This window comes from Azonexus caeni, from assembly GCF_048146105.1.
Classification (GTDB): Bacteria; Pseudomonadota; Gammaproteobacteria; order Burkholderiales; family Rhodocyclaceae; genus Azonexus; species Azonexus aromaticus_B.
This window is the reverse complement of the sequence record NZ_JBKJAD010000025.1, coordinates 1-56,044: the sequence shown is the minus strand read 5'-3', so window position 1 is coordinate 56,044 and position 56,044 is coordinate 1. Positions and strand designations below refer to the sequence as shown.

General features: G+C 65.2%; 52 protein-coding genes, 2 tRNA genes and 1 other RNA gene (1 of these 55 cut by a window edge). 15 read left to right on the top strand and 40 right to left on the bottom strand.

Features of this window, described 5'->3' with window-relative positions:
- The 6 genes from ACLIIZ_RS18350 to ACLIIZ_RS18325 form a co-directional block, all read right to left on the bottom strand.
- A protein-coding gene (locus ACLIIZ_RS18350; RefSeq protein ID WP_416694512.1) for a hypothetical protein crosses the window boundary here: on the bottom strand, positions 1-493 show its 5' portion. It extends 44 nt beyond the left edge of the window; 493 of the gene's 537 nt are visible here — the first part of the coding sequence; it begins with the start codon at positions 491-493; its stop codon lies beyond the left edge, outside the window.
- Positions 494-610: 117 nt separating this feature from the next.
- Entirely contained in the window at positions 611-1,744 is a 1,134-nt protein-coding gene (locus ACLIIZ_RS18345; protein ID WP_416694509.1) for an ABC transporter permease, read from the bottom strand.
- 1 nt (position 1,745) lies between these two features.
- Positions 1,746-4,487: a ribosome-associated ATPase/putative transporter RbbA gene (rbbA, locus tag ACLIIZ_RS18340; protein WP_416694506.1), complete on the bottom strand. Its 2,742-nt coding sequence runs from the start codon at positions 4,485-4,487 to the stop codon at positions 1,746-1,748.
- Positions 4,488-4,493: 6 nt separating this feature from the next.
- Positions 4,494-5,480 (bottom strand): HlyD family secretion protein, encoded by a 987-nt coding sequence (locus ACLIIZ_RS18335; protein WP_416694504.1) that lies wholly within the window; start codon positions 5,478-5,480, stop codon positions 4,494-4,496.
- An 85-nt stretch (positions 5,481-5,565) separates the two neighbouring features.
- Positions 5,566-5,700, bottom strand: coding sequence for a hypothetical protein (locus ACLIIZ_RS18330; protein WP_416694502.1), 135 nt, complete (start codon positions 5,698-5,700; stop codon positions 5,566-5,568).
- A 19-nt stretch (positions 5,701-5,719) separates the two neighbouring features.
- Positions 5,720-5,807: transfer RNA gene (locus ACLIIZ_RS18325), tRNA-Ser, on the bottom strand.
- 125 nt (positions 5,808-5,932) lie between these two features.
- Here ACLIIZ_RS18325 and ACLIIZ_RS18320 point away from each other — a divergent pair.
- Entirely contained in the window at positions 5,933-6,625 is a 693-nt protein-coding gene (locus tag ACLIIZ_RS18320; protein WP_416694499.1) for a Bax inhibitor-1/YccA family protein, read from the top strand.
- 43 nt (positions 6,626-6,668) lie between these two features.
- Here the strand turns inward: ACLIIZ_RS18320 and rlmD are convergent, their stop codons facing one another.
- Positions 6,669-7,967 (bottom strand): 23S rRNA (uracil(1939)-C(5))-methyltransferase RlmD, encoded by a 1,299-nt coding sequence (rlmD, locus tag ACLIIZ_RS18315; protein WP_416694496.1) that lies wholly within the window; start codon positions 7,965-7,967, stop codon positions 6,669-6,671.
- Between the two features lie 51 nt (positions 7,968-8,018).
- Between rlmD and ACLIIZ_RS18310 the strand changes: the two genes are divergently transcribed.
- Positions 8,019-8,495, top strand: coding sequence for a DUF7931 domain-containing protein (locus ACLIIZ_RS18310; protein ID WP_416694494.1), 477 nt, complete (start codon positions 8,019-8,021; stop codon positions 8,493-8,495).
- Positions 8,496-8,625: 130 nt separating this feature from the next.
- Complete coding sequence (locus ACLIIZ_RS18305) at positions 8,626-8,895, top strand: hypothetical protein (protein WP_416694491.1); 270 nt, start codon at positions 8,626-8,628, stop codon at positions 8,893-8,895.
- 95 nt (positions 8,896-8,990) lie between these two features.
- Here ACLIIZ_RS18305 and bamC read toward each other — a convergent pair whose 3' ends face one another.
- From bamC to ACLIIZ_RS18280, 5 genes are all read right to left on the bottom strand, one after another.
- The gene (gene bamC / locus ACLIIZ_RS18300) at positions 8,991-10,130 is read right to left on the bottom strand and encodes an outer membrane protein assembly factor BamC (RefSeq protein ID WP_416694531.1); all 1,140 of its coding nucleotides are present in this window, start codon (positions 10,128-10,130) and stop codon (positions 8,991-8,993) included.
- A gap of 17 nt (positions 10,131-10,147) precedes the next feature.
- Positions 10,148-11,026, bottom strand: a complete 879-nt coding sequence (dapA, locus tag ACLIIZ_RS18295) for a 4-hydroxy-tetrahydrodipicolinate synthase (protein ID WP_416694489.1) — start codon at positions 11,024-11,026, stop codon at positions 10,148-10,150.
- A 77-nt stretch (positions 11,027-11,103) separates the two neighbouring features.
- Positions 11,104-12,081, bottom strand: coding sequence for a tRNA lysidine(34) synthetase TilS (gene tilS, locus ACLIIZ_RS18290; protein WP_416694487.1), 978 nt, complete (start codon positions 12,079-12,081; stop codon positions 11,104-11,106).
- Positions 12,050-13,018 (bottom strand): acetyl-CoA carboxylase carboxyltransferase subunit alpha, encoded by a 969-nt coding sequence (locus ACLIIZ_RS18285; protein ID WP_416694485.1) that lies wholly within the window; start codon positions 13,016-13,018, stop codon positions 12,050-12,052. Before ACLIIZ_RS18285 ends, tilS begins: the two co-directional genes overlap by 32 nt.
- 59 nt (positions 13,019-13,077) lie before the next feature.
- Positions 13,078-13,695, bottom strand: coding sequence for a DNA-3-methyladenine glycosylase family protein (locus ACLIIZ_RS18280; protein WP_416694482.1), 618 nt, complete (start codon positions 13,693-13,695; stop codon positions 13,078-13,080).
- 117 nt (positions 13,696-13,812) lie between these two features.
- On the opposite strand from ACLIIZ_RS18280, the gene ACLIIZ_RS18275 reads away from it, so the two are divergent.
- Positions 13,813-14,964 (top strand): EAL and HDOD domain-containing protein, encoded by a 1,152-nt coding sequence (locus ACLIIZ_RS18275; protein ID WP_416694480.1) that lies wholly within the window; start codon positions 13,813-13,815, stop codon positions 14,962-14,964.
- Here ACLIIZ_RS18275 and ACLIIZ_RS18270 read toward each other — a convergent pair whose 3' ends face one another.
- Positions 14,965-15,606, bottom strand: coding sequence for an MBL fold metallo-hydrolase (locus ACLIIZ_RS18270; RefSeq protein WP_416694477.1), 642 nt, complete (start codon positions 15,604-15,606; stop codon positions 14,965-14,967).
- A gap of 123 nt (positions 15,607-15,729) precedes the next feature.
- Between ACLIIZ_RS18270 and ACLIIZ_RS18265 the strand changes: the two genes are divergently transcribed.
- Positions 15,730-16,575: an HDOD domain-containing protein gene (locus tag ACLIIZ_RS18265; RefSeq protein ID WP_416694475.1), complete on the top strand. Its 846-nt coding sequence runs from the start codon at positions 15,730-15,732 to the stop codon at positions 16,573-16,575.
- Here ACLIIZ_RS18265 and ACLIIZ_RS18260 read toward each other — a convergent pair.
- The 4 genes from ACLIIZ_RS18260 to ACLIIZ_RS18245 all read right to left on the bottom strand — a co-directional run bounded on the left by ACLIIZ_RS18260 (position 16,563) and on the right by ACLIIZ_RS18245 (position 21,946).
- Positions 16,563-16,697, bottom strand: a complete 135-nt coding sequence (locus ACLIIZ_RS18260; RefSeq protein ID WP_416694471.1) for a hypothetical protein — start codon at positions 16,695-16,697, stop codon at positions 16,563-16,565. The two genes, ACLIIZ_RS18265 and ACLIIZ_RS18260, sit on opposite strands and share 13 nt — an antisense overlap.
- A complete protein-coding gene (locus ACLIIZ_RS18255; RefSeq protein WP_416694468.1) occupies positions 16,694-17,899 on the bottom strand; it encodes an MFS transporter in 1,206 nt (401 codons plus the stop codon). The genes ACLIIZ_RS18260 and ACLIIZ_RS18255 overlap by 4 nt, the downstream gene beginning before the upstream one ends.
- A 19-nt stretch (positions 17,900-17,918) precedes the next feature.
- On the bottom strand, positions 17,919-19,838 hold the full coding sequence (locus ACLIIZ_RS18250) for an ATP-binding cassette domain-containing protein (RefSeq protein ID WP_416694466.1): 1,920 nt from the start codon (positions 19,836-19,838) through the stop codon (positions 17,919-17,921).
- A 65-nt stretch (positions 19,839-19,903) separates the two neighbouring features.
- Positions 19,904-21,946, bottom strand: coding sequence for a methyl-accepting chemotaxis protein (locus tag ACLIIZ_RS18245; RefSeq protein WP_416694464.1), 2,043 nt, complete (start codon positions 21,944-21,946; stop codon positions 19,904-19,906).
- Between the two features lie 92 nt (positions 21,947-22,038).
- On the opposite strand from ACLIIZ_RS18245, the gene ACLIIZ_RS18240 reads away from it, so the two are divergent.
- Positions 22,039-22,113 (top strand) — tRNA-Arg (locus ACLIIZ_RS18240).
- Positions 22,114-22,310: 197 nt separating this feature from the next.
- Entirely contained in the window at positions 22,311-23,558 is a 1,248-nt protein-coding gene (locus ACLIIZ_RS18235) for a tyrosine-type recombinase/integrase (RefSeq protein ID WP_416694461.1), read from the top strand.
- Between the two features lie 61 nt (positions 23,559-23,619).
- On the opposite strand, the gene ACLIIZ_RS18230 is transcribed toward ACLIIZ_RS18235, so the two are convergent.
- From ACLIIZ_RS18230 to ACLIIZ_RS18190, 9 genes are all read right to left on the bottom strand, one after another.
- Entirely contained in the window at positions 23,620-23,802 is a 183-nt protein-coding gene (locus ACLIIZ_RS18230) for a hypothetical protein (RefSeq protein ID WP_416694458.1), read from the bottom strand.
- A 10-nt stretch (positions 23,803-23,812) separates the two neighbouring features.
- Entirely contained in the window at positions 23,813-24,325 is a 513-nt protein-coding gene (locus ACLIIZ_RS18225) for a hypothetical protein (protein WP_416694456.1), read from the bottom strand.
- 239 nt (positions 24,326-24,564) lie between these two features.
- On the bottom strand, positions 24,565-24,921 hold the full coding sequence (locus ACLIIZ_RS18220) for a hypothetical protein (RefSeq protein ID WP_416694454.1): 357 nt from the start codon (positions 24,919-24,921) through the stop codon (positions 24,565-24,567).
- A 5-nt stretch (positions 24,922-24,926) separates the two neighbouring features.
- Positions 24,927-31,247, bottom strand: coding sequence for a PLxRFG domain-containing protein (locus tag ACLIIZ_RS18215; protein ID WP_416694451.1), 6,321 nt, complete (start codon positions 31,245-31,247; stop codon positions 24,927-24,929).
- An 84-nt stretch (positions 31,248-31,331) separates the two neighbouring features.
- Entirely contained in the window at positions 31,332-31,898 is a 567-nt protein-coding gene (locus tag ACLIIZ_RS18210) for a hypothetical protein (RefSeq protein ID WP_416694449.1), read from the bottom strand.
- 5 nt (positions 31,899-31,903) lie between these two features.
- Positions 31,904-32,107: a hypothetical protein gene (locus ACLIIZ_RS18205; RefSeq protein ID WP_416694446.1), complete on the bottom strand. Its 204-nt coding sequence runs from the start codon at positions 32,105-32,107 to the stop codon at positions 31,904-31,906.
- The gene (locus ACLIIZ_RS18200) at positions 32,107-32,322 is read right to left on the bottom strand and encodes a helix-turn-helix transcriptional regulator (RefSeq protein WP_416694443.1); all 216 of its coding nucleotides are present in this window, start codon (positions 32,320-32,322) and stop codon (positions 32,107-32,109) included. Before ACLIIZ_RS18200 ends, ACLIIZ_RS18205 begins: the two co-directional genes overlap by 1 nt.
- 551 nt (positions 32,323-32,873) lie before the next feature.
- The gene (locus ACLIIZ_RS18195) at positions 32,874-35,735 is read right to left on the bottom strand and encodes a DUF5906 domain-containing protein (protein ID WP_416694441.1); all 2,862 of its coding nucleotides are present in this window, start codon (positions 35,733-35,735) and stop codon (positions 32,874-32,876) included.
- A 12-nt stretch (positions 35,736-35,747) separates the two neighbouring features.
- Positions 35,748-35,939 carry a helix-turn-helix domain-containing protein gene (locus tag ACLIIZ_RS18190; protein ID WP_416694439.1) on the bottom strand — a complete coding sequence of 64 codons (192 nt, stop codon included), beginning with the start codon at positions 35,937-35,939 and terminating at the stop codon, positions 35,748-35,750.
- A gap of 476 nt (positions 35,940-36,415) precedes the next feature.
- Here ACLIIZ_RS18190 and ACLIIZ_RS18185 point away from each other — a divergent pair, with 476 nt between their 5' ends.
- Together ACLIIZ_RS18185 and ACLIIZ_RS18180 are read left to right on the top strand one after the other, a co-directional pair.
- Positions 36,416-37,189, top strand: coding sequence for a fused MFS/spermidine synthase (locus ACLIIZ_RS18185; RefSeq protein ID WP_416694437.1), 774 nt, complete (start codon positions 36,416-36,418; stop codon positions 37,187-37,189).
- Positions 37,190-37,311: 122 nt separating this feature from the next.
- Positions 37,312-37,581: a hypothetical protein gene (locus ACLIIZ_RS18180; RefSeq protein ID WP_416694434.1), complete on the top strand. Its 270-nt coding sequence runs from the start codon at positions 37,312-37,314 to the stop codon at positions 37,579-37,581.
- On the opposite strand, the gene ACLIIZ_RS18175 is transcribed toward ACLIIZ_RS18180, so the two are convergent.
- The 4 genes from ACLIIZ_RS18175 to ACLIIZ_RS18160 all read right to left on the bottom strand — a co-directional run bounded on the left by ACLIIZ_RS18175 (position 37,547) and on the right by ACLIIZ_RS18160 (position 40,917).
- A complete protein-coding gene (locus ACLIIZ_RS18175) occupies positions 37,547-37,933 on the bottom strand; it encodes a sirohydrochlorin chelatase (protein ID WP_416694432.1) in 387 nt (128 codons plus the stop codon). The genes ACLIIZ_RS18180 and ACLIIZ_RS18175 overlap by 35 nt on opposite strands.
- A 63-nt stretch (positions 37,934-37,996) precedes the next feature.
- On the bottom strand, positions 37,997-38,842 hold the full coding sequence (locus tag ACLIIZ_RS18170; protein WP_416694430.1) for an EamA family transporter: 846 nt from the start codon (positions 38,840-38,842) through the stop codon (positions 37,997-37,999).
- Between the two features lie 7 nt (positions 38,843-38,849).
- The gene (gene pbfA, locus ACLIIZ_RS18165) at positions 38,850-40,181 is read right to left on the bottom strand and encodes a (R)-1-hydroxy-2-aminoethylphosphonate ammonia-lyase (RefSeq protein WP_416694428.1); all 1,332 of its coding nucleotides are present in this window, start codon (positions 40,179-40,181) and stop codon (positions 38,850-38,852) included.
- Positions 40,171-40,917 (bottom strand): phosphonate utilization associated transcriptional regulator, encoded by a 747-nt coding sequence (locus tag ACLIIZ_RS18160; RefSeq protein WP_416694426.1) that lies wholly within the window; start codon positions 40,915-40,917, stop codon positions 40,171-40,173. Before ACLIIZ_RS18160 ends, pbfA begins: the two co-directional genes overlap by 11 nt.
- Positions 40,918-41,054: 137 nt before the next feature.
- Here ACLIIZ_RS18160 and ACLIIZ_RS18155 point away from each other — a divergent pair, with 137 nt between their 5' ends.
- Genes ACLIIZ_RS18155 through phnX form a run of 6 tightly spaced genes read left to right on the top strand, consistent with a single transcriptional unit; the run spans position 41,055 to position 48,133 of the window.
- The gene (locus tag ACLIIZ_RS18155) at positions 41,055-42,086 is read left to right on the top strand and encodes a putative 2-aminoethylphosphonate ABC transporter substrate-binding protein (protein WP_416694424.1); all 1,032 of its coding nucleotides are present in this window, start codon (positions 41,055-41,057) and stop codon (positions 42,084-42,086) included.
- A gap of 60 nt (positions 42,087-42,146) precedes the next feature.
- The gene (locus tag ACLIIZ_RS18150) at positions 42,147-43,214 is read left to right on the top strand and encodes a putative 2-aminoethylphosphonate ABC transporter ATP-binding protein (RefSeq protein ID WP_416694422.1); all 1,068 of its coding nucleotides are present in this window, start codon (positions 42,147-42,149) and stop codon (positions 43,212-43,214) included.
- Positions 43,211-44,914, top strand: a complete 1,704-nt coding sequence (locus tag ACLIIZ_RS18145; RefSeq protein WP_416694420.1) for a putative 2-aminoethylphosphonate ABC transporter permease subunit — start codon at positions 43,211-43,213, stop codon at positions 44,912-44,914. Before ACLIIZ_RS18150 ends, ACLIIZ_RS18145 begins: the two co-directional genes overlap by 4 nt.
- Before the next feature lie 20 nt (positions 44,915-44,934).
- Positions 44,935-46,053: a 2-aminoethylphosphonate--pyruvate transaminase gene (locus tag ACLIIZ_RS18140; RefSeq protein WP_416694418.1), complete on the top strand. Its 1,119-nt coding sequence runs from the start codon at positions 44,935-44,937 to the stop codon at positions 46,051-46,053.
- 4 nt (positions 46,054-46,057) lie between these two features.
- Positions 46,058-47,293 (top strand): NAD(P)/FAD-dependent oxidoreductase, encoded by a 1,236-nt coding sequence (locus ACLIIZ_RS18135; protein ID WP_416694416.1) that lies wholly within the window; start codon positions 46,058-46,060, stop codon positions 47,291-47,293.
- A 27-nt stretch (positions 47,294-47,320) separates the two neighbouring features.
- Positions 47,321-48,133 (top strand): phosphonoacetaldehyde hydrolase, encoded by an 813-nt coding sequence (gene phnX / locus ACLIIZ_RS18130; RefSeq protein WP_416694414.1) that lies wholly within the window; start codon positions 47,321-47,323, stop codon positions 48,131-48,133.
- Positions 48,134-48,137: 4 nt separating this feature from the next.
- Here the strand turns inward: phnX and ybiB are convergent, their stop codons facing one another.
- The 10 genes from ybiB to ffs form a co-directional block, all read right to left on the bottom strand.
- Positions 48,138-49,127: a DNA-binding protein YbiB gene (ybiB, locus tag ACLIIZ_RS18125; RefSeq protein WP_416694412.1), complete on the bottom strand. Its 990-nt coding sequence runs from the start codon at positions 49,125-49,127 to the stop codon at positions 48,138-48,140.
- Between the two features lie 218 nt (positions 49,128-49,345).
- Positions 49,346-49,762 (bottom strand): ClpXP protease specificity-enhancing factor, encoded by a 417-nt coding sequence (locus ACLIIZ_RS18120; RefSeq protein WP_416694410.1) that lies wholly within the window; start codon positions 49,760-49,762, stop codon positions 49,346-49,348.
- 3 nt (positions 49,763-49,765) lie between these two features.
- Complete coding sequence (locus ACLIIZ_RS18115) at positions 49,766-50,362, bottom strand: glutathione S-transferase N-terminal domain-containing protein (protein ID WP_416694408.1); 597 nt, start codon at positions 50,360-50,362, stop codon at positions 49,766-49,768.
- A gap of 82 nt (positions 50,363-50,444) precedes the next feature.
- Positions 50,445-51,164 carry a cytochrome c1 gene (locus tag ACLIIZ_RS18110; protein WP_416694406.1) on the bottom strand — a complete coding sequence of 240 codons (720 nt, stop codon included), beginning with the start codon at positions 51,162-51,164 and terminating at the stop codon, positions 50,445-50,447.
- Positions 51,165-51,177: 13 nt separating this feature from the next.
- Positions 51,178-52,479, bottom strand: a complete 1,302-nt coding sequence (locus ACLIIZ_RS18105; RefSeq protein WP_416694404.1) for a cytochrome b — start codon at positions 52,477-52,479, stop codon at positions 51,178-51,180.
- Position 52,480: 1 nt separating this feature from the next.
- The gene (petA, locus tag ACLIIZ_RS18100; RefSeq protein ID WP_416694402.1) at positions 52,481-53,080 is read right to left on the bottom strand and encodes a ubiquinol-cytochrome c reductase iron-sulfur subunit; all 600 of its coding nucleotides are present in this window, start codon (positions 53,078-53,080) and stop codon (positions 52,481-52,483) included.
- Between the two features lie 94 nt (positions 53,081-53,174).
- A complete protein-coding gene (gene recR, locus ACLIIZ_RS18095) occupies positions 53,175-53,774 on the bottom strand; it encodes a recombination mediator RecR (RefSeq protein WP_416694400.1) in 600 nt (199 codons plus the stop codon).
- A gap of 1 nt (position 53,775) precedes the next feature.
- Positions 53,776-54,099 (bottom strand): YbaB/EbfC family nucleoid-associated protein, encoded by a 324-nt coding sequence (locus tag ACLIIZ_RS18090; protein WP_465221450.1) that lies wholly within the window; start codon positions 54,097-54,099, stop codon positions 53,776-53,778.
- A 12-nt stretch (positions 54,100-54,111) separates the two neighbouring features.
- Complete coding sequence (dnaX, locus tag ACLIIZ_RS18085; protein ID WP_416694398.1) at positions 54,112-55,713, bottom strand: DNA polymerase III subunit gamma/tau; 1,602 nt, start codon at positions 55,711-55,713, stop codon at positions 54,112-54,114.
- A 26-nt stretch (positions 55,714-55,739) separates the two neighbouring features.
- An RNA gene (gene ffs, locus ACLIIZ_RS18080) (signal recognition particle sRNA small type) lies at positions 55,740-55,838 on the bottom strand.
- Between the last annotated feature and the right edge of the window lie 206 nt (positions 55,839-56,044).

Sequence of the window (56,044 nt, the reverse complement as noted above, 5' to 3'; positions counted from 1 at the left end):
CGCCAATAGTACTCACCTTCCCAAAATAGGGATTCGACTCTGTGTCGTCGGTACTGCGCCCGGTCCGTTGAGCGATCACCGGGAGAAGCTCCTCCATCTCCTCCGGATCAACATGAAAGTCCTTTTCAAACCTGTCCGCAGCCCTGATCGGGCACGATCCGCCGGGATACTTCACGTACGCCTGTAGTTCTTCGTAGACGGCACGGATAATCCACGTATCCACCGCTTTGCGATCAAAACCGCGAGCAAACGTGCAAATACTTTCTGTGGTTCGCAAGGCTGCAAGCTTCTGTAGATCTCGGTTGTGTTGCCAGTGCAGGAATCCCCCAAAACAGACCATCCCTGCCAGTAGCGCCAGAATACCCGGCTGACTCCAAATCCAGTAACCAAGACCGCCGACGATCAGCAGGACAAAACCATGACCCAGCACTTTCTCCCGGTTGGTAACAGGTTCTGGCACATACGCCGGTAGAAAACGCGAGGGAGTCTTCATCGCTTTGCCCTTTCAAAGATGCCGGATAAAAAGCCGCTTAATGCGCGGATCGTGCCGCGAACCCAATGGAATATCAAGAGGCCGATGATCACCAGGCGGGGCGCTAGGCGCCCCCCCTCACCCCTGATTCCGCGTCACCGCATCGCGGAACCTGACCAGCGCGATGGCGAAGAAGACGGCGCCGATGGCGGTCATCGCGGCGAGGTCGCGCCAGACGATTTCGAGGCCGGCGCCGCGGTAGAGGATGCCTTGGGCGAGGCGGACGAAGTAGGTGGTGGGGGCGGCGAGCATCAGGTCCTGCACGGCCTGCGGCATGCTTTCGCGCGGCGAGATGCCGCCGGAGAGCATGAGCAGCGGGATGATGCTGAGGATGACGAGGAGGCCGAACTGCGGCATCGAACGGGCGAGCGTGCCGAGGAAGATGCCGATCGACGCGGCGGCGAACAGGTAGCAGGCGGCGGCGGCGAGGAAGAGCGGCAGCGAGCCGGCGATCGGCACCTGCAGCACACGCTCGACCATCACCGCCAGCGCGAAGGCGACGCCGAGCAGCACGGCCAGCCCGTTTGCCCAGATCTTGGCGAGCATGATCTCGAACGGGGTGAGCGGCATCACCAGCAGGTGCTCGATGGTGCCGTGCTCGCGTTCGCGGATGAAGGCGGCGCCGACTAGGATGATGGTGAGCATGGTGACGTTGTTGATCGCTTCCATGACGCCGCCGAACCAGAAACCCTTGAGGTTGGGGTTGAAGCGGACGCGGGTGACGAGGCGCACCGGGCCGGCGCTTTCGTCGCGCGTGCCGGTGAGGTATTCGTTGATTTCGCCGAGCGTGATGCGCTTGATGTAGGTGGCGCCGATGAAGGCCTGGCTCATGATCGTCGCGTCGATGTTGAGCTGCAGGTCGGACACCTTGCCGGCGCGCAGGTCGCGCTGGAAGTTGGCGGGGATGACCAGCGCGAAGTTGTAGCGACCGGCGTCCAGCCCGGGGTCCATGGCGGCCAGTTCGATGCGCTCGGGCGGGCGGAAGAAAGGCGGGTAGAAGGCATCTACGAGGCGTTGCGAAAGCGGCGAACGGTCTTCGTCGACAACGGCCAGCGGCGCGTTGTGCAGTTCCTGCGAGACGCCGGTGGCGGCGGTGTAGATGGCGCCAGAGAAGGCCCAGCAGATGAGCACGAGCAGGGTCTTGTCGGCCCACAGGCTCTTCAGTTCCTTGAGGCCGAGGCGGTAGATGTTGGCGAGGCTGGGCAGGCGCATGTCAATTTTCCTGCTTCTTCAGCAGCGCCACCGAGAGCGCGGTGAGCACCGGGATGAAGGCGGCCAGCGCCAGGAACTGCGGCAGCAGGTCGGTGAAGCCGAGCGCCTTGGTGTAGACGCCACGGCTGATGACCAGGAAGTAGCTGGCCGGGAAGCACTGGCCGATCCAGTAACTGGCCCCTTCGAGCGCGCCGACCGGGGTGGTCAGCCCGGAGAAGCTGACGGTGGGCAGGATGGTCAGGATCGCGGTGCCGAACAGCGCGGCAATCTGGGTCTTGGTGAAGGTCGAGATGAGCAGGCCGACGCCGGTGGTGGCGACGACGTAGAGCGTGGCGCCGACGGCGAGCGCGGCGAAGCTGCCCTTGAGCGGCACCTGGAAGACGAGTTGCGACTGGACGACGAGCAGCAGGAAGCTGATCAACGACACGGCGATGTAGGGCAGCTGCTTGCCGAGCAGGAATTCGAGGCGCGTTACCGGCGTCACGTAGAGGTTGGTGATCGAACCGAGTTCCTTTTCGCGGACGACGCCGAGCGCCATCAGGATCGCCGGAATGAAGACGAGGAGGATGGGAATCACCGCCGGCACCATGGCGTAGATGCTCTTGACGTCCTGGTTGTAGCGGAAGCGCGAGACGACGTTGGCCGGGTAGGCGCTTTCGACGCCTGTGTTCTCGCGGATCAGGCGCTGCACGTAGAGGAGGTGCATGCCTTCGGCGTAGCCGCGCACGGTTTCGCCGCGGTAGGGCATGGCGCCGTCGACCATGAGGCCGACTTCCGGCCAGTGGCCGCGCCGCAGGTCGCGCCCGAAGCCGGGCGGGATATCCACCGCCAGCGCCAGTTCGCCGTTGCGCAGGCGGCGTTCGAGGTCGGCGTCGTCGTGGATCGGCGGGCGTTCGATGAAGTAGCGCGAGCCGGCAATGTTCTCGATGTAGGCGCGGCTTTCCGGCGACTGGTCGCGGTCGAGGGCGGCAAAGCGCAAGCCTTCGACGTCGAGCGAGATGCCGAAACCAAGGACTAGCATCAGCAGCGCCGAACCGAGCAGGGCAAAGGCGAGACGGATCGGGTCGCGGCGCAGTTCCAGCGTTTCGCGGTAGGCGTAGCCGAACAGCCGGCGCCCGCTGAAGAAACTGCGTGGCTTGCGGTCGACTACGGTTTTTGGCCCGTTTTCCGCGTCGACCGTGGACGGCGCAGCTTCGGCGGCCGGCGCACGGGCGCCGGTCGCTTCTTCCAGGTAGTCGATGAAGGCGGCTTCCAGCGTCGCCGCGCCGTGCTGCGCGACCAGGCCGGCCGGCGTGTCGCTGGCCAGGACGCGGCCGGCGTGCATCAGCGAGATGCGGTCGCAACGTTCGGCCTCGTTCATGAAGTGGGTCGAGATGAAAATGGTGACGCCCTGCCCGCGGGACAGTTCGACCAGCAGCGCCCAGAACTGGTCGCGGGCGACCGGGTCGACGCCGGAGGTCGGCTCGTCGAGGATCAGCAGTTTCGGTTCATGCACCACGGCCACCGCCAGCGACAGCCGCTGGCGGATGCCGAGCGGCAGGTCGGCGGCTGCCTGGTCGGCGTAGTCGGCGAGGCCGAAGCGTTCGCTCAGTTCGGCGATGCGGGCGATACGGCGGGCATCCGGCAGGTGGAACAAGCGGGCGTGCAGGTCGAGGTTCTCGGCCACCGTCAGTTCGCCGTAGAGCGAGAACGACTGCGACATGTAGCCGACCTGCTTGCGCGTTTCCAGGTCGCGCGCGTCGACCGGCCGGCCGAACAGTTTCGCCTGTCCTTCGCTGGGCGGCAGCAGGCCAGTCAGCATCTTCATCGTCGTCGTCTTGCCGCAGCCGTTCGAGCCGAGGAAGCCGAAAATCTCGCCGCGGCCGATGCGGAAACTGACGCGGTCGACGGCGGTGAACTCGCCAAAACGCTGGACCAGGCCGTCGGCCTCGATCGCCCAGTCGTCGCCATCGGCGACGCGCGGCGGGATGACCAGTTCCCGGTGCGCCTGGCGGCGCGCCTCGGGCAGCAGCGCGATGAAGGCGGCGTCGAGCGTCGCCTGGCCGGTGCGCGCGCGCAGTTCGGCCGGCGCGCCGGTGCCGATGACGCGCCCGGCGTCCATCGCCACCAGCCAGTCGAAGCGCTCGGCCTCTTCCATGTAGGCGGTGGCGACGAGCACGCTCATGCCCGGCCGACGGGCGCGGATGCGGTCGATCAGTTCCCAGAACTGGCGGCGCGACAGCGGATCGACGCCGGTCGTCGGCTCGTCGAGGATGAGCAGGTCGGGGTCGTGGATCAGCGCGCAGCAGAGGCCAAGCTTCTGCTTCATGCCGCCCGAGAGCTTGGCCGCCGGACGCTCGGCAAACGGCGTCAGGCCGGTGGCGGCAAGCAACTCGGCGATGCGTCGAACACGCTCGTTTTTGCCCTGGCCGAACAGGCGACCGAAGAAGTCTACGTTCTCGAACACCGACAGCGTCGGGTAAAGGTTCTTGCCCAGCCCCTGCGGCATGTAGGCGATGCGCGGCTGGACGCTGTTGCGGAAGCGCCGCTCGCCGATGTTGCCGCCGAGCACCTCGACCTGCCCCACCTGGATCTTGCGCGCCCCGGCGAGCAGGGCCAGCAGCGACGACTTGCCGACGCCGTCGGGGCCGATCAGGCCGACCATGCAGCCGGCCGGCAGGCTGACGTCGACGGCGTCGAGCGCGGCGACGGCGGCGTAGCGCAGGCTGACGCCCTGCAGGCGGGCGACCGGCGCGGCGTCCATGGCGCCTTACTCCGCGGTGGGTTGCAGGGCGGCCGGCCAGACGACGCCAGGGTCGAGCCGGACGTAGCCGACGCCGGGCATGCCGCCCTTGGCCAGGTCGCGGTGCGCCGCCAGCCAGGCCGGATCGGCGCGCAGCTTGACGCGGAACATCAGCTTTTCCCGCTCGCTGCGCGTTTCCACCTCGCGCGGCGTGAATTGCGCCTGCGGCGCGACGAAGGTGACACTGGCCGGAATCGGCTGCCCGGGCAGCGCGTCGAGGACGATGCGCGCCTCGGCGCCAAGCGCGACGCGGCCGGCGATTTCGGTGGACAGGTAGATGCTCATGAACATGTCGTCGAGATCGACCAGGGTCAGCGCCTTGCCGCCCGCCGCCAGCACCTCGCCGGGTTCGGCCAGGCGGTAGAGGACGCGGCCGCCGACCGGCGCCTTCAGTTCGCTGTCGGCCAATGTCGCCTGCAATGCCTCGACCCGCGCCTGCGCCGCCAGCACCGCCGCCTCGGCCTCGCCGACCTTGCCCTGGGCCTGCGCCATGCCGGCGCGCGCGCCTTCCATGCCGGTGACGTCGCTGTCGAGCTTGTTGCGGCTGATGAAGCCGCGGCCGACCAGTTCTTCGGAACGCTGCAGGGTCTTGCCGGCCAGGCTGACGTCGGAGCGCGATTTGCGCACGCCGGCCTGCGACTGCGCCAGCGCCTGCCGCGCCTGCTCGACCTGGGCCAGGGCGGCGCGCAACTGCGCCTGCAGCTCGTCGGCATCGAGCCGGCCGACCACGGCACCGGCCTCGACGCGATCGCCCTCGCGCGGCAGCAGCTCGCGCAGACGCCCGGCGAGCTTGCTGGCGACGTCGACCTCGGTCGCCTCCAGCCGGCCGTTGCCGTCGACGATGCCGGCGGGCAGCCCAGCCCGGGGTTGCAGGTAGAAATGGATGGAGACGGCAACGGCTGCCGCAGCCAGAAGCCCGAAAATCAGCGGCTTGATGAAGCGGTTCGGTTTCATGAGACACCCCGAAGATTTAATGACCGCCCGGTCACTATTTGCCTCGATTATAGGCCTAGCGGCAATCTCCGGCCAGCCACCCGGTTCAATCCCGGGGCGGCGAAAAGATCAGCCAGGCGCCGGCGAGCGCGGCAAGCAGGGGGATTTCAAAGAGGAAGGGATAATGCCAGGCGAGCGCGACGCTGGCCCCGACGAGGAGGAAATAAAGCAGGATGCGCAAGGCGGCTCCGGTCGGTGGGTGGCGGGTCCGGTGAGATTCGAACTCACGATGGGTTTCCCCACGCCGGTTTTCAAGACCGGTGCATTCAACCGCTCTGCCACAGACCCGTTAGCGGCCGGCATGATAGCACAGCCCCTCCGGTGTCGGAGGGCAATGATCATCGCATTTGAAACTTCCGGCGGTCTCGGCTAGTCTTAGCCTTCGTCACAACCTGAAACGGAGTCTTCCGACCATGACCACCAACTTCGAAATCGCCCGCCAGGGTGCCGGTACTTACGCGACGCAGCAGAACCGCGTACTGCGCAATACCTACATGCTGCTCGGCCTGTCGATGGTGCCGACCGTGCTCGGCGCGCTGGCCGGGATCCAGATGGGCTTCTCCTTCTTCGCCGGCAGCCCGCTGATCTCCTTCGTGCTGTTCATGGCCATCGCCTTCGGCTTCATGTGGGGGATCGAGAAGAACAAGGACCGCGGCCTCGGTGTCGCCCTGCTGCTCGGCTTCACCTTCTTCATGGGCCTGATGCTGTCGCGCATCCTGCAGTTCGCGCTTGGCTTCTCCAACGGCGGTTCGATGATCGCCTTGGCGGCCGGCGGCACCGGTGCCATCTTCTTCGTGCTGTCGTCGATCGCCGCCACCAGCAAGCGCGATTTCACGGGCATGGGCAAGTTCCTGTTCGCCGGTCTCATCCTTGTGCTGCTGGCCATCGTCGCCAACATCTTCTTCCAGATTCCGGCGCTGTCGCTGGCGATCTCGGCAGCGGTCATCGGCATCTTCTCGGCTTACATCCTGTATGACATCAGCCGTATCGTCCATGGCGGCGAAACCAACTACGTCTCCGCCACGCTGGCCGTCTATCTGGATGTGTACAACATCTTCGTCAGCCTGCTGCAACTGATCATGGCGCTGACCGGCGAGCGCGACTGAGTACAGCCCACTGCGGGGCGAGGGCGGCTGCGGCCGCCCTTTTTCATGGCCGCTCGAAAAGCGCGATCGACTCGACGTGAGCGGTGTGCGGGAACATGTTGACGATGCCCGCCGCCGCCAGCCGGTAACCTTGCACTGCCGTCAGCACGCCGGCGTCGCGGGCGAGCGTCGCCGGGTTGCAGGAGACGTAGACGATGCGCCGCGGCGCGTCAGCGCCGAGCGCCTTGCACACTTCGACCGCGCCTTCGCGCGGCGGATCGATCAGCATCTTGTCGAAGCGCCCAAGTTTGGCCAGCGACTGCTCGGTGCACTCGAACAGGTTGGCAACGCCGAATTCGACCCGCTTGCCGAGGCCGTTGGCGATTGCCGCCTCGCGGCCGCGGGCGACCAGCGCCGGACTGCCTTCGATACCAACCACCGCGGCGCCGCTGCGGGCGATCGGCAGCGTGAAATTGCCCAGACCGCAGAACATGTCGGCAATCCGCTCGCCCGGCTGCGGATCGAGCAGGCGCAGGGCACGGCGGACCATGACACGATTCACCGCGTGGTTGACCTGGGTGAAGTCAGTCGGCCGGAAATCGAGTTCGAGACCGAACTCGGGCAAGGTGTAGGAAAGCCGCGGCCCGGGCAGCGGATGGTAGCGCTGCGCGCTGTCCGGCCCCTTCGGCTGCAGGTAGATCACGACATCGTGACGGTCGGCGAAGGCGCGCACCGCCTTCTCGTCCGCGGCGGTCAGCGGCGCCAGGATGCGGAAGACCAGCGTCGTGCAGTGTTCGCCGACGGCGACCTCGATCTGCGGCAGACGGTCGGCGATGCTCAGCCCGCCGATCAGCTCGCGCAAGGGCATGAGCAGCTCGGAAACGTGCGGCGGCAGGACCAGGCAGCTATGGATGTCGGCGATGTAGCTGCTGCGCCATTCGTGGAAACCGATCAGCATGCCGCCACGCGACTCGACCTTGCGCACGCCCAGCCGCGCCCGGTGGCGGTAGCCCCAGGGCGCGCCATGGATCGGCGGCAGGATGCTCTCGGCGCGGACGCGCCCGATGTGCCACAGGCTGTCTTCGAGCACGCGCTGCTTGGCGGCGATCTGCGCCGACGGCTCCATGTGCTGCATCGCGCAACCGCCGCAGATGCCGAAATGCGGGCAGGCCGGCGTAACGCGCGCGACCGACGGTTTCAGCACCTGCACCAGATGCGCCAGTTCGTACTTCGGCTTGCGCCGGAAGCTGGCGTATTCGACGGTTTCTCCGGGCAGCGCCCCATCGACGAAGATGGCCTTGCCGTCCTCGCGAACGATGCCGCGGGCTTCGTGGTCCAGCGATTCGACTTTCCCGATCGGCACGGTCGCCTCCGATAAAAGCGCGAATTCTATCAATCGGGTATATTTGGCGCCATGGCTCGCGAACTGATCGAATCCTGGACCGACTACCTGGCCGCCGTCGACCGCTTGCTGCCGCTCGCCAGGCGCCAGCTCTGCATCTACGACGAGGACCTGGCGCGACTGGGCCTCGAGAACAGCGGCCGCCAGGAACATCTCGGGCAATTGCTGACGAATGCCAAGGAACAGCCCCTGCGCATCGCCCTGCGCGACGGGGCGCACTTCCAGAACCGAAGCCCGCGCCTGCAGCGACTGCTGACCCCATGGATGCACCGGGCCGAAGTCCGGCAAACACCACCCGACCTGGCAGGTCTGCGCGACAGCATGATCATCGTCGATGCCCGACACGCACTGGTCCGCCTCGAAAAGAACCTGCCGCGCAGCGTGCTGCTGATCGATGACACCCTCGGTGTGATGCCATATTTGGAACGTTTCGAGGAAATCTGGCAGGCTTCGCGGAAGAACCTGCTGCAAACTCCGCTCGGACTGTGACGGACTGTGACATTTGCGTATTGCGCCGCGCTGCAACATTTTTTTTGCGCTATAATTTTCGGCGGTTCGGTGTAAACCGGCCGAACAAATCTATTCGGATTTATTTGCTTCTTGTCGATAAGGAAATCTCATGAACAAGTCCATTCTCGCCGCCGCCCTGTTTGCCCTCGCCCTGACCGCCTGCGGTCAGAAGGAAGAACCGGTTGCTGCCGCCCCGGCTCCGGCCCAAGAACAAGCTGCCGCTCCGGCTGCTGCCCCGGCTGCTGACGCTGCCGCTGCCCCGGCTGCTGCCCCGGCTGACGCTGCTGCCGCTCCGGCTGCTGCCCCGGCTGCCGACGCTGCCGCTGCTGCTGTCGTTGACGCTGCCAAGGCTGCCGTTACCGAAGAAGCCAAGAAGTAATCTGGCTTGACCAGGCAATGAAAAACGGGGCTTCGGCCCCGTTTTTTTATTGCCTTGGCGCCGTGATCCGGTCACGGCGCCAATACCTGCTGTCCTTACTGCAACTGCTGCTGCAACAGCGCAAGAATCTTCTTTGCCGTCTCCGACTTGTCGGTACCGCCTTCGCTGGTCAGGACCTGCACGCTGGAACTGCTGCCACCGCCGTCCTCGACGTGAATACGGTACTGCTCGCGAGAAACCGCCGACTTCTCGTCGCTCTTCCAGAACGCCAGGCGCGACAGCAGGCCATCACTCTTCTTGCTGGCATTGTCCTGTTCAGGATCGACGTAGCGGACGAAGTAGATGCCGCGCGAGCGATCACGATCCTCGACAGTGAACCCGACGCGGTCAAGCGCCAGACCGACACGACGCCAGGCGCGGTCGAAACGATCGAAGACTTCAAGCTTGCCGCTGCCGTCGTCAGCTCGCGTCAGACGCGCCCGCGGCTCGCTCTTGGGCGTTGCCAGTGCGGCTTCGGCGCGCTTTTCCTCGGCGCCGAGGCGCACCATCAGGCGGCGCAGCATTTCCGCTTCCAGGTCCGGATCGGCGGCACGCGGCTGCCAACGGGTGTCTTCCTTGGCCGAAGAGGTATAGACCTCCTCCATCGCCCGGTGGCTGATGTAGATTTCGGTGGTGCCCGGCTGCGCCCCCGGCTCCAGGCGGGTGCGGAACTTGTCGCGCTCGCCGCTGGAATAGAGGGAATCGACGATACGACCCAGGGTGTTGCGGATGATGTCGGACGGAATCTTGGCGCGGTTTTCCGCCCAGTCGGTTTCCATCACGCCGGCTTCCGGTCGTTCGATGTTGACGATGAAACCGGTTTCCTGCCAGAACTCCTTGATCGGGTCCCACAAGGCCTCCGGTGCCGAATTGACGACCAGCCAGCGCTGGCTGCCGGAACGCTCGACGCGCACCTTGTCCACCTTGGGCAGCACCGCCGATTGCCCAGCCTGCGCTTCCGGCGTCCGTTCAGCGGCATAGGCCGAGAACGTGGCCGAGCCCTTGCCGGCGTCGTCCGGCACCAGGTAGCGGTCGTCGCGGCTCAACTGGGTAAGATCCGGCGGTACTTCGAGGGTAGGCACCTTGCCCGCCGACTTGTATTCGATCTTGCGCGACTCGGGAATGATGTTGCCACTGCAGCCGGCCACGGCAACCGCGACGAGACAGAGGGTGAGGCCGGAAATCCGGTGATTCATGGTCTTCATGCTTTCTTTCATACGTCGATACCGGCCTGGCGCATGGCTGCCAGCACGCGTGCCTGGCCGGCTTCCGCCAGCGGCGTCAGGGGCAGGCGAATGCCTTCGGGCATCAGGCCCATGCGGCTGACCGCCCACTTGACGGGAATCGGGTTGGCCTCGCAGAACAGGTCACGATGCAGGCCGAGCAGGCGGAAATGGATTTCCTTGGCACGCGCGACATCGCCAGCGGCGGCGGCGACGCACATTTCGTGCATCAGGCGCGGCGCGACGTTGGCGGTGACCGAGATATTGCCGTGGAAGCCGAGCATGATCGACAGCACGCAGCTCAGGTCGTCGCCGCTGTACAGGGCGAAACCTTCCGGCGCACGCTGAATCAGGTCACAGGCGCGATCCATGTTGCCGGTCGCGTCCTTGACGCCGACGATACCGGGCACCTCGGCGAGACGCAGGATGGTGTCGTTGCTCATGTCGGCGACGGTACGGCCGGGCACGTTGTAGAGCAGGACCGGTAGGTCGACCGCTTCGGCGATCGCCTTGAAGTGGCGGTAGAGGCCTTCCTGGCTCGGCTTGTTGTAATACGGCACGACCGACAGCGCCATGTCGGCGCCGGCCTTCTTGGCGAAGCGCGTCAGTTCGATGGCTTCCGCCGTCGAATTGGCGCCGGTGCCGGCGATCACCGGGATGCGGCCGGCGGCGTGCTCGACCGTCACGCGGATCAGTTCGCAGTGCTCGTCGACGTCGACGGTCGGGGATTCGCCGGTGGTACCGACAATGACGATGCCGTCGCTACCTTCCTGGACGTGGAAGTCGACCAGGTTGCGCAGGGCGTTGAAATCGAGGCTGCCATCCTCGTGCATGGGCGTGACGATGGCGACAATGGATCCGGTAATCATGGCCTGTTTACAAATAAATAATCCGGTGATTGTAACTGAAGGCTTCCGACAGGGGAAAGGCAGGCGGTAAGCAATTGTTATCCACCCGGCAACCAGCGCAGCCGGGCCCGGCTCAGACGCATCCGGCCGGCCGGCAGTTGCAATTCGGGATGACGGTCGGGTGCAGCATCGAGCAACTGGCGGACGAACTCGTCGAGACGGTTGGCCGCTGGCGGCTGCCAGCCCAGTTGTTGCAAGCGCCAACGCAGCAGGTTCCGGAGACGGGCCGGCGCCAGTTCACGCAGTTGCGGCAGGCGCGCCGCGTCGCCGTCGGCGACGCGCTGCCAGTCCACTTCGGCCAGCGCGTCGAGCAGTTCGCCGGCTTCGGCGAAATGCCCGGCGGCCCGGACAAGCGCCGCCTCGGCACCGGGAAAGCGCTCGTTCAGTTCAGGCAGGATGCGGTGGCGCAGGAAATTGCGCGACAGCCGCGTGTCTTCGTTGCTTTCGTCGTCGATCCAGGCCAGCCCGCGGGCCTGCGCATAGGCGTCGATTTCGGCGCGCGCTGTGCCGAGCAGCGGACGCAGCAGGCGCAGGCCGTGGTTCTCTCGTTCGCCGCGCATGCCGGCGGCACCGGCGACGCCGCTACCGCGCAGCAGGTTGAAGAGGACGGTCTCGGCCTGGTCGCCGCGATGCTGGGCGAGCAGCAGCGTGCCGCCGGTCCCGGCACAATCGGCAAAAGCCGCGTAGCGGGCGGCACGGGCGGCGGCTTCCAGTCCCTGGCCGGTGCTGCGGTCGACGACCACCGGAACGACGGTCAGCGGCACGGCCAAGCGCGCGCAGGTAGCGCGGCAGAAATCGGCCCAGTCATCGGCGCGCGGCGACAGGCCATGGTTGACGTGGATTGCCGCGAGCCGGCCGGCCAGCGGCAGACGGCTCAGCAGATCGAGCAGGACGATGGAATCGCGCCCGCCGGAGAGACCGAGATGGACGGTCGCGCCGGGAGCGATGCGGGCGGCGACGAAAGCGCCGACCCGCTGGAAAAGGTCAGTCGGCAGGCTGTTCCTTGAAGCGGCCATAGCTCATCAGGCGCTCGTAGCGCTGCGCCAGCAGGGCATCGACCGGCAGGCCGGAAAGCTGTTTGAGCGCGTCCTGCAAGGCCTTCTTCAGGTTGGCCGCCATCGCGACGTGGTCGCGGTGGGCGCCGCCGAGCGGTTCGTTGACGATGCGGTCGATCAGGCCCAGCGTCTTCAGGCGCTGCGCCGTGATGCCCATGGTTTCAGCGGCTTCCGGCGCCTTGTCGGCGCTCTTCCAGAGAATGGAAGCGCAACCTTCCGGCGAGATCACCGAGTAGGTCGAGTACTGCAACATCTGCACGGTGTCGCCGACGGCGATCGCCAGCGCGCCGCCGGAACCGCCTTCGCCGATGATGGTGACGATCACCGGCACCTTCAGTTCCGCCATCACATAGAGGTTGCGGCCGATCGCCTCGGACTGGCCGCGCTCCTCGGCACCGATGCCGGGATAGGCGCCGGGCGTGTCGACGAAGGTCAGCACCGGCAGGCCGAACTTCTCGGCCAGCTTCATCAGGCGCAGCGCCTTGCGATAGCCTTCCGGACGCGGCATGCCGAAGTTGCGGTGGATCTTTTCCTTGGTGTCACGACCCTTCTGGTGGCCGATCACCATCACCGGCTCGCCGTTGAAGCGGGCGAGGCCACCGACGATCGCATGGTCGTCGGCAAAGGCGCGGTCGCCGTGAAGTTCTTCGAAGTCGGTGAAGATGTGCTGGATGTAATCGAGCGTGTACGGGCGTTGCGGATGACGGGCGACCTGCGAGATCTGCCACGGCGTCAGCTTGGCGTAGACGTCCTTGGTCAGCTGGGCACTTTTCTTTTCCAGGCGGCCGATTTCGTCCGAGATATCGACCGCGGAATCATCCTGGACGAAGCGCAACTGTTCGATCTTGGCTTCGAGCTCGGCAATCGACTGCTCGAAATCGAGGAAACTGATTTTCATGGACTACTCGGTTCTGAAGTTGGCGCGCATTTTACCCCAAAGGTCAGAAGGGCAATGCGTCAGTACTCGACCGGCACCGGATCAAGACTGCGCCAGAGATACCAGGTAGCCACCGAACGCCACGGCCGCCAGCGTTCGCCGACGCTCGCCAGCTCGCGCCGGCTGGGTCGGGCGCCAGCGAAGTAATGCTGGGCGATCGCCCGTTGCAGGCCGATGTCGTCGAGCGGAAAGACATCCGGCCGCATCAGGTTGAAGATCAGGAACATCTCCGCCGTCCATCGGCCGATGCCGCGCACCCGGCACAACTCGACGATCAGCGTCTCGTCGTCGAGGCGATGCCAGCCATCGGGATCGAGACGACCGTCGAGGAAATGCGCGGCGAGGTCAGCCAGGTATTCGATCTTGCGCTGCGACAGACCGCAACCGGCCAGCCCCTCGCGGCCGAGGGCCGCCACCGCCGCCGGCGACAGCGTGCCGACGCGCGCGACGAAACGCCCCCAGACCGCGTCGGCGGCTTTCACCGAAATCTGCTGGCCAACCACCGAGCGGGCCAGCGTGGCGAACGGGTCACCACGCGAGGCCAGCGCGGCGCCGGCGTGCGTTTCGATCAGGGCGGCCAGCGGCGCATCGAGCGCGGCCAGCGCGCGCGTTGCCTCGGTCCAATAGTCGGGAATCATCACCCGCATCATCCCACAAGGCCGACACCCGGCCAACGCCGAAAAATCGTCGCACCGCCCCATCTTGTTGCAGGTAAAGATTTGCTAATATCGGCCAAAACCACCAAGAAGCCCGCCATGCCTCTGCCCGGCTACGATTTCATCCACCCCCTGCTCGACCACGGCGACCGCCATGCCGCCTATTTCGTCGAGAGCAACGACCCGACGGCCAGCCCGACTGGCCAGGCGATCCCTGCCCACCCGCTGTTCGATGGTTTCGACCATCGCCAGCCCTGGTTTCTGGCCGCCACGCCGCTCGCCGCCAGCAGCGCCGAGCGCATCATCGCCTGCTTCCGCGCCGGGGGGGAAGACGCCAGCGAACTGGAAGCCGCCCTGCGCCAAATGAAACGCAAGCTGGGCCTGATCGCTGCCCCGGAGCGCAAACTACCGGCGAGCGGCGCCTGGGATTACCTGCTGCTGCCGGTCAGTCAGGCACGTGTCCAAGCGCCGTACACGCTGCTCGGCCTGGCGACGCGCACGGTGATCGTCGCCACCGAGGTGCAGACGCACAGCGACCGCGACTGGGCACTGGCCAACGCCTGCACCTTCTGCACCGGCGAATACCTGCTGACGCGCAGCGCCAACGGCAGGAAGGCCGACACGACGCGCCAGAAGATGCTCAGGCTGCTCGCCCTGATTGCCCAGGACGCCGACACCGCCGAGCTCGACGAAGTCTTCCGCCAGGAGAGCAAACTCTCCTACAGCCTGCTGCGCCTGGTCAATTCGGCGGCGATGGCGCCGCGCACGCCGATCACCTGCTTCTCCCAGGCGATCAACATGCTTGGCCGCCGGCAGTTGCAGCGCTGGTTGCAACTCCTGGTTTACGCCGATCCGGACAACGACCTCCACCCCAACCCGCTGCTCTACAAGGCGGCGGTGCGCGGCCGGCTGATGGAACTGCTGACGCAGAACTTCGCCGCCCAGGCCGAGCCGGCCACAACTGGCGACGGCGCCTTCATGATCGGCAGCTTTTCGCTGCTCGATGTCCTGCTCAACATGTCAATGCCGGAAATCCTGCAGCAACTACCGCTGGCCCCGGCGATCAACGCTGCCCTGGCGCATCACGCTGGCTCGGCCGGCAAACTGCTGCGGGCGCTGGATGCCGCCGACCGGCGCAATTACGCAATCGCCGCCGGGCTGCTCGACGAACTGGCGATTGCTCCGGACCGTTTCCGCGACGCCCAGATGCAGGCACTGCAATGGGCCGGGCGCATCCACGTCGCCGCTTGATCAGCCGAAACGACCGCTGAGAAAGGGGTTGTAGCGGCGCTCCTCGCCCAGCGTCGACATCGGCCCGTGACCGGGAATGAAGGCGACGTCGTCGCCGAGCGGGAACAGCTTGTCCTTGATCGAGGCGATCAGCGTCGCGTGGTCGCCACGCGGGAAATCGGTGCGCCCGATCGAGCCTTGGAACAGCACGTCGCCAACCTGCGCCAGGCGGCTCGGCGCATGGAAGAAGACGACGTGTCCCGGCGTGTGGCCGGGGCAGTGCAGCACGTCGAGTTCGACCTCGCCGAAACGCACTTTGTCGCCATCGACCAGCCAGCGGTCCGGGGTGAAGGGCGCCGTGTCCGGGAAGCCGAACATCCGGCTCTGCTGCCCCATGGCGTCGATCCAGAAGGCGTCTTCGGCCTGCGGCCCCTCGATCGGCACGCCGGTTCTGGCGACCAGCGTGGCGACACCGCCGGCGTGGTCGATGTGGCCGTGTGTCACCAGCACCTTGGCCAGCGTCAGCCCCTCTGCCGCCAGCGCGGCGAGGATGCGATCGACATCGCCGCCGGGATCGATGACCGCCGCCTGACGGGTCTTCTCGCACCAGAACAGGGTGCAGTTCTGCTCGAAGGGAGTGACGGGAACGATCTGATGGCGCATGGCGAAACGGAAGAATGGACAAGGGCGGCGATTATCGCATGGCGGCAGGCTTGCCCGCCGTCAGCCCGGCCCTTACACTGCCTGCCATCCGGGCCCGCCGCCCGTTCTGCGAGCGAGATGCGCATGATCGACGCCCCCCTGCCCGACCGCGATGCCTGGGTGCTGCTGTTCAGCAACAACAGCCTGCCGGTTCTGCGCGCCACCCGGCGGCGCCTCGACGAAATGCGCGCCGACCTCGACACCCTGGACGCCCGCGAACTGGCCCAGCTGATCCTGCGCGACCCGATCATGACCGTGCGCGTGCTCGCCTACATCCAGCCCTTCCGCGGCCGCTCGCTGCAGCACGACATCGCCACCATCGCCGGCGCCGTGATGATGTCCGGCCTGTTTCCCTTCTTCCGCCGTTTCGACGCCCTGCCGACGATCGAGAACACGCTGCACGGCGGCGACCCGCACGCCCTGCTCGGCGTCCTCCACATCGTCCGCCGTGCCCAGCGCGCCGCCGACTACGCGCAGGACTGGGCAATCTGGCGCCACGACATCAACCTGGAGGAAGTGCGCATCGCCGCGCTACTCCACGACCTCGCCGAAATCCTCGTCTGGTGTTTCGCGCCGGCGCTGGGGCTGCGCATCCAGGCGCTGCTCCAGGCCAACCCCGGGATGCGCAGCGCCGACGCCCAGCAGCAGGTGCTCGGCCTGACGTTTCAGGAAATCCAGCTCGCCCTGTGCAAGATCTGGCATCTGCCGGAATTGCTCAGCCTGTTGATCGACGACAGCCAGGGCGACAGTCCGCGCGTCCGCAACGTCTCGCTGGCCGTCCGCCTGGCACGCCATTCGGCGCAGGGCTGGGACAATCCGGCGCTACCCGACGATTACCGCGAGATCGGTGCCCTGCTCAACCTCAACCTGGAAGCGGTACGCCAGCATCTCGGCGTGCCGAACGGCAACGCCGGCGATCAACCGCAGTAATTGAGGTTGGCCCAGTCGAGCAGCAGCTCCGGCATCTGGTAGGCCATGAAGATCAACGCCAGCAGGATCAGCAGGGCGGCGATGCCAGCGCCGGCGAGCACGGATTTCCAGTGCGGCTTCACGCGCCGGCGGGCCGCAGCAGCGGCTTTTCGTTGACCGGCCAGGAGCAGAGCGCGGCCAGCACCGAAAGGACGATGGAAATCGTCCATGCCAGACTGTAAGAGCCGGTCTCGTCGAAGATCCGTCCGCCCAGCCAGGCGCCGAGGAAGCTGCCCAACTGGTGGCCGAGGAAGACGATGCCGGCCAGCATCGACAGGTAGCGCAGGCCAAAGATCTGCGCCACCAGACCGTTGGTCAGCGGCACCGTGCCCAGCCAGAGGATGCCCATCACCGCTGCGAAGCCCCAGGCGCTCGCCGTCGTCAGCGGCAGCAGCATGAAGATCAGGATGGCCACGCCGCGTATCGCGTAGATCGCCACCAGCAGGTTCTTCTTGCTGCCGCGCCCGCCGGCCCAGCCGAAGAAGAAGGAACCGAAGATGTTGAACAGGCCGATCAGCGCCACCGCGGTCATGCCGACGTTGGCGCTCAGGCCGCCGTCGACCAGGAAGGACGGCAGGTGGAGCATGATGAAGGCGGTCTGGAAGCCGCACACGAAATAGCCCCAGAACAGGTAGTGGAAGCTCTTCTGCGTGCCCGCCTCGCGCAGTGCCTCGCCAATCGACTGGCCGCCGCCGGCGGCCGGCTTGTGGCCGTCGGCCATGGCATACGCCAGTGGCGCGATCAGGCCGACGCCGCAGGCGAGCAGGACCAGCGCGCTCTGCCAGCCCCAGGCGTTGATCAGCGCCTGGCCGATCGGCAGCACCGCGAACTGGCCGAAGGAGCCGCCGGCGCCGGCAATGCCGAGCGCCAGGCTGCGCCGCTCCGGCGTCGTGTGGCGGCCGATGACGCCCATGATCACGGCGAAGGTCGTCCCCGACAGGCCGAGACCGATCAGCACGCCGGCCGACAGGTCGAAGGCGAGCGGCGAACTCGCCTGCGCCATCAGCACCAGGCCAAGCGCGTAGAGGAGCGCGGCAACAAACACGGTGCGGCCGGCGCCGTGGCGGTCGGCGAAAGCCCCGGCGAACGGCGAGGCCAGCCCCCAGACCAGGTTCTGGATGGCGATGGCGAAGGAGAAGGTCTCGCGGCTCCAGCCGTGCGCCATCGTCATCGGCTGCAGGAAGAGGCCGGCGGTGTGGCGCACGCCCATCGACAGGGTGAGGATCAGGCCGCCGATGACCAGGATCAGCAGCGGCGTGCGCCAGGAAGTTCGGGGCAGGTTCATGGCGTTTCGATTGCCGTTTTCAGCTCGGGTTCCCGGCGCGCGCCTCGAGCGCTTCCCAGCGTTCGAGCAGGGCCATCAGTTCGTCGTCGATCGTTGCCAGACGCGCCGAGGCGTTCTGCGCCCCCTGCGCGTCGCGCTGGTAGAGGCCGGGGTCTTCGAGCAATGCGGTCAGCTTCGCCTGTTCGGCTTCCAGCGCAGCGATCTTCTCCGGCAGTGCTTCCAGTTCGCGCTGCTCCTTCCAGCTCAGCTTGTCGACCTTCGTCTTCGCCGCTTCGACCGGTTTCGCCGCCTTGGTCTCGGCTTTCGGCTTGTCAGCCGCGACCTTCGCCAAGCTCGCCTGGTAGTTCGCCCAGTCGCTGTAGCCGCCGGCGTACTCCTTCCAGACGCCATCGCCTTCGGCGGCGATGGTCTGGGTGACGACGTTGTCGAGGAAGGTACGATCGTGGCTGACCAGGAAGAGCGTGCCGTCGTAGTCCTGGAGGAGTTGTTCGAGCAGTTCGAGGGTGTCGATGTCGAGGTCGTTGGTCGGCTCGTCAAGCACCAGCACGTTGGCCGGCTTGGCGAACAGGCGGGCGAGCAGCAGGCGGTTGCGTTCGCCGCCGGAGAGCGAGCTGACCGGCGAGCGGGCGCGCTCGGGCGCGAACAGGAAATCTTCCAGGTAGCCGATGACGTGTTTGCGGGCGCCGCCGATCTCGACCCAGTCGGAGCCCGGCGAGATGACGTCGGCCAGCGTCGAATCCGGATTGAGCTGGGTGCGGAACTGGTCGAAGTAGGCGATTTCCAGCTTCGTGCCCTGCCGTACCGTTCCCGCGTCCGGCGCCAGTTCGCCGAGGATGAGGCGCAGCAGCGTCGTCTTGCCGGCGCCGTTGGGGCCGATCAGGCCGATCTTGTCGCCGCGCTGGATGCGCGTCGAGAAATCGCTGACGATGCGGCGCGCCCCCCAGGACTTGCTGACGTGATCCAGTTCGGCGACCAGCTTGCCGCTCTTGTCGCCGCTTTCCAGCTGCAGGTTGACGCGGCCCATGCGCTCGCGCCGCGCCTGGCGCTCGGCGCGCAAGCGGTCGAGGCGCTGGACGCGGAACACCGCGCGCGTGCGCCGCGCCTCGACGCCCTTGCGGATCCACACTTCCTCTTCCTTGAGCAGCTTGTCGGCGCGCGCGTTGGCCAGCGCCTCCTCGTGCAGCATCGCTTCCTTGCGCTGCTGGTACTGCGTGAAATTGCCGGGAAAACTCGCCAGCTGGCCGCGATCGAGCTCGACGATGCGGGTGCTGACGCGGTCGAGGAAGGAACGGTCGTGGGTGATGAAGAGGAGCGTCACGCCGGATTCGATCAACAGCGTTTCCAGCCATTCGATGGCGGCGATGTCCAAGTGGTTGGTCGGCTCGTCGAGCAGCAGCACTTCCGGTGCCACGGCTAGCGCCTGGGCCAGCGCCAGGCGCTTCTTCTGGCCGCCGGAGAGGCTGCCGACCTGCGCTTCCGGATCGAGCCCGAAGCGGGCGATGACCTTTTCCGCCTGCGCCTCGTAGGCCCAGGCGCCGCGCGCTTCCAGTTCCTGTTGCAGTTGCGCCATGCGGGTCAGCAACGCGTCGTGATCGCCGCCTTCGCCCAGGCGGTGCGACACCGCGTGGTACTCGGCGAGCAGCGCCGAAGTCTCACCCATGCCGGAAATCACCGCCTCGAACACCGAATGCGCCGGATCGAAAGGCGGCTCCTGCGGCACGTAGCCGACGCGGATGCCGGGCTGTACCCAGACCTCGCCGTCATCGAGCCGGCCCTTGCCGGAGCCGGCGGCGAGCGCCGCCAGCAGCGACGACTTGCCGGTGCCGTTGCGGCCGATCAGGGCCACCCGCTCGCCGGGGTCGAGCTGGAATTCGGCGTGATCGAGCAACGGCACGTGACCGTAGGCGAGACAGGCAGCGGAAAGTTTCAGGTAGGGCATGGGCGGCAATGAAAACGGCGCCCCGCAAGGCGCCGATGTAATGGGAATGGCAGGATTCTAATCGTTCAGGTGGTGAAACGGGAAAGTTGTGCCTGCAGCTCGTCGGCCAGGTGTTCCAGTTCCTGCGCCCGCTGCCGGTTGCCCAACGCGCGTTCGTTGGTGCCCTCGGCGGCCTGGGCAATGCGTTCGACGAGGCGGGCGATTTCCTGGCTGGCGGCGCTCTGCTCGCGGGTGCCTTCGGCGATGTGCATGACCACGCCGACCGTTTCCTGAACACGGGCATCGATGCTGTTGAGCGCTTCGCCGGCTTCGCGCGCCAGGCCGACGCTGCTGCTCATGTTGCCACTGACCGCCTGCATGCGTTCGACGGCATTCGTTGTCTCCTGCAGGATCGCCGTCACCGTGGTCGAGATTTCCTGCGTCGACATCGCGGTGCGTTCGGCCAGCTTGCGCACCTCGTCGGCGACGACGGCGAAACCGCGGCCCTGCTCGCCGGCGCGGGCTGCCTCAATGGCTGCGTTGAGGGCAAGCAGGTTGGTCTGCTCGGCAATCTCGCGGATGACGCCGACAACGCTGGAAATCTGCTTCGAGCGCTCGCCCAGCGACTCGATCAGCACTGCCGATTCGCTGATGTCGCCGGCCACCCGCTCCAGCTCCTGCATGGTCCGGGTGACGACCTGGCGGCCGCTGGCGGTGACCGCCTTCGAGTTTTCGGAAATCTCCGCCGCATGGTTGGCATTGTCGGCGACCTGCGAGATGCTGACCGATAGCTGCTCGACCGAGGCGGCGATGCCGGAGGCCGACTGCGACGCCTGGCCGGCACTCTCCAGCGCCCGTTGTGCCGCCTCCTGCAAGGCATGCGCGGCGTCGCCGACCTGCCCCGAGGTCTGCGCCGCGCCGCTGACCAGCCGGCGCATGCTGGCGGCCATCTCGTTGAAGGCGCTGGCGATCACATGCACCTCGTTGCGACTGGCCGGGTCGGCGTCGCGCACGCTGACCCGGAGGTCGCCCGAGCTGATCCGGGAAACCTCGCCGACCAGTTGCGACAAGCCGCGCAAGCGGGAATTGACGAGCCAGAAAGTGATCACCGCGAGCACCAGAGCGGCGACGATGCTGATCACGATGACCAGATCGCGCAGGGCATGGCTTTCCTTGAGGTACTCGTCGAGCCAGCTGCCGGTGGCGACCGTCCACCCCCAGGCTTCCGAGGTCGCGGCAACGACGATCTTCTCGCGTTCGCCGCCGTTACCGTCAGGCATCAGGTAACGATAGGCGCCATTCTTGCGGGCGAGGATTTCGCTGACTGCATTTTTCGCGGTCGCCGGCACATCGACTTCGGAAAGCAGCTTTTCCTGGAATTTCGGATGCAGGACGAACTCACCGTCGCCCTTGTCGCCCACCGGCCGCACGATATAGACGTAACCGGTATTACCGGCGACGATGCTGCCGAACTGGGCGCGGATGCGCTTCAGCTCGTCCTCCAGCGCGATGCGTACGGACACCGCCCCCCAGGCCTTACCGGCAGCGTCGCGCAGCAGGCGCACGGTGCTGAAGTAGTACTTGCCGCCGCGCACCGCCAAGCCCTGGTAATCCTTGCCGGCGAGCACTGACAGCGTCACCGGATCGTCGGCCTTGACCGGCACGCCGTGCATCGGCTTGCCATCCTTGTCACGCAACAAAGTGCTCAGGCGATAAACCTTGCCGTCACGCAGGACAAGCAACGCCGCCTCGTCGCCGCTCAACGTCTGAAAGGCCTTGAGGATGCGCTCGTTGCCGTTGAGCACCTCGTTGCCGAGGCGAACCACCGGCAACTCGACATCGCCGGTCCGGACCAGCTCGCTGCCGGGTTGCAGCGTGCCATTGAGGTTGCGCATGAAAAAATCGGACTGCCGGTTACCGCGGTCGCGCACCGCCTCGAACAGCGCATCGAGAGTTCCCGCCATCAGTTTCGCTTCATGCGTCAGATTGTGCTCGGCGACGCTCAGCGCGGCACCATCGGCGCGCCACTGGACGATCGCGGTCATCGCCGTGAACACCAGCAGCAAGGCGCCGACCAGCGCGACGATCAATTGCTGGGCGATAGGCCGACTGGAAAAAGCCCCCCTCATTTTTGTCTCCATTTTTGTGATTTGTCGTCCGCTCAATCTATCACAAGGGTCGGCCAGCCGGTACAATGCGCCCCTGCCCGCCAAACCGGCACGCCTCCATAGTTAAATGGATATAACACGCCCCTCCTAAGGGCGAATTGGTGGTTCGATTCCACCTGGGGGCACCACTCCGGTGTCTCCAGTCATCCAGCAACGACCATTTAGACCCGGCAAAGCCCCGTAAACACAGGGTTTCCTGCTAAAATTCGTCTGTGTTTGTCCACGTTTGTCGCGGTGCAGCTACCGATTTTGTTGGTACATCTGTTGGTACCGGAGCAATGTACCAACAAGCCCTCGACGAATGTACCAACAGAGCGAGGCTAAGATGCTGACTGACAAGGAAATTTCCAACCTCAAGCCACGAGAAAAAGCGTATCGCGTTGCCGACGGCGGCGGGCTCTTCGTCGAGGTCAGACCAGACGGGAAGAAATATTGGCGCCAGGCCTACCGGTTCGCCGGGAAGCAAAAGATGCTCGCCCATGGCGTTTATCCCACCGTCAGCGCGAAGGCTGCCAGAGCGAAGCGAGACGACGCAAAGGCCCTGCTTGACCAAGGCATTGATCCGGGGCAACAACGCAAGGTCGAGAAGCTGACAAAGGAGTTGGCCTCAGCGCTGACTTTCGAGGCCGTGGCCAGAGAGTGGCACAGCAGTCGCAGCGCCAAGCTGTCGGACAAGACCAACCACAAGACAATCGTTGCTCTCGAGCAGCACGTATTCCCGCACCTGGGCGTCTTGCCGATCGCCGACATCGAGGCGGCCCATATCGCCGTAGTAGTCAAAAAGCTGGACACGGCAGGAAAAGGAGAAACGGCCCGCCGTGTTCGCTCCTGGATCGACGCGGTATTCCGCTATGCGATTCTCCACGGGAAGGCACGCGCCAACCCGGCTGCAGCGATCCGCTGCAGGGATCTCGGCCTCGGCGACGCCAACGAGAAACACTTCGCCAGCTTGGCCATCGCCGATTTGCCGGCCTTCCTTCGTGCAGTCGACGACCCCGCGAAGCCGGTCGATTACCGCACCCGCCTGGCCCTGCAGCTTCTTCTCCTGACCTTTGTTCGTCCGGGGGAGCTGGCGTGGGCGAAGTGGAACGAATTCAACGTCGACGCCAGGGAGTGGCGTATCCCTCCTGAGCGCGTGGAAGGCAAAGGGCGAGGCATGAAAATGCGAGAGGAGCACGTCGTACCGCTCAGCGACCAAGCCCTGGCCGCTCTTGAACAGCTACGCCCTCTGACAGGGCGCGGCGAATTCCTTTTCCCCTGCATCGGCGACCCGACACGCGGCATGTCGGACAACACGCTCCGCCAGGCTGTACAACGCGGCCTTGGCTTTCCGGTGACCGCGCACGGGATGCGTGCCACGGCGACCAGCGCGCTCCTAGAGTTGGGCTGGCCTGCGCACATCATCGACAAGCAGCTCGCCCACAGAGAGCGCCGCGGCGCAACATTCGGCGCCTACAGCCACCAAGCCGAGTATCTACCGGAACGCCGGCAGATGATGGAGGCTTGGGGGCGGCACCTGCAGGCGCTGAAGACCGGCGCGAAGATTACGCCGATCAGGAGTAAGGCTGCCTAACTCCTCGGGTACAAAAAAAAACCCGCCAGTTGTGGCGGGCATTACTTCTAGTCGAGCGATTTCACGCAGCGATTTTCAATTCTTCAGAATGGCGGTCATTTGCAGAAAAGAGCGCATCACGAACAGCCTCTTCGTCAGTAGTAGCGATCCATTCGGACACAGCCACGCGCACGGCTGAGAAAAACTGTTCTTCGCACGGCCTGATCGATTCACGAACGTTCATATACGAAACAGGGCTAGACATAGCGATCTCCTTAAATTTTACTTACAACAAGCCAGCGACCTTCCATGTCAACACGAACATTAGAGTCAACGCCTGCATCTTTTATAATAGCAAGCCGGATACTATGCAACAAGCTCAACAGAGGGTCCGTCCTGCCATAAATCTTAAAAGTACTAGAATTGTTCTGCGAAGATAGGTCAAAGGCTCCCTTTATTGCGTCAACGTAGATCATAACAATCTGATTCTGATGCTCGGCAACGTTCCAGAATTGAGGCGTAATGATTATCTTTAGCAGCTTTGTGAGCCCCCCTCTATGCCCAGAGGCAACAACATCGATAAATGCAGAGGCAACTTTTGCACCTTCTTGGACAAGCGCGTACACCAAAGATTCTCCACCCGCCGACTGGTAGTTGATGTGCGCCCCAATCCAGTCAAACAGCGCGCCATACTCACTAGCAAATTCGTCCGCGCCAACAGTCAGCTCCCATACCCGCCTAGTGTCCTCAAGAATTTGGGGAGTTACTTTCACCGTTGAATATGCCATAAAAATACTCCTATGTTGTCTGGAGAATATAGCACAACAAGCCAAAATTTATGCCAACAAACTTTTTAGCGATGCTCAACAAGCATCTTCCCAAATTCCTAGAACCAAGCGTAGATACCTAGCAAGGCTCCCCCTGCCGCCTTCCCACCTCCACAATCCACCTCACTGGATCGGCTGCACCCCGTGAAAGTAAAAAAGGCACGAAGGGGCGGACCTACAAAGTCCGCCCCTTCACACATTCAGGCCTCGATCTTGGCGCGGCGACCCTTCACAACGATATTCAGCCCCGCCGCGCGCAGCCGCTCGATGTCCGCCGGCAGACAGTCGCCGGTGCGCCGGGCGTAACGGTAGCCCCCTCGCCGGCACTGCTCAATCTCGCCGATCTCCACGCCGAAGTGCGTACCACGCATAACCGCGACCAGAAACTCGTCGCCGGAGCCGTAGGCCTCAGCGAACAGGTTGCGCGACTTCCAGTCTTCCTCGAGCTTGCCCTGGCGCAGTCGCTCGGCAGTCCGGCGCTCCTCAGCCCGGACCTTCGCCGCTGCCTGCAGTTCGGCCGCGTCCATCTCGGCCAGGGTGATCAGTTCGTCTTGCATCGTCGTTACTCCTCGTTTCGTTGAACATTGGCGAAGCGCCCGGCTTCCCGGAGCGGCTCGCGTTTCTTGGTGAGATAGATCCCGTCCTCGATCTGCTGGGCGTTGCGTCGCTTGGTCGCCACAGCCTGGCGCAGCGACTGGCCAGTGATCCGCATTGCCGGGTTCTTCTCGTTGAAGGCCTTGACCTGGTCCAGCACCTCGGCGCGCATGCCCTGGTCGCCGGCCAGTGACGCCTCGACCCACATCCGGCGCAGCTCGCTTGCCCGGTTCTGCAGCCGTGCCTCCTTGCCCTTCACTGCGGCCCGGCCTTCGTACATTTCCGCCAGCGCTGCCGGTTGGAAGCCGATCGCCTGAGCGAAGAGGTCGCCGCCGTCGAGATTGACGCCCAGGTCGTCACCCTTCCAGCTCGTGACGCCCTCGCGCTCGAAGCGCATCGCCTTGAGCGGGTCGCGGATGAATTTTGGGACCAGCGCCTCGACGCCCCGGGAGAACTCGCCCGCGTTGAACGCCTGCGCAGCGGTGCCCAGATTGCCCAAGTAGCCCGCCACCGGTCCGGCCAAGGTCAGCATCCAAGCCTCGACCAAGTCGCGGCCTTCGTGCTCGCCCTGCGGCGGACGGACCCAGAGCTCACCCAGGCCGACGCGCGACGCAATATCGACGTCGACCAGCAGCCGCGCCGGTCCCTTGGCGATGGCCTCGCCGGCTTCTTTGCCGAAGGTGTCGGCCAGCCAGTTGCGATACTCGACTTCCCAGTCCCAGGGCTCATCGTCGCTGCCCATGCCCATCGCCAGCAGGCCCAGCAGCGGAGAGATGCCGAACACACCCAGCGGCAGGCCGAGCGATCCGGCCGCGGCGAAGTGCATCGCGCCGACGCCCAGGAGCATGCGGCGAGCCTCGCGGCGGACTTCCGGTGTTTCGGACTTCAGCGCCAGGTAGGCATTGCGCCACAATGCGTATGTCATGTTTTGGCTGTACTGCTTGAACATCGTCACCACCCGAGCGACGTTACCCTGCATCCAGCGGGCGCGGTTGCTGGCGCTGTAATCGAAGTGCGTCCGGCGCAGCGTCTGCCCCGCCAGCTCGACCGCTGCCTCGTGCGACTTGCCGGCGCTGCGTGCCAGGCGATACGCGGCGAGTCCGGAGACCTGGCGATTGAAGACTTCCGGCAAGTGGAAAGTCCAGCTAACCACTTTCATCGCCCGATTGACCGCAAACGCCCGCTTGCTGGTCGTCCGGTCGGTGTTCGCCACGCCGGCCAGGTCATGCGCCTGGCTGAGATTGACCAGCCCGGCGTCTTCCAGCTCGCGCATCGCCCGGCGCTCGTCAGCGGTCAGCGCCGGGCTGTCCTTCACCACGAAGCCGGACCAGCGGTCCCACCGGCCAGCGAAATAGTCCCGCCCGGCCTTGCTCAGCGCCTGCGATGCCGCGCCCCAGCCGAATTTCGCGCCGAGCCAGGGGAAGGTTACCAGCGGCGTCTGCGTCAGATTGACCAGCCCGGCGGCGACCGATCCGCCCAAGGACATCACGAAACCCACCTGGCCGAGTGCTGCAGCGACCGGGTGCGTGTTCGGGTTGAGCATGTACTCAAGGCGCCGGCCCAGCTCGTTCGCCACTTGCTGCGCCTCGGTCAGGTCGCTGTCGCCCTTCGCCTCAGCCAGGCGCTTGTGCAGGCCGTCCAGCGTGAGCTGCAGCTCGTCGCCGTGGAGCACCCGGGCCAAGTGGTGGCCAGCGTGCTGCATCGACGCAGCGAAGGCGCGCATGGCGTCCTGGCTGAACCCCGGCACAGCCTTCCGGTGGGCAAAGTGCTTGCGCGCGGACTGGTCGGGCAGCATGGCGATGCTGAGTTGGTTCAAGTCGTCCATCAGCGCCGACTTTGCCCGGGCGTCCATCTCGGTGCCGTCGATCAGCTTCAGCACCTGGCCAACGAAATCCGCCGCCGGGGCATCCACCGATGCGTTGTAGTCGCGTTTCGCGGTCAGCTTGACCTGGTACCCCGCCCGGCGCAGTTCGGCTGCCCTGACGTCGCGCGCCGTGCCGCTCTCGAACGCCTCGACGGTACGCTCGCCGGTCGGGCTGCGGCCGATCAGCAGCAGGTCACCGAAGCGTGACAAGGGGAAATACGGGCCACGCGACAGCGCCTTGTCGAACTCCAACCGGATTTGCGCGGCGATCCGCTTGCCGGCCGTGCCTGCTCGTTCCGCCCGCTTGCTCAAGCCGTTGCGCATCTTGATCAGCGTGCCCTCGTAGGTGTCGCGCACTTCGCGGTAGAGCGCCTTCGCTTCAGGGGTGAGCGCCGCCCAGGCCTTCGCAATCGCCCGCTGTTCGATGCCGCTGGGGGCGGCCTGCGGGTCGGCCGGGTCGAACTGCTCGATCGTCGCCTGGTGCATCACGTCGGCCAGGCGGTCGGCCTCATCCGTGCTCAGCCGGCGCCACTTCTCAATGATCTCGTCGGCGCGCTCGGCCAGGACGTTGCGGGCCTGGTCCATTTTCTGCGCGACGTGGTCGAACTCGCCGGCTTCGGGGATCTCGCTGCCGTAGATGTCAGCGAGCTGATCGCGCGTCAAGGCGCCGAGCATCCAGCCGCGATTCTGGGCGATCCAGCCCCGGGCCTTGTTGCGCAGGGTCTGGCGGTCGGTTGCCGGCTGCTCGCTATTGAAGATGCCCAAGGGGTCGTTGTAAGGCGTTACTTTGTTGGCTTCCATGAGCTGCGCGCCCAGGTGCAACGCCTTGCCGAGTGCCGTCTCCTTCGAGGCATCCAGCCCGATCAGGCGGCGGACACTGGTAAGGAATGCTTGCCAGGCCGTGATCAGGCGACCACGCGGCGGGCTTACCTTGAACTGGGAAAGCGCGGCCTGAAACTCGGGATTGGTGAAGGCCTCAGCGGTGAATTCATAGACGTTCGTCAGGCCGTACTGCTCGGCATCCGCCGTGCCCTTGAAGTGCTTGCGAGCGGCCTTCATCAGGCTGGCCATCTGCACCGCTGCCGGGTGCTTCGCAGCAATCGCCCGCACCGTTGCCGCGTGCGTCACTTCGTGCAGGAAGACCTGCTCCGCGCCTGCCAGGCTGTGCAGCTCGATTGCGTCCTGTGCCCCGCGGTATGAGCCTTTGACGCCCTCGTGCTCGCCCGGCTTGAACCCCAGCTTCGTGCCCAGCCCCAAGCGACGTAACGCCCCGGCCAGTTCTCTGTTGTACGGTCGATCGGACTTCTGTTCGATCAAGGTCAGTGCCGCGTCGAGGTCACCCCGCACGGCTGAGGCGAAGACCTGCGCGTCCAGTTCGCTGGTCGTCGAGGTCGCTGATTCGGAGCGGAACGTCGTACTCGGCGCCGGCGAATCGATTCCGGTGGCGAGCAAGCTTTCCGCCGGGCCATCGGCGGCGTCGTAGCGAATACCGTCGAGCACCCGAACGCCGGCCGCCCCAAGCGCTTTCCCGACGTTCTGATAGTCCGCAACCGACACCTTGCCGCCAGGCATCGCGATGACCGCCCCCGTTGCGCCGCCGGTGCTGGCTGCTCGGAACAGGCGCATCAGCCGGCCGTCACGGCGCAGCTCGCCCATCTCGGCGCCGTCGAACGGCACGAAGGCGCTGACCCGGTTCTGCGTGTCGGTGAAGACGACGCCGGCGTTGTCCCGGGCGATCGACTGAACCAAGCGCTTCGCCTGTGCGGGACCGGTGATCGCCTCGCCTGCGCTGGCCTCGACGATTTCGCGCTCGACGACCGGCACGCGGAAAGTGCCCGGCTCATCGGCCGACACCTCGCCGTTGTCGTGCTCGGTGGTCGAGAATTTGACCTTCCCGCCGTCACGGCCGAGCGCTGCCAAGCCGTGGAAGGTGACGCCGGAATCCCGCAGCAGCTCGCCGAGATTCTGGGCCACGCGGCGGTCAGCTTCGGACAGCTCGGGATCGCCGCTCGGGTGATTGTGAGCCAGCCAGAGCCCGGCCGCGCCGTCGATCCGGGACAGCTCGCCGACGAGGGTCGCCACGTCGATAGTCGCCTGTGCGGGACCGCCCTTGAACCCGCCAATCAGCGCCAGGGGGCGCCCTTCCGCATCGGTAACGAGGCCGTCCATGTGCTCGACGGCGAACCGGGACAGCTTCGAAAAGACCCGGGCGCTGTCCAGCCAGGTCTGGACCCGATCTACCGGGAGGTCGCGCTCTCCGACGGTAACAAGCTGGGTTCGGACGTGGTAGATGCCGGGCTCGGCGGGGGATTGTTGGACGACGAGTACGGGGCGGGCTCCGGTCGCAGCACCAGCACGCCCGGCGCCGTCTCGCCGTTCAAGAGAATCTGCTCTTCCTGCGTCGGGTATCGATCCATCGTCACGCTCCAAGGGGATGTCGCCGGCAATCGCGTCCGGCGCTCGTTCAGCATAGCCCGCCGGCTTGGCGCTCGCCAGCGCGGCCTCGACCTGCTCGGCGTGGCGACGGCCAACGAGGACCGAACCATCGCCGCGTTGCATCGTCTTCGCCGACGGTACAGCCGCCAGGATTTTCTCGCGGGCAGCCGGGCCACTGACGACCAGCTCGCCGGTCGCGCGTCGGGTGATGGTCAGCCCTTCGGCCTGGTCGCCGCCGGGCGGGTCCGCCTGAGCAGGCGTCGCCGTTGCGATCCACTCGCGCGGGACGATCATGAAGCCCTCGCCGGCGGGGTGCGGGACAGTGGCATGCGTGTCGCTGCCGTTTCGCAGCGCTTCGGCCTCGGCATAGCTGACCGGCTCGACCTGGCCAGCGAACGCCTCGCCCTCGGCGGTCAGCGCTTGCGGGCGCGGACGAAGCTCGTAGCTGCCGTCTTGCGTCTCGACCGGGTCGAGGTCGAATCCGCTTTGGCGGGCGGCGGCGAGGGCTTCGCGGTAACTGGCAAACCGGCGCAGCGCAGGAGCAGCGTTGCCAGTTCGTTGCCCGTCGCGTCCAGCGTCTGCAGTCCCGCCCAGACCTGCCCCGGCGTCGCCTTGATCCGGCCGAACAGCGCCGACAGGTCCAGCGCCTCGTCCGTCGCCAAAACCTCGGCCGCGATTGCCTGCTGCAGCCAGGTCGTCAAATCCGGCGGTGTCGGTCTGTCCATCGGTCGTTACCGCGGAGCCCCATCCACCAACTGCCGCGCCAGGTCCTGGTTCAACGCCTCCGAACCCGACCGGGCCAGCGCCTGGCGTGACGGCTTCACCTCCGCCAGTGCTGTGTTCAGCGCCTGCTTGATTTCCGGCGGCAAGGAATCCGGTGTCGCCCCAGGGTAGCGGCGATTGATTTCCTGCGCCAGGTTGAGCGGGAGCAATCCATCCGCCACCGCCGCTTGCATCCATTCCGGCAAAGTCGTCTTGCTGTCCACTGTCATGCTCCTGTCGTGTGATGATTTCAACCAGAATTTCTTCGGGCGTTTGCGGGCGAACGGCAGGCCGCGCCACCGCACCGACACCGAGAATGCCCTCCTGCGCTGCGTTGAGCGCAACGTCTTCCCAGAGCGCTTGCTCCGGCAGTGCCCGGCGGACGCCGAAGTTCGAAGCCAGTTGCTCGACCGCGCCCTGCGACGCTTCGTCTGCTACGCCGACAGCGCCAGAGAGGAGCCGGCCACCGTAGCGCGGTGCCACGCCCCCGACCATGCCTTCGAGGCCGAACTTACCGCCGAGCGCGCCGATAGCCCCAGCAATGCCGACTTCGGGCAGGTTGCGCAGGAACTGGGCGCCGATCTCGCGCTTGGCGTCCGCCTCGGGCAGCACCTCGCGCAGCGCGGCATATTCCGGGCTGACTGCGATGAGCTCAGCGTCCGGCGTGTCGTTGATCTTCTGCCAGATGTTGCCGCGGACTTCGCCGGCGGTCAGCCCGCCGCCCATGCCCATCATCGTGGCGGTCCTCGCCGCTGCGCTGGCGCCCTGCAGCGCGCGACCCGCGGCAGCGAACGGGGCCATATTGCCGGCGACCTGTGCGGCCGTGCCGAGTGGGTCCTCCGTAACGGCGTGCTTCAGGTAGGCGCCGGCCTTGCTCCACTCACCATCGGCTGCCCGCAGGTCACGGGCGAGCTGTTCGCGCGATGCCTGCTTCCAGTCGGATTGCTTCTGCTCGCCGGACCTGATGAAATCGCCCAGGGCAGACGACACGGCGGAGTCGGGGGCGAAGAGGTCGACGCCTGCCTTGACCATGCCGGTGGCGCTGTTCGCGATGTCGACCATCGTGTCGTTGGCGACAGCGAAGGCGCTGCGCGACGGCGCGGGACCGAGATAGCGCGCCTTGGAAAAGTCGAATGGCTCATCCCCTGGTGCAGGACCGAGATATTTTGCTTTAGAGAAGTCGAACCCCGGCGGGAGGATGCCGAGCGGATCATCGTTTGCTGCCATATTGCGCCCCTGATTTGTGATGCACCAATCGTGCCCAACCGCTGCAATCAGGGGTGCCCTTGCAACCGCACACTTTGTGCAGCGCTATAGGTTTTTGATGCTGCCCCCGGCGCCCGGCGTGAATCTGAGAAACTCCGGATTGGCGAGGCAAGCCAGACGGACGCGCTCGGCCGCGCAGGCATCCATAAACCGGCGCTGGGCGCGATGCAGCGCCTGCTGGAGCTCGTCCTCGCTTTCCGGCGGCATCTGTGCCCGCTGCTTTGTTGCGAAGCTCTCCAGACCGCGGCGAAGTGCCTCAGCGCGGGCGTTGCCTTCGCGCCAGTCGTGGGCGAGCTTGAGCGCCCGCCGCATACTGAAATCACCCGATGCGACAGCCTCCGCCTCCGCTTCGGGAATCGCCGCAGCAATGAGGTCGAGTTGCTCCTGGAGCCCGGCAAGCGCGGCATGCCCAGGGTGGGTTGCGATAGCCGCCTCGCCGTCGACCTTTGCCGAGAACGTCGCCTCGGCTTCATGCAGTCGCGCACTGAGCCGGGCGACGTTCTCGGCCTCGAGAAGCTGCTCAGCGGTGAAGCTGGCCAGCGCTCGGCTGTACTCGGCTTTGAGCCGGGCTTCCTGCTGCTCTGCTTCGCGCAGAGCTCTTGCGTATGACATAGGGGTTACTCCTTCAATTTCGATCGATCAAGCGCAAAGCCTTTGCGAACGACCTGGCCGCAGCACGGGCAGACCTCGCGGCCGGCGCGTCGGCGCAGCGCTTGAAATACGTGGCAGTCGTCTGCGCCGGTGACCCGCGCCGCGGTGGATGGCGGCAGGTCGGGGTGGTCGGCGAGCAGCTTCAGCGCCTCATTGACGGGTGAGCGCATCACGCTTTTTGCTCAGCCAGCCAGGCGCGGACCTCGCCGACATTCCAGACGGCGCGAGCGGATGCCAAGTTGTGCGGTGCCGGGAAACGCCCTTCAGCAACGCGGCGCCGGATCGTCGTGACCCCGCAGCCGACGACCGCCGCGACTTCGCGGATGCCGACGTGTGCTTCGTTGGGGAGCTGGGAAAACTTGAAAAGGACGGGTTTGTCGAACACGGTGGCGCTCCTTGAGTGGTCAATACGCGCCAAGATTGGCCAACCAGCGACAAAAGGGGTGTCCTTGCAAGTTGTGTGCAGTGCGACGGCGTGGGATTGACTGGGGCGTACAGGCTTTGGCTGGCCCCGTGGTGCTCGATCAATTAGCCAATCGTTGTCAATCGGCGCCAACAGCTCAGGGGCTGGGCGCCTGGTCCGCCGAGAACCTTGCCGAAACCTTGCCGGGACCTTGGGAGAACCTTGGGGTGTGTGGTGCGCTCCACGGCTGCCCGTTTCTAGCTACGGATCAGATACTGCACTGGATACGCCCTCCAGCCCTTGTTTCCCCTTGTTTTGTATCCTTGTATCCGATGTATCTATTAAATGAAAAGTAACAGGGAGGGATAAATTAATAACACTCCTCCCCATGCGTCCTCCTGCTATTACGTGTTTACTTGTTTACTAGGGCTGATGTAGTTCGAGTCGGATACAGGATATAAAAAGCCGGAATCCGTTGTGGCACAAGGAATTCCGACGTATCCATAAAAAGCAGCGGTTGGATACAGCAGCCCTCAGTCGGAAAACTCGGCCTCGATCAGTGTGTCTTGGCGCTGTTTCTCCAGCCGGTCAGCCTCGAAACTTGCACAGGCTGGGCGTTCGCCGCGGTAGAAAAACGGGTGTATCGCTCCAGCCCATCGCGTTTGGTTTTTCCGGTCTGTGATCAGTGGCTGGAATCCCGCCGCAGCCAATACAGCCTTCGCCCGCTTCGACACCACCCGAGATTGGCCGCGCCTTTCCAGTTCGTCGTTCAGGCAACGCACCGAAACCAAATTCGGGTAGATGCCGAAGCCGCCTTCGGCAAGCAGTTCGGCGATCGGGTCTTCATCGGCGCCGACGATAACGGCGATCTCCCGGGCCTCGGTGAGCGGCGCGCGGCCGTTGGCGTTGAACTCGGCGGACAGCTCGCGTTCGAGCAGCCACTTGCGCAGCGCGCCGGCATGCGGCTTGATGGCTTGGTCGAAGAGGCGGTCGAAGTATGCCCCGGTCGACAGGCCGTAGCGAGAGGCGAGCCCGGCTGCAAGATCTTCTTTCGACAGGAACGGAGACCGGAGAATCATCAGCCGGCGGTCGTTGTCGGTGACCGGCACGCCGTCCTCGAAGTTGGTCAGCAGGAGGAAGTTCGATGTGTTCGGCACCGTGATCGGGTCTTTGCCCTTGCAATGGACCTCGACAAAGTCGTTCGAGAGGGCGGTCTTCAGCTTGTTGTAGACGTCGTATCGGTTGTGCCCGTGGAGCTTCATCTCCTCGACGCCGACGAAGCACTGCCCGACACGCCAGGCGGTGAAGTCCGAGCTCTCCAGCGTTGAGCTGTCGAGGACCCGCACGTTCTGGTAGCCCATGACGTGCTGCATCAGCGTGATGAAGACGGACTTCCCGTCGCCCTCGACGCCCTTCAGGAGCGGTGCCCAGCGGATTTTGACGCCGGGGTTCTGAACGCAGAAGGCCAGGTAGTCGAGGAACAGGGTGCGCTCGCGCTCGTCGGGGAGCAGGAGCTCGGCGTGCGCTTCTACCGCGCGGATCGCCGCCGCCTGGTCCTCGTCAAGAGATTCCGGCAGCGCGGGGGCTGCGTCTTGCCGGTACGAATTGACATAGGTAACGCTGCCGAGCTCGAAAAACAGACCGCACTGCGGGGCATAGGCAACGCGATCGACGACACGCATACCCCAACTCTGCAGGCACAAGGTTGAGGCGGACGGGATGGTCCCGTTGTCGTTTGCGAAAGGCCACATATCGCGGTCGTACTTTGCATTGAAAGAGCGCTCTGAATATTTGATTTTCGTCTCGACGTCGAAAAAGCAATCGTCCTCGGCCAGCCACACCCAGTTTTCAAACCAGAGCGGCCGATCGATTTCAGTCCGAGTCGGCTTGATCAAAGCTCGGGCTTCCCGGATCGCCGGCTTGTGCCCGACAAGGCGCTGCAGCGCGGCCTGGACTTCCCCCGCCAGCGCTTCCCGCTGCGTCGCTGTCAGCTCCGCGTCGGCGGCGATTTCCCGGCAGACGACTTCCCGGACGGCGGACTCAGTCGATGCCGCGCGCAGGCGCTCGCGGTGGCTGACCAGGGCGAGATTACGCTCCTCAGCCACCGCGGCTTTCAGTTCCGGCAGCCCCTCCGCCCAGCGCCGCATCGCCGCGTCCGACGGCCGGCGCCCCACGGGCATCTGCTCAATGTTCAGCCGGTCGAAGTCGTCGGCGTCTTCCCCGGCGATGTCGAGGTGGCCAAATTTGAGGACGCGGACCAAGTCCCACAAATTAACAACCCTGTCTGGACCAAAGGGCCAACTGTTGTGGCTGGCGCCGACGTGCATACTGTCATCGGTAACCCAAACGCCCTCCGGTGCGCCGCTGTCGGAGTTCAACCAGGTGTAACGGCGCTCCGTGGCCTGCTCGAACTCACCCTCAAGGAAATCCAGCAGGACGCGCTCCGCGTCGAACGCCCGATGGAAGGCGCCGATCAGCCCCTCCTTGCTGCTCGGGTCGGTGAGCTTTACGTCGCTGCCGCCGGGGCGGCCAAACGGGTTCTTGATTTCCTGAGCTGCGGCCAGGACATCGTCCCCGATCACCAGGTCGACCACGTCCGTACCGTCTTCGTGCCGGTACAGGCCGAAACGGAGTTTCGGGTCAATCGGATCAGGGCGCCCTTCCTCGAAAACTGGGTCTGCCGTGTAGCGGACATGTTCCTGTGAATAGATCGAGGTATCGACAACGAGAGGTTTCTGCCGGCGGCAGCCATTCACGGCAACCAGTGCCCAGGCATCGTACTGCGAGCAAGAGTATGGCGTCCGAGACCAGAACCAGACGTGAGCCTTGAGGACGTGCTCCTTGCCGGGGAGCCCCGCCGAGTTCGACAAGTGCCAGATGAAACTCGCCTTGTGGAAAGCCTCCGGCAGGTGCTTCTCGATGAATTCCACGATGCACAACACGGGATGGGTTTGCGGATCGTAGTTTTCCGGCTGGTAGTCGTCGATGTCGAGCATTAGCGTATGCAACGGCTGATCAACGAAATTCTTCTTGCATCGAAGGACGAACGGCTTCCCGACTGGCGCTGCTTCCATGGCATCGCGGTCTTCCAGTGGCGCCCCGCCGATCAAGCAGGCGTATGGGTTGCCGCGCAACTCTTTGAGCAGCTTTGCGAGGGAGAGCAGGTCGGCCACTTCCCTGACCTTGAATTTGACAGACTTAGGGTGGTCGTAAGGCTTGGTTGTCCCGTCCGCCTTGTGTGTTTTGGCAAAGACAAGACGATTCGGCGGCTTGCCGGCCGTTTCAAGAACGGTCAGCCGATCAACTCCTGTGCTATTATCACTTTTGCCATTTACTGAAACAACAGTTCCCTTCGCCGCTCCTGCCAGAGCGGCGTTTTTCTTTGCGTCGTTCATGGTCGGTCCTCGTCACTGGATGCCGATCGACGCGAAGCGGACGACCTCGCTACGGGGAACGCGGGTAGATCGCTTGCCGAAGCGGACGACGCGAATGGCGCCGCCTCCGATCAGTTGGTAGAGCTTGGCGCGGCTGATCCGCAGAAAGCTGGAAGCCTCGACGATGGTCAGAAGTTCGGCGTCATGGTGCTGTGTAGTTGCCATTTTCAATTCCTTCCGGAACTGGTCCGCCCACAGGCGAAGCGAGGACGGACCGGGGGATTTCAAGTCCGCTGAAATGGCTCTTGCCAGGCTGTGGCGACGGGGCAGGCTGCTTGTCCATCCCCGGGATCAGCGATCCTCCCGGCCAATGGGGCAGTCCCGGAGCGCTACTCTGCTCCGGCACGCAGAATTACGCGCATCCGGGTTCGGGGCCTGCATGTCCGCCTGATCCGCTACCGCTTTTTGATGCACAGGGGCGATTCTAATAGACAAACGCGGACAACTCAATGCCATTCGGCCAATAAATCAACGAGTTATCTAGACAACCGGCGAATCTGGTATCTTGGGCCAGCAAAAAATTCTGTTGGTACATTTGTTGGTACATCCGGTTTTCAAACAGCCGGGAACCATTGTGCAGCAACCATCTCAGCCCCTGATTCTATTCCACCTGGGGGCGCCACCCCTCCGCCGCCATCCCGATGAAATCCCGCCCGACACCGCCCCGCCACGCCATCGACATCAGCGAGGAGGATGGGGTGCGCTGCCTGCATTTCGGCTCCGACTGGATCCAGGGTGCCATGCGCGTCGCCCGGCCGTGGTCGCTGTTGCTCGAATACACCCGTGACATGATGGCCGGACTGCTCCTGCGCGAGGCCCCGCGCTGGCCGCGCAATGTCCTGCTGATCGGCCTCGGCGCCGGTTCGCTGGCGAAGTTCCTGTACCGCAATTTCCCCGATTGCCGGATCACCGTCGTCGAGATCAACCCGCAGGTCGAGTTCGTCGCCCGCCAGTACTTCCGCCTGCCCGACGACCCGCTGCGCCTGCAGGTCGAGATCGCCTGTGGCGCCGACTACCTGGAAAGCACGAAACGCCGCTTCGATCTCATCCTCTCCGACGGCTTCGGCGCCGACGGCCGCCCCGGCATGCTCGACACCCCGGGTTTCTACCAGGCCTGCCGCAGCCACCTCAACGACGACGGCCTGTTCTGCGTCAACCTGCTGCGCGAGAAGGGCTTCGCGCGTAGCGTCGAGCGCATCGCCGAGGCGTTTTCCGGGCAAATCCTGCTGCTGCCGGAGTGCGCCAGCGGCAATACCATCGTGTTCGGCCGCGCCGCGCAAGCGGTGGAAGTTTCTTTCGCCGACCTGGAAACCCGGGCCCAGACGCTACGCCAGCAGACCCGGCTCGACCTGCGCCCGTTGCTGCGCCGCCTGCGCCAGGCGGCAGCGGACGGAGCGGAAACGCTGGCCTTCTGAACGGCTTTGCCCGGCCGCGATAAGCTGCTATAAATGGAGGAAGCGGTCCTCCACCGACAACGATGACAAGGCGGACAGACAGAAACCAAAGGCGTTCGCCGATTCTGCCAGGAGGAGATTCCATGTTGTCCATGCAAGACGTTCTCGATTACTGCGACCTTGATCGCGGCGAAATCGAAGCCATCGCCGAACACGAACACCTGCCGCTGGCGATTGCCGCGGAGTTAAGCGAAGTCCTGCTCGGTACGCCGGAAGGCGTCTGCCAGTTGCACGCGATGATCCTCGAAAACATGCAGCAGGCACTGGCCGCCGGCGACAACCAGCGGGTGCTCGAGTTGATGGAAACCTACGAGCACCTCAAGCGGACGCACCCGCTGCCGTCGATGCACTGAGCGCCGCGGCGGCCATCGCCTGGACGACGCTTTCCTCTTCGCCGATCGCCCGGCCCAGGGAAAACTCGATCGCCGGCCAGGTGGCGCGCAGATGGGCGACGATTTCCGGGACTTCGCGTTTCAGGTGCCCGCCCTGGGCGATGAACATCGGCAGGATCAGGATGCGCCGCGCGCCGCGCCCGGCCAGTTCGGCGACGCAGGCCGGCAGGTCGGGGGCCATGAATTCGAGGAAAGCGAGTTCGACCGCCAGTTGCGGCGCATTGGCCAGGATGGCGGCGCGCACCCGGCGCATCGGCGAAGCCCACTCGGGATCGCGGGCGCCGTGGGCGAAGAGGATGATGGCTTGGGACATGGGCTTTCCTGAGGCAGGCTGAGGGCATCTTACCCGTCACAGACCGCCAGCGCCACCCGAGGTTCAGGTGCGCAGCAGGAAAATGCCCAAGACCACGCCGGCGCCGGCGAGCAGCCCGGGGCGCAGCCGCCCTTCCTTGAACCACAGACTGCCGATCAGCACTGCAAAAACCACCGAACTTTCGCGCAGCGCCGCGACCATCGCCACCGGCGCCTGCGTCATCGCCCACAGGATGGTCGCGTAGGCGCTGGTCGAGCAGGCGGCGCCGAGCAGGCCGAGCCGCCAGTGGCTGCGGCAGTAGGCGAGCAGCAGCGGACCGCGCAAGCGGTACTGCCAGACCAGGATGAGCAGCGGTTCGCAGACGAAGAGCATGCACGCGTAGGCCAGCGGGTTGCCGGACTGACGCGCGCCGATGCCATCGACCACGGTGTAGGCGGCAATCGCCAGCGCGTTGAGCGCGGCGGCACGGCTGGCCGGATGGGCAAGCGCCCGGCCCGGCGTCAGCCCGCCGGCAAAACCGATGCCGAGGACGCCGCCGCAGATCGCCGCAATCCCCAGCCAGCCGGCGCTACCCAGCGGCTCGCCGAGCAGCGGTGCCGAGACCAGCGCCACCAGCAAGGGCGGCAGGCCGCGCATCAGCGTGTAGCTGACCGCCAGCTGGCCGCCGTCGTAAGCACGCATCAGCCAGGCGATGTACAGCGTGTGGAGCAGCGCCGAGGCGCCGACGTAGGGCCAGCTGGCCGGCGCCGGCAGGCCCAGGAAGAACAGCGCGAAGATCGCCAGGAAGCCGCTGCTGGCGTGCAGCAGCACGGTGTACAGCCCCTTGTCGCCAGCGCCGCGGATCAGCGCGTTCCAGCCGGCATGGAGCAGCGCCGCCGCCAGCACGGCGAGCAGGACGGGAAGCGGCAAGCCGCCTTCAGCCACTGCTTTCCGCCCGTACGGCATCGACCACGCCGGCCAGCGCCCAGTCGAGATCGGCGGCGTCGACGTTGAGCGGCGGCGCCAGCACCAGCACCTTGCCCTGGCCGACCTTGAACGACAGGCCTTGGCTCAGGCAGCGGTAGAGCACCGCCTCGGCGAGATCGGCGTCGTTCAGCTCGATGCCGAGCAAGAGGCCGGCGCCGCGCACTTCGACTACCGCCGGCAGGTCAGCGGTCGCCGCGCGCAGTTGCGCCAGCGCCGCGGCGCCCAGCGTGCGGCTGCGTTCGAGCAGGTTTTCCTCGGCGATCACGTCGAGCGTCGCCAGCCCGGCGGTGCAGGCGAGCGGATTCTTCTCGTGCGTGTAGTGGCCGAGCGAGATGTCCTGGCCGACGTTGAGCCCGGCGCGGGCGATCAGCGCGGCGAGCGGCAGGGCGCCGCCGCCCAGGCCCTTGCCGATGACGATCATGTCGGGTTCGATGCCGTAGCGCTCGACGGCGTAGAGGTGGCCGGTGCGGCCGAGGGCGATGGGAATCTCGTCGAGGATCAAGAGCGCGCCGTGGCGGTCGCAGATACGGCGCAGGCGCTGGTAGTAATCGGCGGGCGGCACCTGGACGTCGGTGCAGCGCACGGTTTCGACGACGACGGCGGCAACGTCGCCTTCCTTGGCCAGACAGTAGTCGATGTAATCGACGCAGCGCAGCGCGCACCGGCCGCCGCAACCGAACACGCAATTGCCCGGGTCGTGCGGCGGCACATGCTCGGCGCCGGGCAGCAGCGGGCCGATGCCGCGGCGGAAGACGGCCTCGCCGCCGAGCGAGATGGCGTCGAGCGAAGCGCCGTGGAAGGCGTCCCACATCGACAGGGTCTTGAACCGGCCGGTCGCCAGCCGCGCCAGCTTGAGCGCCATGCCGATGGCGGCCGTGCCGCCCGGCGCGAACAGCAGCCGCGCGCCCGGCATCGGCGCCGCTTCACAGAGGCGGCGGGCCAGCTCGACGGCCGGCCGGTTGGCGTAGCGGCGCGGTGAAAAGGGCAAGGTCGCCAGCGTCTTCTGGATCGCCGAGACCACCTTCGGGTGGCCGTAGCCGACCTGGTGCAGGCTGTTGCCGTGGAAATCGAGGATGCGCCGGCCGCCGAGGTCGGTCAGCCAACTGCCCTGGGCGCCGGCCAGCGCGTTGAGGCAGGGCGTGGACATCGACTGGTGGAGGAACCAGCGCGCGTCCTCGGTCAGCAACTCGCGCGTCGCCGCGTCGAGATGTGCATCCTGCCAGGCGGCGCGGCGGGCGCCGAGGTTGACGTCGCCTTCGCTGCGGTCGGCTTCAGGCGGCATCGGAGACCTCGCCGAGTTCGCCGTCGCGCAGCATGCGCGCCCGGCCGCCGCGGGCGTGCGCGTGCAGCGCTTCGGCGGCGCCAGCAGCGTCGCCGGCGGCGATGCGGTCGACGATTGCGCTGTGCTCGTCGGCGAAATGCGGGATCGCCCGCGGTGCCAGCAGGTTGCGCCGGCGGAACAGGGCCAGTTGCTTGACCAGCCTGCGATAGACGTCGACCAGCGCGGCGTTGCCGGTCATGTCGACGATGCGGTCGTGAAAGGCGAGGTTGAGCGCGTGGAAGGCATCGACATCGTTGGCTGTCGCCGCCCGCTGCATGCCGGCGGCGAACTCGCGCAGCACGGCCAGTTGCTCGGGCGTCACGCGTTCGGCGAGCAGGCGCCCGGCGGTGGCGTCGAGGCCGGCGCGCACCTCGTAGATGTCAGCGGCCTCGGCCAGCTCGATCTCGCGGACGAAGGCACCACGGTTCTTCTCCTGGCGGATCAGGCCGCTTTCTTCCAGCGTGCGGAAGGCTTCGCGCAGCGGCCCGCGTGACACGCCGAGACGCTCGGCGAGCGCCATTTCGTTGAGCTTGCTGCCCGGCGGCAGTTCGCCGGCGAGGATCATCTTCTCCAGCGCCTCGCCCACTAGGCGGGTCAGGGAGTTGCGCTGGACCAGCGCGAGCACGCTGTCGACAGGGGCGGAGGCGGTATCGGACATGGCCGTCGGGCGGTAATCGAAAACTTGATTGTAGTTCATTCTTGCTTTGTAGATTGTCAACAATCTGCAATAAACCGTCACTAAGATGGAAGCCAGTCTAATGCGCCGGGATGTCAGTTCGATGACAGCCCGGCATCCCGGAAACCCCGTCATCCCATCCCCCGGAGGAAATCCGCATGCAACTCAAGCACCTCATCCGCAGCTTCGCCGTCGCCGGCCTGGCGCTCGCCGCCATCGTCCCGGCGCACGCCGAGAAGACCGTCCTCAACGTGTACTCGGCGCTGGAAACCGACCAGTTGAAGGCCTACCAGCAATCCTTCAACAACGCCTATCCGGACATCGAGATCAGGTGGACGCGTGATTCGACCGGCATCATCACCGCCAAGCTGCTGGCCGAGAAGGCGAAGCCGGTGGCCGACGTGATCATGGGCGTCGCCGCTTCCAGCATGGTCGTTTTCGACCGCGAGAAGATGCTGCAGCCGTATGCCCCGGCCAACCTGAAGGCGCTCAACCCGCGCTTCCGCTCGGCCGGCGCGACGCCGACCTGGGTCGGCATGGACGTCTGGGGCGCGGCGATCTGCTACAACGTCGCCGAGATGCAGAAGCAGGGCCTGCCCCGCATCGAAAGCTGGAAGGACCTGCTGAAGCCGGAGTTCAAGGGCAAGATCGTCATGCCCAACCCGAACTCGTCGGGCACCGGCTTCCTCGACGTCACCGCCTGGCTGCAGATGTTCGGCGAGAAGGGCGGCTGGGATTACATGGACAAGCTGCACGAGAACATCGCGGTGTACACCCATTCCGGTTCCAAGCCCTGCGTGATGGCCGGCGCCGGTGAATTCCCGGTCGGCATCGCCTTCGAATACCGGGCCAACGTGGTGCGCAGCAAGGGGGCGCCGATCGACATCATCTTCCCCAAGGAAGGCCTGGGCTGGGATATGGAAGCGATCGCCATCGTCAACGGCACGGCCAAGCTGGAGGCGGCGAGGAAGCTGGCCGACTGGGCGACCACCCGCGAAGCCAACGAGTTGTACGCGAAGAACTTCGCCGTCGTCGCCATGCCCGGCATCGCCACCCGCCTGAAGTACGTGCCCAACGACTACGAGCAGCGCCTGGTGAAAAACGACTTCCAGTGGATGGCCAAGAACCGCAACGCCATCCTGGCCGAATGGCAGAAGCGCTATTCGACCAAGTCGGAACCGAAGAAGTAATTCCCCGCCCCCGCCGCCCGCCGCCTGGCGGGCGGTTTCACCGTTGACCGCGAGGCGCCCATGGCCCACCTGGAAATCACCCAACTGAGCAAGCGCTACGGCGCCTTCGTCGCCCTCGACGGCATCGAACTGGCCGTCGAGCGCGGCGAGTTCCTCGTCCTGCTTGGCCCTTCGGGCTGCGGCAAGACCACGCTGCTGCGGGCGATCGCCGGTCTCGAACGGCAGGACGAAGGGCGCATCGTACACGCCGGCCGCGACATCTCGCAGCTCTCGCCGGCGCTGCGCGACTATGGCATCGTCTTCCAGTCCTACGCGTTGTTTCCCAACCTCAGCGTCGCCGACAACGTCGCCTACGGCCTGAACAGCCGACGCGCCGACCGCCGGCTGGTGCGCAAGCGGGTCGAGGAAATGCTCGAACTGGTCGGCCTGCCCGGTAGCCAGCCGAAATACCCGGCGCAGCTCTCCGGCGGCCAGCAGCAGCGCGTCGCGCTGGCCCGTGCGCTGGCCACCTCGCCCGACCTGCTGCTGCTCGACGAGCCGCTGTCGGCGCTCGACGCCATCGAACGCGTCCGCCTGCGTTCGGAAATCCGCGCCTTGCAGGACCGGCTCGGCGTGACGACGATCATGGTCACCCACGACCAGGAAGAAGCGCTGGCCATGGCCGACCGCATCGTCGTCATGCGCGGCGGCCGCATCCAGCAGGTCGGCGGACCGCAGGAAATCTACCGCGCGCCGGGCAACGACTTCGTCGCCGACTTCATCGGCCGCGGCAACCTGCTCGACGCCACCGGCGCCGGCCCGCAACACGTCCGCGTCGGCGATCTGCTGCTGCGCTGCGCCGGCCCCGCATCCGAAGGCCATCGTCAGCGCTTCTACGTCCGGCCCGAGGACATCCGCCTGCACGGCACGCTCGATCAGGGCGAAAACAGCTTCTACGCCCACGTCCTGAAGTGCGAATTCCTCGGTGCCTATTCGCTGGTCACGCTGCAGGCGCCGACCGGCGACGGCCGTCCGCTGGTCGCCCAGTTTTCCAGCAACTACCTGTGTGGCCGCGAAATCCATCCGGGGGCGACGCTGCGCGTCGGCATCCCGGCCGAACACCTGCGCCCGTTGCCGGAGGCGGCGTGAAGGTCGCCGGTCTGAGCACCCTGCCGCCGGGCCGCCGCGCCACCGTCAGCGAACGCCTGGGCGGGCCGCTGCTGCTGCTCGCCGCCATGGCGCTGGCGATCTTCCTGCTGCTGCCGCTGGGCGCCCTGCTGCTCGGCGCCGTGCGCGACGACGCCGGGGCCTTCAGCCTCGCCCGTTTTGCCGAATTCGCGACGACACCGGGGATGGCGACAGCGGTCTGGAACACGCTGTGGGTCGCCGTCGTGGTGACGGCGATCACCGTGCCGCTCGCCTTCGTCTATGCCTACGCGATCGAGCGCGCCTGCTTGCCGCTGCGCGGGCTGTGGCGGATCGTCGGCCTGTCGGCGCTGCTCGGCCCGTCGCTGGTCGGCGCGATTGCTTTCATCCAGTGGTTCGGCACCCAGGGCGTACTCAAGGCCTGGCTTGGCGAGACTTCGGTTTACGGGCCGGTGGGCATCGTCATGGCCACCGTCTACGCCAGCTTCCCGCACGCCCTGATGATCCTCGTCGTCGCGCTGGCCACCGCCGACGGCCGACTCTACGAAGCGGCCGATGCGCTGTCGGCGTCGCGCTGGCGCAAGTTCGTCACGGTGACGCTGCCCGGTGCCCGCTACGGGCTGATCAGCGCGGCGCTCGTCGTCTTCGCCTATTCGGTCAGCGAGTTCGGCATTCCCAAGGTGATCGGCGGCAATTTCCCGGTGCTCGCCGTCGAAATCTACGTCCAGGTCGTCGGCCAGCACAATTTCGGGCGCGGCGCCGTCGTCGCGCTGCTCCTGCTGCTGCCGGTACTGCTCGCCTTCGCCATCGACTGGTGGGTACAGCGCCGCCAGCAGGCCGGGCTGAGCGCCCGCGCCGTGCCCTACCGGCCACGCCCCGACTGGCGGCGCGACCTGCCGCTGCTCTTCTACTGCCTGCTGCTGGCGACGGCGATGCTCGGCATCCTGGGCATGGCCGCCTACACCTCGCTGGTCCGCTTCTGGCCATACAACCTCGAACTGAGCCTCGACCACTACATCTACGGCCTGGCCGAAGCCGGCGTCCTCGACGCCTGGCTGAACAGCCTGCGCATCGCCGGGCTGACCGCCTTGTTCGGTACGCCTTTCGTCTTCTTCACCGCCTGGCTGCTGGAAAAGGGCCAGGGCGGGCCGACCGGGCTGCGGCCGCTGGTCCGCGCGCTGGCCGCGCTGCCGATGGGGGTGCCCGGGCTGGTGCTCGGCATCGGCTACATCCTCTTCTTCAATGCGCCGGACAACCCGCTGAACGGGCTGTACCAGACGCTGGCGATCATGGTCATCGCCAACATCGTGCATTACTACACCGCCTGCCACCTGACCGCACTGACCGCGCTCAAGGGCATCGACCGCGAGTTCGAGGCGGTTTCCGCGTCGCTCAAGGTCTCGCCCTTCGTCACCCTGTGGCGGGTGACGCTGCCGGTCTGCCTGCCGGCGGTGCTGGAAATCGCCCGCTACCTGTTCATCAACGCGATGACCACGGTGTCGGCGCTGGTCTTCCTCTATTCGCCGACGACGCTGCCGGCCTCGGTCGCCATCCTCAACCTCGACGAGGCCGGCGAGCTCGGGCCGGCGGCGGCGATGGCGACGCTGATCGTCCTCACCTCGGCGGCGATCAGCCTGCTCTATTCGTTCGTCACCCACCTGCTCTTCCGCCGCCACCAGGCCTGGCGCCAGGGCCAACGCTGATTTCCCGGAGAAACCCCGTCATGTACGCCGTCGACCGCGACCCACTACTCCTCACCCCCGGCCCCCTGACCACCTCGCTGCGCACCAAACAGGCGATGCTGCACGACTGGGGGTCCTGGGATGCCGCCTTCAACCGCATCACCGCCGACGTCTGCCGGCAGCTGGTGGTCATCGCCCACGGCGAGGACAGCCACGTTTGCGTGCCGCTGCAGGGCTCCGGCACCTTCTCGGTTGAGGCCGCGCTGGGTACCCTGGTGCCGCGCCAGGGCAAGGTGCTGGTGCCGAATAACGGTGCCTACTGCGCGCGCATCCTGAAAATCCTCGGCTACCTCGGGCGCGAGGCCGTCGAACTGCGCTTCGCCGAAGACCAGCCGGCCGACCCGGCGGCGATCGAAGCGACGCTCGCCGCCGACCCGGCGATCACCCATGTCGCCCAGGTCCATTGCGAAACCGGCACCGGCATCCTCAACCCGCTCGCCGAGATCGCTGCCGCCGTCGCTCGCCAGGGCCGCGAGCTGATCGTCGACGCGATGAGTTCCTTCGCCGCTCTCGACATCGACCTGCGCACGATGCCGATTGCGGCGCTGATTGCCGCTTCCGGCAAGTGCCTGGAAGGCGTGCCCGGGATGGGCTTCGTCATCGTCCGCCGCAGCGCGCTGGAAGCTGCCGCCGGCAACTGCCACTCGCTGGCGATGGACTTGCACGACCAGTGGATCTACATGCAGAAGACCACGCAGTGGCGCTTCACGCCGCCGACCCACGTCGTCGTCGCGCTGCACGCAGCGCTCGCACAGTACGCCGAGGAAGGCGGGCTGGCCGCCCGCCAGGCGCGCTACGCCGCCAACTGCGCGGCGCTGGTCGACGGCATGGCCGGGCTCGGCCTCGAGCCCTTCCTGGTGCCCGAGTACCAGGCGCCGATCATCGTCACCTTCCACGCGCCGGCCAGCCCGAACTACGACTTCAAGGCCTTCTACGCGGCGGTACGCGACAAGGGTTTCATCCTTTACCCGGGCAAGCTAACCGAAGTTGAAACCTTCCGCGTCGGCTGCATCGGCGCGCTGACGACGCAGGACATGGCCAAGGTGGTCGATGCCGTCGGCGCCACGCTGCGTGCGATGAATGTCACGGTCAACGGCTGAAAACATGGCAAATCCATCGGTCGACCGCGACATCCTGATCATTGGCGGCGGCATCTTCGGCGCCGCCGTCGCCTACGAACTCGCCCGCCACGGGCTGGGCGAGCGCGTCCTCGTCCTCGAACGCCTGCAGCCGGCGGCCGGCGCGACCAGCCGGGCAGCGGCGCTGGTGACCATGGTGCGCGACGATCCCGGCCAGATCGCGCTGGCCCGGCAGACCTTCCGCACGATGACCGAACTCGAACACGAATTCGGCGAAGACATCGGCCGGCGCACGGTCGGCGCGCTGCACGTCGCCCCGGCCAGCCATCTGGCAACGCTGCAAGCGCGTGCCGCCGGCGCCGCCACGCACGGCATCGCCAGCCGCTGGCTGGACAAAGCCGAGGCGCTCGCCCGCGCCCCCTGGCTGGCGCCGGAGTCCTTCGACCACGCGGTCTTCTTCCCCGACGAGTGCTACGTCGAACCCTATCTGTTCGCCACCGCCCTGCTGCGCGCTGCCATCGCGGGCGGCGTGCGCTGCACCAACGCGGAAGTGACGGGTATCGTCGCCGACACCGGCACAGTGCGCGGTGTCGAGCTGGCCGACGGCAGCACGCGGGTTGCCCGCATCGTGGTCAATGCCGCTGGCGCCTGGGCCAACCGCCTCAGCGTCAATCTCGGCCTGCCGCTGCCGATGGCGCCGGTGCGCAGCCAGTACTGGATCAGCGAGCCGGCGCCGATCTTCCCGCGCGACGGCGCCATCGTCCTGCTACCGGCGATCCGTGCCTACGCCCGGCCCGAGGTCGGGGCACTGCTCTTCGGCATCCGCGAGCGCCAGCCGGCGGTTGCCGACGCGCGCTCGCTGCCGGCCGACCTCGCCGGTTTCGTCTTCGACCCCGACGACGCCGACGGCTGGGCCAACCTCGCCGAAGGCGCCGACGAGCTGGCGCCGTATTTCCCGGCGCTGAACACGCTGGGCATCGCCCATTACCTGACCGGCCCGAGCAACTACACGCCCGACCGGCAACTGGTGGTCGGCGCTGCGCCGAAGATCGCCGGCCTGTACGTCGCCAGCGGCTGCAACGGCTCGGGGATCAGCTTTGCCGGCGGCGTCGGCCGCCTGATCGGCGAACTGATCCGCGGCGCTGCGCCCTTCGTCGATCCGCGGCCCAGCGCCCCGGGCCGGCGCGGCGATTTCGACCCCTATGCCCCCGACTTCCTCGCCGCCTGCGCCGCCGCGCGGGCCGGAAAAACTTCCGGCTGAACCGCCGCCACCTTACGGAGACACTCCATGCAACAGCAACTTGAAGCAGTCATTTTCGACTGGGCCGGGACCACGGTCGATTTCGGCTCCTTCGCGCCGACCCAGATTTTCGTCGACGCCTTCCGCGCCGCCTACGACTTCGACCTGAGCCTGGCCGAAGCCCGCGGCCCGATGGGTCTGGGCAAGTGGCAGCACATCGAGGCGCTCGGCCGCGATCCGGCGGTCGACGCCCGCTGGCGGGCAAAATTCGGGCGGCCGATGAACCACGACGACATCGACCACCTCTACCGCACCTTCCTGCCGCTGCAGGTCGAACGCGTCGGCGAGCACGCGGCGCTGATTCCCGGCACCCTGGAGACGGTCGCCGCCTTGCGTGCGCGCGGCCTGAAGATCGGTTCGACCACCGGCTACCCGCGTCAGGTCATGGAAAAACTGATGGTCGCTGCCGCCGCCAACGGCTACGCGCCCGACTGCACGGTCTGCGCCGACGACCTCGCCGCCGGCGCCCGCCCCGGTCCGTGGATGGCGCTGCAATGCGTGCTCGACCTGAAGATCGGCAAGGTCGCCCACTGCGTCAAGGTCGACGACACGCTGCCGGGCATCGCCGAAGGCCGCAACGCCGGCATGTGGACGGTCGGCCTGATGCTCTCCGGCAGCCCGGCCGGGCTGACCCTGGCCGAATATGAAGCTGCCGACGAGGCAAAACGAGCTGCCCTGCGCACCCGCATCGCGCCCCAATTCACCGCGGCCGGTGCGCACTACGTGATCGACACGGTTGCCGACCTGCTACCGGTACTCGACGACATCGAGCGCCGCCTGGCGGGCGGCGAACGCCCTTGAAAACTCAGTTGCCACCCATCGCCATGCCGGTCGCCTCGACCGCAACAATGGCCTTGGCCTGGTTGAGGTCGTCGGCGTAACCGCTGGCGTAGAGCAGACAGGCGAGCTGGTTGGCCAGCGGCTTGGGTAGCGGTAGCTGCTTGTCGAGAACGCGCCGCATCCAGCGCGCGGTGCTCGCCGCGTCGATCGCTTCAGGCAGGTTGGGCAGGCCGCGCAGGCTGTCGTGCTCGGCTTCAAACAGGATATCGACCTGCCCCCGACTGACCAGTTCGAGGCGCGGCCGGCGTTTCGGGTTGGCATAGGGTTCGCCTTCGGTGCCGCGCAGCAGCAGGGCGCGCTGGCCACGTTCGAGGAGCAGCGCGCGCATCAGTTCGATGTAGTCGGGGTGTGTCGCCGGCGCAACCAGCACCGCCTCGCCGGCGAAAGGATTGATCAGTTTGACCAGGCTGTGCGCGCTGTTGCGCACGCCCATCCGGCCACGCAGCGCGAGCAGATTGTGCAGGCCGGGCGAAAAGGCATTGAGCGGCAGGAAAACCAGGCCTTCGGCGCTCAACGTCTGCTGCGCCTGCTGCACCGAGCCCACCGGCAGGTGACCGAGTTCGCGGAAGATCTGCGCCGTACTCACCCGCCCGAAGCCTTCGAGCAGGCCGTGCACCAGTACCGGCACGCCGAAGCGCTGCAGCAGCAGCGCCAGCAGCGGCGTCAGGTTGGCCTCCTTGCGCGCGCCGTTGTAGCTGGGCAGGACTACCGGCCTGACCCGGCCGTGCGGCATCACCAGGCGATGCATGCGCTGGTCGCTGGCGTCGAGGAATCCCAGCATCTCCTCGATCGACTCACCCTTGACCCGCAGCGCGATCAGGATGGCACCCAGTTCCAGGTCGGGGACACCGCCGTCGAGCATCGCGGCATAGACCCGGCAGGCTTCCTCCCGGGTCAGGTCCCGCGCGCCTTCGGCGCCGCGTCCGATTTCCTTGATGTATTGTGCGTAACTCACGGTCTCCTCCGTTGCGGTCTTTGTTCGTCATGGCTGTGCTACAAGCTCAGCGCTACGCCAGCGTGACGCGGCTTGCCCTTTTTTCAGGCATGACATTGAACTCATCAGCCTATACGCAACACGCATGCCAAGCCTAAAAATCAATGAGATAGACGAAAAAGAGGGAAATTCACCGGGTGAATTTCCCTCTTTTGGTGCATGCTGGAGTAGCAACGTTCCTATTTGACGCGCTGCAGCTTCGGCCGCCCGCCTTCCGGCGGCGGTTCGGGGGGCTCATCGAACACCGGCGGTGCCGCTGCAGGCGCATCGGCAGTAGCCTCGCCATCGCCGACCTCGAAGGCCATGCCGGCGCCATTCTCGCGGGCGTAGATGGCGGCGACCTGGGCCACCGGCACCGAAAGCTCGCGCGCCACGCCACCGAAACGGGCCTGGAACTCGATCAACTCATTGCCCATCTGCAGTTTGTTGGTGGCACCAGAGCCCAGATTCAGGACGATCTGGCCGTCCTTGACGAACTCGCGCGGAACCAGCGTGCGGCCATCGACCTGGACCGCGATGTAGGGCGTGAAGCCGTTATCGCAGCACCATTCCCAGATGGCGCGCAACAGGTAAGGCTTGGTGGACGGCAGTTCCATCGCTTACTTGCGCATCGCCTTTTCCGACGGCGTCAGCGCGTCGATGAAACCCTGGCGGCTGAAGATCCGTTCGGCGTACTTCATCAGCGGCGCAGCGGCCTTGCCGAGGTCGATGCCGTAATGGTCGAGACGCCACAGCAAAGGGGCGATGGCGACGTCGAGCATGGAGAATTCATCGCCGAGCATGAACTTCTGCTTGTTGAAGATGGGCACGATTTCGGTCAGGCGCGCCTTGATTTCCTGACGTGCCTTGTCGGCCGCCTTGGCGTTCTTCTCGATGATTTCCATGTGCGAGAAGATTTCACGCTCCATGCCGATCAATAGCTGGCGGGCGCGCGCGCGCATGATCGGGTCGGCCGGCATCAGTTGCGGATGCGGGAAGCGCTCGTCGATGTACTCGTTGATGATGTTCGGTTCGAACAGCACGAGGTCGCGTTCGGCGAGCACCGGCACCCGGCCGTGCGGGTTGATGGCGGCCATCTCGTCGGCCTTGGAGAACAGGTCGACGTCGATGACCTGAAAGTCCATGCCCTTTTCGTAAAGGACGATGCGGCAACGGTGACTGAAGGGGCAGGTCGTGCCCGAGTAGAGGTTCATCATGTTTAACAGCCCTCAAATGAGATTCGGCACCGGGGGCCGACCGAAGTCAAACCCACGATGCCGTCAGCAGATCCGGGAAGGATCAGTGAATGTCTTTCCAGTATTCCTTCTTCAGCGCGTAGGCAACGACGAAGAGAACAGCCAGGAAAAGCAGCACGAAGATGCCGAGCGTCTGGCGGTATTCCTGTTGCGGTTCGCCCATCCAGACCATGAAGCCGACCAGGTCGGAAACCGCCTTGTCGTATTCCGCCGGGCTCATCTTGCCGGGAACGGCCAGTTCGAGCTTGTGCGTTTCATGGTTCATCACCTGGGTGCCTTGCAGCTCCCAGAGGACGTGCGGCATGCCAACGGCGGCGAAAGCGACGTTGTTCCAGCCGGTCGGGCGGGCATCGTCACGATAGAAGGTGCGCAGATAGGTATACAACCAGTCCGCACCAGCCTTCGGCGCACCTGCGTCACCACGGGCGCGGGCAACGATGGTCAGATCCGGCGGCGTTGCACCGAACCACTTCTTCTGCTCGTCATAGCGCGCGGCAACCGTCATCAGGTCGCCAATCTTCTCGCCAGCGAACATCAGGTTATCCTTGACTTGCGCTTCGGTCAAACCAAGGTCCATCAGGTTCTTGTAGCGCATGTAGGACGCACTATGGCAGCTCAAGCAGTAATTGACGAACAGCTTGGCACCATTCTGCAACGCTGCCTTGTCGCTGACCGAACCCGGCCACTTGTCGAGGTGAAGCGCCGCACCGGCAGCAAAAGCCATGACCGGCGCGAAGAGCAATGCGATGAGAAATTTTTTCATGTTATGCATCCTCTCACTTCATCGTGACGCGTTCGGGAACCGGCTTGAACTTGTCCATCCGGGACCACCACGGCATGCCGAGGAAGAAGGCGAAATAGAAGACCATACAAATCTGCGACACCAGTTCGCCCATCGGCGACGGCGACAGGGTGCCGAGGTAACCGAGGATGAAAAAGCAGATCACGAACAGGGTGACCATCGCCTTGGTGATCGGACCGCGGTAGCGGATCGAACGCACCGGGCTGCGATCCAGCCAGGGCAGGAAGGCAAAGACGACAACCGAAGCGCCCATCGCCACCACACCCCAGAACTTGGCGTCGAGGCCGAAGAAGTTCCAGACCATGGCACGCAGGATCGAGTAGTAAGGCGTGAAGTACCAGACCGGCGCGATATGCGGCGGCGTCTTCAACGGATCAGCCGGGTAGAAGTTCGGCGTTTCCAGGAAGTAACCACCACCTTCCGGTGCGAAGAACATCACGGCGGAGAAGACCATCAGGAAGACGACGACGCCGACGATGTCCTTGACCGTGTAGTACGGATGGAAAGGAATGCCGTCGAGCGGAATGCCGTGTTCGTCCTTCTTTTCCTTGATCTCAATGCCGTCCGGGTTGTTCGAGCCGGTTTCGTGCAGCGCCAGGATGTGGGCCGCGACCAGACCGATCAGGACGAGCGGGAAGGCAATCACGTGGAAGGAGAAGAAACGGTTCAGGGTCGCATCGCCGACGATGAAGTCGCCGCGGATGATGATCGACAGGTCGTTACCGATCACCGGGATGGCACCGAACAGGTTGACGATCACCTGCGCGCCCCAGTACGACATCTGGCCCCAGGGGAGCAGATAGCCGAAGAAGGCTTCGCCCATCAGCACCAGGAAGATGCCGACGCCGAACAGCCAGGTCAGCTCGCGCGGCTTGCGGTAGGAACCGTAGATCAGGCCGCGGAACATGTGCAGATAAACCACGATGAAGAACGCGGAAGCGCCCGTCGAGTGCATGTAGCGGATGATCCAGCCGCCCGGCACATCGCGCATGATGTATTCGACCGAGGCAAAGGCCACCGGCACGCCGGCAGCGTTCAGCGCAGCATCCGGCTTGTAGTGCATGACCAGGAAGATGCCGGTGACGATCTGGATGACCAGAACCAGCAGGGCCAAGGAGCCGAAGAAATACCAGAAATTGAAATTCTTCGGTGCATAGTATTCGGAAAGATGCCCTTTCCACATCGAGGTTGCCGGGAAGCGCGCATCAACCCATTCCAGCACGTTGCCGGCCAGCGAACCATCGGACTTGTACTTCTCGTAAATTCCCCCAGCCATGTCATGCCCCCTTCTTGTCTTCGCCGATCAGGATACGGGTATCGGTCAGATACACGTGCGGCGGAATTTCGAGATTGGTCGGTGCAGGCTTCGCCTTGAAGACACGACCGGCGAAATCGAACGTCGAGCCGTGACAGGGGCACAGGAAGCCGCCGAGCCAGTCCGCAGTCATCCCCTCTTCAGCTCCGGCCTTGAACTTGGAGCTCGGCGAGCACCCCAGGTGGGTACAAATGCCGATCACCACAAGGAGATTTTCCTTGACCGAACGCGTCGGATTTGCGGCATATGCCGGCTGCTGGGACGCCACTTCAGACTTCGGGTCAGCCACCTTGTCGTCCAGTTTGGGCAGGGTCGCCAGCATGTCCTTGGTCCGGTTGATGATCCAGACCGGCTTGCCGCGCCATTCGACGGTCATCATCTGACCCTCTGCCAGTTTACCGATATCGACTTCGACCGGTGCGCCTGCTGCCTTGGCGCGTTCGGACGGAAGCAAACTGGAGACGAACGGAACGAGCGCACCGACCGCGCCCACCCCGCCGACGGCTGCGGTGGCGACGATCAGCCGCCGCCGTCCGCAGTCCACTTTTCCTTGATTGCTCATAACGCTGACCCCTAAAGGAATTGAATGGGTTTAAAAACAAACGCTAAATTATACGCCAACGGAACCCCTGATAAAAGCGTCTGTCAGACTTCACTTATCCTTCCACAGCCCGGCGCTCGCGCAAGGCCTGGGCCAGCGTGCCGCTATCGACGAATTCCAGTTCGCCGCCGACAGGCACGCCACGCGCAATCCGGGTCACGTTGAGCCCCCGTGACTTCAGCATCGCGGTAATGTAGTGCGCCGTCGCCTCACCCTCATTGGTGTAGTTGGTTGCCAGAATCACTTCCTTCACCAGACCATCGCACGCCCTGGCAAGCAGGCGATCCAACTGCAACTGGCGAGCCCCCTGGCCGTCGAGCGGCGAAATCCTGCCCATCAATACGTAGTACAAACCTGGATACGCCAGGGTCTGTTCCATCATGTTCATGTCGACCGGCGTTTCAACGACGCACAGCAACCCCTGGTCGCGCTTCGGGTTGGAACACCGCTCGCAGACATCAAGCTCGGTCAGCGTGTTGCAACGCCGACAGTGACGAATGGCGGCCAAGGCATGCTGGATCGCATCCCCGAGACGAGCCGCCCCGGGACGATCATGTTGCATCAAGTGATAGGCAAGACGCTGTGCGGATTTCGGCCCGATGCCGGGAAGACAGCGCAGGGCTTCGATCAGCCCATCAAGTCCGTTGGTGCTCACCTCAGAACGGCAACTTGATTCCCGGCGGCAGGTTGAGACCGGCCGTAAAACCGGCCATCTTTTCCTGGGAAAGCGCCTCGCCCTTGCGCACCGCATCGTTGATCGCGGCCGCCACGAGATCTTCGAGCATCTCGCGATCATCCATCACCGAGGAATCGATACTGACACGCCGGACATCGTGCGCACAGGTCATCGTGACCTTGACCACACCAGCGCCGGCTTGCCCCTCGACTTCAATCTGGGCAAGCTGTTCCTGCGCCTTCTTCATGTTTTCCTGCATCATCTGGGCCTGTTTCATCAGACCGCCCAAACCGCCTTTGATCATTAGAGAACTCCGTCAATCAATAGGTTTAATGGAAGAATCGACGATCGTCGCATCCAGCGTAGCGATCGCGTCCCGGACAAAGAAATCTTTTTCGATCGCCAGCTCGGCGCTTTCCTGGCGCTCCTGACGCTGACGACCAGCGGTAGCAGCCGGCGTTTCGGCGCTGGGCGCGCCCAACTCGATCTTCAGCACGATTGGCCGGGCAAAATGATTGCTCAGGGCCTGCTGCAGCTTCTCCGGCGAGGGCTTCATCTGTAAATGCGCCGCCGAATTGCTCAAGCGCAGGAGGCAATGTCCTTCGCCCAGTTCACGCAACTCGCAATTCAACGCAAGCTCCCTTGCCAAGCCGGATAACGGCAACTCGCCAACGAGTGCATGCCAATCCGTCGCCGCGTGCGAGACCGCGGACTGCGGCGGAGTACGCGGAACATCGGTCTCCGGACGCTCTCTCACCGATAGCGACGCGCTGACCGCAGGCCTGGGTGGGGCCGATGGATTAGCACGAGCCGCAGCGACGACATCGGAAACGCTGCGCGGACGAAACACATGCAAACGCAAGAGCGTCATTACAAACCCGGCGTACTCATCCGGCGCCAAGGCCAACTCTGCTCGCCCGACGTTAACGATTTGATAGGCCAATTGCACGTATTCGGGTGATAGCTGCTCCGCCAGGGCCAACAATCGAAGGCGATCGGGATCGTCCTCATCCAGCGTCGTCGGCGCGCACTGCACGATCTGAATCCTGGTCAGCAACGCAGCCAGTTCCTGCAGAGCGCCAGCAAACGACAAGCTCCTCACTGCAAGCAACGAAGCCTGCTGCATGAGGCCGGAAGCGTCCCCCTCGCGCAGAACTTCAAGGATCGAGAACAGATAATCCTGATCGACATTACCCAGCATCGCCCGGACCTGGGCCTCATCCACCTTGCCAGCACCATGCGCGATCGCCTGATCAAGCAGGGAAAGCGCGTCCCGCATGCTGCCAGCCGCTGATCGGGCAAGCAGCGCGAGCGCCGACGCCTCAAACGGAATCCCCTCTGCCTGCAGTATCTGCGCAAGATGCGAGGAAATCGCCAATGCCGGCATCTGCTTCAAATTGAACTGCAGGCAACGCGAAAGCACGGTGACCGGAATTTTCTGCGGATCGGTCGTGGCCAGTATGAACTTCACGTGCTCCGGAGGTTCCTCCAGGGTTTTCAGCATCGCGTTGAATGCCGACGTCGACAACATATGAACTTCGTCGATGACATAAACCTTGAAGCGGCCACGGGTCGGTGCATAGACTGCGTTTTCCAGGAGCTGGCGCATCTCGTCGACGCGGGTATTGGTCGCCGCATCGACCTCAAGCAAGTCTACAAAGCGCCCCGCATCGATTTCCAGACAAGCGGAACATCTCCCGCAAGGCGTCGGGGTGATACCCGTTTCGCAGTTGAGCGACTTCGCCAGGATCCTGGCCAGGGTCGTCTTACCGACACCACGGGTTCCGGTGAAGAGATAAGCGTGATGGAGTCTTTGCTGCGACAGCGCATGAGTCAGAGCGCGAACAACATGCTCCTGGCCAACAAGCGTCGAAAAATTGCGCGGCCGCCACTTTCGCGCGAGAACCTGGTAACTCATGCGCCCCACACCAAAGCAAAAATGAAAGTGGCGAGCCTAACCCCCGGCACTTGCAGTAAATGGCTGTGGCTGCTTCCTTCCGGACCTGACCAGGTTCACCATCCTGCAATGCGGGGAGACCCGCCGACAGCAATTCTAACACAGAGCAAGCAGCTCTCTCTCACAAGCTTTGGAATATTAGCCCCTGCCCGAGCCAACGCGTAGACGGCAAAAGGCCCCGCCTAGAGAACTAGGGGGGGTCTTTTGGAATGGGAGCCTGGCGGTGACCTACTTTCGCGAGCGAGGTGCTCACTATCATCGGCGCGATTCTGTTTCACGGTCCTGTTCGGGA

Excerpts from the sequence above, each read along its gene's own strand:
- ACLIIZ_RS18215 (WP_416694451.1), bottom strand. The coding sequence starts at position 31,247 with ATGGCAGCAAACGATGATCCGCTCGGCATCCTCCCGCCGGGGTTCGAC.
- ACLIIZ_RS18280 (WP_416694482.1), bottom strand. The coding sequence starts at position 13,695 with ATGATTCCCGACTATTGGACCGAGGCAACGCGCGCGCTGGCCGCGCTC.
- ACLIIZ_RS18285 (WP_416694485.1), bottom strand. The coding sequence starts at position 13,018 with ATGAAAATCAGTTTCCTCGATTTCGAGCAGTCGATTGCCGAGCTCGAA.
- ACLIIZ_RS18320 (WP_416694499.1), top strand. The coding sequence starts at position 5,933 with ATGACCACCAACTTCGAAATCGCCCGCCAGGGTGCCGGTACTTACGCG.
- dnaX (WP_416694398.1), bottom strand. The coding sequence starts at position 55,713 with ATGAGTTACCAGGTTCTCGCGCGAAAGTGGCGGCCGCGCAATTTTTCG.
- ACLIIZ_RS18105 (WP_416694404.1), bottom strand. The coding sequence starts at position 52,479 with ATGGCTGGGGGAATTTACGAGAAGTACAAGTCCGATGGTTCGCTGGCC.
- petA (WP_416694402.1), bottom strand. The coding sequence starts at position 53,080 with ATGAGCAATCAAGGAAAAGTGGACTGCGGACGGCGGCGGCTGATCGTC.
- ACLIIZ_RS18265 (WP_416694475.1), top strand. The coding sequence starts at position 15,730 with ATGATCGACGCCCCCCTGCCCGACCGCGATGCCTGGGTGCTGCTGTTC.
- ACLIIZ_RS18195 (WP_416694441.1), bottom strand. The coding sequence starts at position 35,735 with ATGAACGACGCAAAGAAAAACGCCGCTCTGGCAGGAGCGGCGAAGGGA.
- ACLIIZ_RS18305 (WP_416694491.1), top strand. The coding sequence starts at position 8,626 with ATGAACAAGTCCATTCTCGCCGCCGCCCTGTTTGCCCTCGCCCTGACC.
- ACLIIZ_RS18310 (WP_416694494.1), top strand. The coding sequence starts at position 8,019 with ATGGCTCGCGAACTGATCGAATCCTGGACCGACTACCTGGCCGCCGTC.
- ACLIIZ_RS18160 (WP_416694426.1), bottom strand. The coding sequence starts at position 40,917 with ATGAACTACAATCAAGTTTTCGATTACCGCCCGACGGCCATGTCCGAT.
- tilS (WP_416694487.1), bottom strand. The coding sequence starts at position 12,081 with ATGGCCGCTTCAAGGAACAGCCTGCCGACTGACCTTTTCCAGCGGGTC.
- ACLIIZ_RS18275 (WP_416694480.1), top strand. The coding sequence starts at position 13,813 with ATGCCTCTGCCCGGCTACGATTTCATCCACCCCCTGCTCGACCACGGC.
- ACLIIZ_RS18245 (WP_416694464.1), bottom strand. The coding sequence starts at position 21,946 with ATGAGGGGGGCTTTTTCCAGTCGGCCTATCGCCCAGCAATTGATCGTC.
- ACLIIZ_RS18225 (WP_416694456.1), bottom strand. The coding sequence starts at position 24,325 with ATGGCATATTCAACGGTGAAAGTAACTCCCCAAATTCTTGAGGACACT.
- ACLIIZ_RS18120 (WP_416694410.1), bottom strand. The coding sequence starts at position 49,762 with ATGGAACTGCCGTCCACCAAGCCTTACCTGTTGCGCGCCATCTGGGAA.
- ACLIIZ_RS18115 (WP_416694408.1), bottom strand. The coding sequence starts at position 50,362 with ATGATGAACCTCTACTCGGGCACGACCTGCCCCTTCAGTCACCGTTGC.
- rbbA (WP_416694506.1), bottom strand. The coding sequence starts at position 4,487 with ATGGACGCCGCGCCGGTCGCCCGCCTGCAGGGCGTCAGCCTGCGCTAC.
- ACLIIZ_RS18175 (WP_416694432.1), bottom strand. The coding sequence starts at position 37,933 with ATGTCCCAAGCCATCATCCTCTTCGCCCACGGCGCCCGCGATCCCGAG.
- ACLIIZ_RS18235 (WP_416694461.1), top strand. The coding sequence starts at position 22,311 with ATGCTGACTGACAAGGAAATTTCCAACCTCAAGCCACGAGAAAAAGCG.
- ACLIIZ_RS18150 (WP_416694422.1), top strand. The coding sequence starts at position 42,147 with ATGGCCCACCTGGAAATCACCCAACTGAGCAAGCGCTACGGCGCCTTC.
- ACLIIZ_RS18335 (WP_416694504.1), bottom strand. The coding sequence starts at position 5,480 with ATGAAACCGAACCGCTTCATCAAGCCGCTGATTTTCGGGCTTCTGGCT.
- dapA (WP_416694489.1), bottom strand. The coding sequence starts at position 11,026 with ATGATTACCGGATCCATTGTCGCCATCGTCACGCCCATGCACGAGGAT.
- ACLIIZ_RS18110 (WP_416694406.1), bottom strand. The coding sequence starts at position 51,164 with ATGAAAAAATTTCTCATCGCATTGCTCTTCGCGCCGGTCATGGCTTTT.
- ACLIIZ_RS18135 (WP_416694416.1), top strand. The coding sequence starts at position 46,058 with ATGGCAAATCCATCGGTCGACCGCGACATCCTGATCATTGGCGGCGGC.
- ACLIIZ_RS18205 (WP_416694446.1), bottom strand. The coding sequence starts at position 32,107 with ATGCGCTCACCCGTCAATGAGGCGCTGAAGCTGCTCGCCGACCACCCC.
- ACLIIZ_RS18250 (WP_416694466.1), bottom strand. The coding sequence starts at position 19,838 with ATGCCCTACCTGAAACTTTCCGCTGCCTGTCTCGCCTACGGTCACGTG.
- ACLIIZ_RS18255 (WP_416694468.1), bottom strand. The coding sequence starts at position 17,899 with ATGAACCTGCCCCGAACTTCCTGGCGCACGCCGCTGCTGATCCTGGTC.
- ACLIIZ_RS18090 (WP_465221450.1), bottom strand. The coding sequence starts at position 54,099 with ATGATCAAAGGCGGTTTGGGCGGTCTGATGAAACAGGCCCAGATGATG.
- ACLIIZ_RS18210 (WP_416694449.1), bottom strand. The coding sequence starts at position 31,898 with ATGTCATACGCAAGAGCTCTGCGCGAAGCAGAGCAGCAGGAAGCCCGG.
- ACLIIZ_RS18155 (WP_416694424.1), top strand. The coding sequence starts at position 41,055 with ATGCAACTCAAGCACCTCATCCGCAGCTTCGCCGTCGCCGGCCTGGCG.
- ACLIIZ_RS18140 (WP_416694418.1), top strand. The coding sequence starts at position 44,935 with ATGTACGCCGTCGACCGCGACCCACTACTCCTCACCCCCGGCCCCCTG.
- ACLIIZ_RS18190 (WP_416694439.1), bottom strand. The coding sequence starts at position 35,939 with ATGGCAACTACACAGCACCATGACGCCGAACTTCTGACCATCGTCGAG.
- bamC (WP_416694531.1), bottom strand. The coding sequence starts at position 10,130 with ATGAATCACCGGATTTCCGGCCTCACCCTCTGTCTCGTCGCGGTTGCC.
- ACLIIZ_RS18220 (WP_416694454.1), bottom strand. The coding sequence starts at position 24,921 with ATGCAAGACGAACTGATCACCCTGGCCGAGATGGACGCGGCCGAACTG.
- ACLIIZ_RS18180 (WP_416694434.1), top strand. The coding sequence starts at position 37,312 with ATGTTGTCCATGCAAGACGTTCTCGATTACTGCGACCTTGATCGCGGC.
- phnX (WP_416694414.1), top strand. The coding sequence starts at position 47,321 with ATGCAACAGCAACTTGAAGCAGTCATTTTCGACTGGGCCGGGACCACG.
- ACLIIZ_RS18345 (WP_416694509.1), bottom strand. The coding sequence starts at position 1,744 with ATGCGCCTGCCCAGCCTCGCCAACATCTACCGCCTCGGCCTCAAGGAA.
- ACLIIZ_RS18185 (WP_416694437.1), top strand. The coding sequence starts at position 36,416 with ATGAAATCCCGCCCGACACCGCCCCGCCACGCCATCGACATCAGCGAG.
- pbfA (WP_416694428.1), bottom strand. The coding sequence starts at position 40,181 with ATGCCGCCTGAAGCCGACCGCAGCGAAGGCGACGTCAACCTCGGCGCC.
- ACLIIZ_RS18230 (WP_416694458.1), bottom strand. The coding sequence starts at position 23,802 with ATGTCTAGCCCTGTTTCGTATATGAACGTTCGTGAATCGATCAGGCCG.
- ACLIIZ_RS18270 (WP_416694477.1), bottom strand. The coding sequence starts at position 15,606 with ATGCGCCATCAGATCGTTCCCGTCACTCCCTTCGAGCAGAACTGCACC.